This window comes from Pseudomonas sp. MPC6 (assembly GCF_006094435.1).
GTDB lineage: Bacteria > Pseudomonadota > Gammaproteobacteria > Pseudomonadales > Pseudomonadaceae > Aquipseudomonas.
Window position 1 is genome coordinate 5029882 of record NZ_CP034783.1, and the last position, 56678, is coordinate 5086559.

The window sequence follows — 56678 nt, forward strand, 5'->3', positions numbered from 1 at the left end:
GGCCATTCGCCAGGGCGTCGAACTGTTCAACGATCTCAAGCACCACGAGCGTATCAAAATTACCTTCGGCCCCCATGCACCCTACACCGTGGGCGACGAAAACCTGGAGAAAATCCGGGTGATCGCCGAAGAACTGGACGCCTCGATTCACATGCATGTCCATGAAACCGCCTTCGAAGTGCAGCAGTCGGTCGAGCAATATGGCGAGCGCCCGTTGACCCGCCTCGGGCGCCTGGGCCTCCTGGGGCCGCGCTTCCAGGCGGTGCACATGACGCAGATCAGCGATGAGGACCTGATGTTGCTGGTAGAAAGCAATACCAGCGTGGTCCATTGCCCGGAATCGAACCTCAAGCTGGCCAGCGGTTTCTGCCCGGTGGAGCGTTTGTGGCAGGCCGGCGTCAATGTCGCCATCGGCACCGATGGCGCAGCGAGCAACAACGACCTCGACCTGCTCGGCGAAACCCGCACCGCTGCATTGCTGGCCAAGGCCGTCGCAGGCTCCGCCACCGCGCTGGACGCCCATCGCGCGCTGCGCATGGCCACCCTCAACGGCGCCCGCGCGCTGGGGATCGAAACCGACGTCGGCTCGCTGGAAGTCGGCAAAGCTGCGGACATCGTGGCATTCGACCTCTCGGGCCTGGCGCAGCAACCGGTCTACGACCCGGTTTCGCAGCTTATCTACGCCACTGGCCGCGACTGCGTGAAACACCTTTGGGTCGCCGGCAAGCAACTGCTCGACGACCGTCGTTTGACCCGTCTGGATGAAGACCGGCTTTGTGCCACCGCCAAGGCCTGGGGCCAGCGCATCAGCGGCCGCACCGAATTGTAAGCCCCCGGTCGGGGCAACAGGATTTTTCAAGTTTTAGAGGATTAAGCATGAGCAACGTCGACTACGCCGAAATCGCCAAATTCGAAGCCCTGGCGCATCGCTGGTGGGACCGCGAAAGCGAGTTCAAACCGCTGCACGACATCAACCCGCTGCGGGTCAACTGGATTGACGAACGGGTCCACCTGGCCGGCAAGAAAGTCCTCGACGTCGGCTGCGGCGGCGGCATCCTCAGCGAAGCCATGGCCCAGCGCGGCGCCACCGTCATGGGTATCGACATGGGCGAAGCGCCGCTGGCGGTCGCGCAATTGCATCAGCTGGAGTCGGGCGTGAGTGTCGAGTACCGCCAGACCACCGCCGAAGCCCTGGCCGAAGAGATGCCCGAGCAGTTCGACGTGGTCACCTGCCTGGAAATGCTCGAGCACGTGCCGGACCCCTCCTCGGTGATCCGCGCCTGCTTCCGCATGGTCAAACCCGGTGGCCAGGTGTTCTTCTCCACCATCAACCGCAACCCGAAGGCGTACCTGTTCGCCATCGTCGGCGCCGAATACATCATGAAGCTGCTGCCGCGCGGCACCCACGACTTCAAGAAGTTCATCCGCCCGTCCGAGCTGGGCGCCTGGAGCCGCATGGCCGGGCTGACCGTCAAGGACATCATCGGCCTGACCTACAACCCGCTGACCAAACACTACAAGCTCGCGTCCGACGTGGACGTCAACTACATGATCCAGACCCTGCGCGAGGAGTAAGCCGATGCGTATCAGAGCAGTTCTTTTCGACATGGACGGCACTCTGCTCGACACCGCGCCGGACTTCATTGCCATCTGTCAGGCGATGCGTGCCGATCGCGGCTTGCCGCCGATCAACGATAAACAGATTCGCGACGAAATCTCCGGCGGCGCCAAGGCGATGGTCGCCGTGACCTTCGCCATGGACCCGGAAGTGCCGGAATTCGAGGCATTGCGCCTGGAGTTCCTCGAGCGTTATCTCGTGGGTTGCGCCGTTCACAGCAAATTGTTCGACGGCATGGGCGAACTGCTGGCCGATATCGAAAAAGCCAATCTGATCTGGGGCGTGGTCACCAACAAGCCGTTGCGGTTCGCCGAGCCGATCATGCAGCAGCTGGGGCTGGCCGAGCGCTCGGCGCTGCTGATTTGCCCGGACCATGTGAAGAACAGCAAGCCGGATCCCGAGCCGTTGATCCTCGCCTGCAAGATGCTCGACCTGGACCCGGCCAGCGTACTGTTCGTGGGCGATGACCTGCGCGATATCGAATCCGGTCGCGATGCCGGCACCAGGACCGCTGCGGTAACCTTTGGCTATATCCACCCGGACGATAACCCGCGGCACTGGGGCGCGGATGTGGTGGTGGATCATCCGCTGGAGTTGCGCAAGGTGCTTGATAGCGCCCTTTGCGGCTGCTGAACCTGCCCCTTGTAGGAGCGAGCTTGCTCGCGAAAAACCCGAGAACGCCGCGGGCTGTCTGGCTTGACGCGTTATCGTTGGCGACCATCGCGAGCAACCTCGCTCCTACAGGGACCGTGTAACGGCGGTCATTTCTATTTTGTAGAGGTTTTTTATGTTTGATTATTCCGCCCGCCCCGAACTGCTCAAGGACCGGGTCATCCTGGTCACCGGTGCCGGTCGTGGTATCGGCGCCGCCGCCGCGAAAACCTACGCCGCACACGGCGCCACCGTGCTGCTGCTGGGCAAGACCGAAGCCAACCTGACTCAGGTCTACGACGAAATCGAAGCCGCCGGTCATCCACAACCCGCGGTGATCCCGTTCAATCTGGAAACCGCCCTGCCCCATCAATACGATGAGTTGGCAGCGATGATCGAAACCGAATTCGGCCACCTCGACGGCCTGCTGCACAATGCGTCGATCATCGGCCCGCGTACGCCGATCGAGCAGCTGTCGGGTGAAAACTTCATGCGCGTCATGCACGTCAACGTCAATGCGATGTTCATGCTCACCAGCACGCTGCTGCCGCTGCTCAAGCTGTCCCAGGACGCCTCGGTGGTGTTCACGTCCAGCAGCGTCGGCCGCAAGGGGCGCGCCTACTGGGGTGCGTACGGGGTTTCCAAATTTGCCACCGAAGGCTTGATGCAAACCCTGGCCGACGAAGTCGATACCGTGGCACCGGTGCGCGCCAACAGCATCAACCCCGGCGCCACCCGCACCAGCATGCGCGCCCAGGCCTACCCCGGGGAAAACCCGCTGAACAACCCGACGCCGGAGGAGATCATGCCGGTTTATCTCTACCTGATGGGACCGGACAGCACCGGCATCAACGGCCAGGCTTTCAACGCCCAGTAACGCCGTGCGTCGCTTTTGTGCCGCGACAGCCTCTGGTCGCGGCGCTTGAAATACCCCCGCAATTGCTGGTCAAACAACCGGCGTCACTCGCCTGCTCTCCGACCACAACCTCAAGCCATTGAATTATATCGTTATTATCCAGTTGAACATTTTGGCAAGACTTTCGCTCTAAACCAGCTCAGACACGCAGTGTGAAAGCAGATGGGGCGTCGATAGTTACTTTATCTTCAGCAAAGCGGATTAGACTCGTAGGAGATGTCCTACGGGACTGATGGATCAGTATGACGCGCAGCCCAAAGCCGCTCTCACCCAGCTTGTAAGACTGTCTTACTGCTCAGGGGCGCACGCCATATGAAACCACCTTCCCAGACCAACGCAATTGACTTCGATCGCGCCAAATTGCAACGCCTGGGCTTTGGTCAGCAGCCCCCCCGTCCGGAGAGGTCGGTCAGCCTTGCGCAAATGCGCCAGCAGCTGAGCCAACTTTTACAAACCAGCCTTGAGCCGCAACGCATTGTCGGGCTGTTTTTTCGTGAGATCCAGCGCCTGGTCCCTCTGGACGCCTTGAGTTACGAACACAAGGCCAGCGACTTGCGCCTGGAGTTCGGCGAGTGTGCCCCTCATTCGATCAGCTTCAGTCTCAACCATAAGGGCGAGTACCTGGGGCGCCTGGTATTCCGCCGCAAGCAGGCATTCAGCGATCAGGAACAAGGCAACCTCGAGTCGATTTTGTCCGCATTGTTGTATCCGATGCGCAATACCCTGCTCTACCGTGCCGCTACCCAAAGCGCCTTGCGTGATCCGCTGACGGACACCGGCAACCGCATCGCCATGGATCAGACGCTGCAACGGGAGATCGAGATGTCGCGCCAGCACCTGCAACCCTTGTCGCTGTTGATGCTGGACATCGATCACTTCAAACACGTCAATGACAATCACGGGCACAGCGCTGGCGATGAAGTACTGAAGGCGGTTGCCGGCTCGATCAAGCACCAGTTGCGCAACGTGGACATGGTGTTCCGCTTTGGTGGCGAAGAGTTCCTGATTCTGCTTTCCAACACCGGTCGGGAGGCGGCAGCCATGGTCGGCGAGCGATTACGATTTGCGGCGCAGGAGCAGGATTATGCCGCGGATGGCAAATCGATCGAGCTGACGGTCAGCCTCGGCTGTTCGACCCTGTTGCCCGGCGAGTCCGCCGATAGCCTGCTGCGACGGGCCGATAATGCACTGTATGTGGCCAAGCGCGCAGGTCGCAACCGGTTGGCGATGGCGGGGTGAAGGCCGCCAGCGCGGCCCGTACTGCATAGCCCTAACGGACAGCGCCGCGCAACTCGCCTACCAACCCTTGCAGCCTGGCGGGCTCCGCCGCTTCTACCGTCACCGCAGGGCCTGCCACCAGGGTCACTCGCGACCATAAGCGACGAAACACCCCCTTGCGCGGATCGCGACTGAAAAAACTGCCCCACAACCCCTGCAGTGCCAGCGGAATCACCGGCACCGGGGTCTCTTCCAGAATCCGCGTCAGCCCGCCCTTGAATTCATTGATCTCGCCATCGGCGGTCAGTTTGCCCTCAGGGAAGATGCACACCAGCTCACCGTCCTTCAGATACCGGGCAATGCGCGTGAAGGCTTTTTCGTAAATCTGGATATCTTCCTGACGCCCCGCGATCGGAATCGTCCCGGCCGTGCGAAAGATGAAATTCAGCACCGGCAAGTTGTAGATCTTGTAGTACATCACAAAGCGAATCGGCCGACGCACCGCGCCACCGATCAGTAACGCATCGACGAAAGACACATGATTGCAGACCAGCAACGCCGCGCCCTCATCGGGAATCAGTTGCAGATTGCGATGCTCCACGCGGTACATTGAATGGCTGAGCAGCCAGATCATGAAGCGCATGCTGAACTCGGGGACAATCTTGAAGATGTAGGCGTTGACGCCGATGTTCAGCAGCGACACCACCAGGAACAGCTGCGGGATCGACAGCTGGACCAGGCTCAGCAAGACGATCGAGACAATCGCCGAGACCACCATGAACAGCGCATTGAGAATGTTGTTGGCCGCAATCACCCGCGCCCGCTCGTTCTCGGGAGTGCGCGACTGGATCAACGCGTACAGCGGCACTATATAGAAGCCGCCGAAGATCCCCAGGCCGAGAATATCGATCAAGACCAGCCAGGTATGGCCAAACCCGAGGATCTCGACCCAGCCATGGCCGTCGACGCTGCCCGGAATCCCGCCGGAATGCCACCACAACAGCAACCCGAACACTGTCAGGCCGAACGAACCGAACGGCACCAGGCCGATTTCGACTTTGCGCCCGGACAGTTTCTCGCAGAGCATCGAGCCCAGTGCGATACCGACCGAGAACACCGTGAGAATCAGCGTTACCACGGTTTCGTCGCCGTGCATCCACTCCTTGGCATAAGCCGGGATCTGTGTCAGATAAATCGCGCCGACAAACCAGAACCATGAGTTGCCGACAATCGAGCGCGATACGGCCGGGGTTTGGCCCAGACCCAGCTTCAGGGTGGCCCAGGATTGACTGAAGATGTTCCAGTTCAGGCGCATTTCCGGCGAGGCGGCCGCGGCACGAGGGATACTGCGGCTGGCCAGGTAACCGATGACCGCAATGCCAATGATCGCCGTGGAGACGATGGGCGCGTAATCACTGGACGACATCATGACCCCGGCGCCGATGGTTCCGGCGAGGATCGCCAGGAACGTCCCCATTTCCACCAGGCCGTTACCGCCCACCAGCTCTTCTTCGTGCAGGGCCTGGGGCAGGATCGAGTATTTCACCGGGCCGAACAGTGCCGAGTGAGTGCCCATGGCAAACAGCGCCACCAGCATCAGCGACAGGTGATCGAACATGAAACCGACCGCGCCGACCGCCATGATCGCGATTTCGCCGAGCTTGATCAGACGGATCAGCGCGTCCTTGGCGAATTTTTCGCCGAACTGCCCGGCCAGCGCCGAGAACAGAAAGAACGGCAGGATGAACAGCAGCGCACACAGGTTGACCCAGATCGAGCGATCTCCGTCGATCGTCAGCTTGTACAGAATGGCGAGGATCAACGACTGCTTGAAGATGTTGTCGTTGAACGCACCCAGCGACTGCGTGATGAAAAACGGCAGGAAGCGCCGGGTGCGAAGCAAGGTGAACTGTGAGGGGTGACTCATCTTCCGTGTGTCCCTGATCGTGGGTAGAGAGTGGCGTGGATACGTTGATTGGAATGCCGAACGTCGATCCAGGCCACACATTACCTAATCCCGGGCGGTTATTTCTTTAATCCTGCGATACAAGGTGAGACAAACAGCTCCCCCCGCCACGCACCCTGCACCGTCCGTTTGCCGACGATCAGCCACATCACCACCAGCAATGCCACCAGCACACAGCCGAAAATACTGAAAAAGCTCAGGTTCAACACGCTGGCCAGTTTCAAGGTAGTCAGGGCGTACACGCCCAGGGGGAAGGTAAAGCCCCACCAGCCGAGGTTGAACGGAATCCCGGCGCGCAGGGATCGCACGGTGATCAGCAGCGCGATCAGCATCCACCACAGGCCAAACCCCCACAGCGTAATCCCGGCCACCAGCCCCAGCCCGGCGGCGATTTCACCGACCCCGGGCAAGCCGTTGGCCGCGAAGATCGCCGGCGCGTCGGCACCCAGCAGCAACATGCCCAGCGCACCGGTACCGATCGGGCCGAGTGCCAGCCAGCTCGAGGCTGCCATGTTTTCGTGGGGCAGTTTATGCAGGGCCATGCGCAACAGCAGGATGGTCAGGATGCTGAATGCCACCGGCAGGGAAAAGGCCCAAAGCACGTAGCTGGTGACCAACACCACTATCTGCGAATGGGCATCTGCCAGGTGCGGCGCCAACAGGCCGCCACTGGCGGCGGCGACTTCGGCGGCCACCACCGGCAACAGCCACACGGCCGTCATCTGATCGATGCTGTGCTCCTGCCGGGTGAACATCAGGTAGGGGATCAGCACGCCACAGGCCAGGGACATGACCACGTCCAGCCACCACAGCATTTCGGCGAGCGGTATCACACCATTACCCCAGCGCGGCAGACCGAACACCAGAAAACCATTGATGATGGTCGCCAGGCCCATGGGGATGGTGCCAAAGAACATCGACACGGTCGAATGACCGAAAATCCGCCGCGCCTCATCGAAAAACAGCACCCAACGTGCCGTGTAGATAGCCGCGAACAAAACAAACAGGACGATATTGAACAGCCAGAGTGCTTCGGCGATCCCGCGAACGCCGGGACCCGCACCCGGCCACTGCGCCAGCGCCAATGCCAGCACACCGGTGCCCATGGTGGCGGCGAACCAGTTCGGGGTGAACTGGCGGATCACTTCGCGCGGGTGCTGCAAATGACTGAAAGGTTTAAAACCGGATGTGGCGGTGTTGGGGCATGTCATGGCGAACTCCTGTCCTCTTGTTGAGGTGGAATTCATGGTAGAACCGAATCGAATATCTATATAACGGGTAATATCTCTAACTGTTATCTATTTTATGAATATTATATTCATCCGACATCGGCGTGACAGGCTTTGACAGGCCGCTGCAGCTTCAATCCCAGCAGCGCCCCCAGCGACAGAACGATCAACACCGCACCATAACCATCGGTGGTTGGCACCAGGCCAAAGGTTTGTGTCAGGTTCCCGGCCAGCAACGACGGCAAGCAGAACGCCAGATAACTGAGCACGTAATACGCCGACATCAACCCGGCCCGCTCATGGGCCAGCGCCAGTGGCACCAGACTGCGCACCGCCCCCAGGAAACCGGCGCCGAACCCGCAACCGGCGACCAGGGTGCCGAGGAAAAACAATGCCAGGCTGGCGCTGTGCACCCCCAGCAAAATCAACACAAGCCCCACTGGCAGCAAGGTGCCTCCCAATAGCAGCGCGATTGCGGCGGGACGATTGCGCAGGGTGAAGATCATCAACGCACCGGTCACCGTCAATGCCGCCACCGTCGCGCCGCCAATCAGGTTCGAGGTCGACCCCGTGGCGGTACGCACCAGCGAGGGTGCCAGCGATGCGAAAAAACCGCCGAGCGCCCAGGTGGCGGTGTTGAGCGGCAATACTCGCCACAAGGTAGACCGTGCCTGGATCGGCACATGCAGGGTCGGGCGCAGCGACGCCCAGGCACCCGCTTGCGAACTGACGGTTTCGGGCAGGCGCCAGACGTACAATGCCTGCATCACAAACAGCGCGAGCAGCACCCAATAGGTCAACTGCAATGGCAGCGGCGCGAATTCGGCCAACAAGCCGCAGCCGATGGCCCCGAGCGCCATGCCCAGTAACGGCGCGACACTATTGACCAACGGCCCTTGTTGACGATCGGTATCCAGCAGCGCCGCACTCAGCACGGCGGTGGCCATTCCCGTTGCAAACCCCTGAAGCACCCGCGCACCGATCAACCACGCCACGCTGTCGGCATTGATAAACAGCAACATCGCCAGGACGTTAAGCAATACGGCGGTGAAGATCACCGGTTTGCGCCCCAGATAATCGGAAAGCGAACCGACCGTCAGCAGCGCCACCAGCAAGCTGATGGCGTACACCCCGAAAATAACGGTCAGGGTCGCTGCCGAGAACCGCAGGTGTTCCTGATACAAGTGATACAACGGCGTCGGAGCAGTGGAAGCCGCGAGAAAACTGAGTAAGGTAACCGCCAGAAACCACAGGCTGGAACGCTGGGACTCAGAACGGTTCGTCGTTGAATAGAACATTGCACACTCCGCAAAAGCTAATTTATTGCTTTTGCGGAGTGTGCTACTGGCGAACGCTTAAAGCAAATTCTTTGTGTTAAGGTCCGATGCATGGCTATTAAAGAAGGTTTACGCCCGGGAGGCCGTAGCGCCCGGGTGCAAGAGTCGATTCATTCGGCCGTCCGTGAGCTGCTCCAGGAGCAGGAGCGCTCAACCCTGACCGTCCCGCAAATCGCCGCCCGTGCGGGGGTCACGCCGTCGACCATTTACCGGCGCTGGGGTGACTTGTCGGCGCTGCTGGCCGACGTGGCCCTCGCGCGCATGCGTCCCGACAGTGAGCCGGCCAACACTGGCAGCTTGCGCGGTGACGTGCTGGCCTGGGCGGAGCAGTATCTGGACGAGATGAGCTCCGAACCCGGGCGCAACATGCTGCGCGACGTGCAAAGCAGCACCCTGCCGATTTATTGCACGACCATCATTGGCGGGCAGTTGCAGACGATTCTGGACCGGCACCCCGATCAGCTGAAGCCGAGTGTCGATCGATTGATCAACCTGGTGGCGGCGCCGACGGTGTTCCGTATCCTGTTTTCAGAGGCGCCGCTGGAGGTTGGGGAATTGCATCGGTTGGTTGAGATTGCCCTGAATCAGTGACACCGCCTTCGCGAGCTTGCTCGCGAAGAGGCCCGCATAGGCACTGAAGATCCTGCGGACTGCCACCCTGCGACACCCCGCCACGTCACGACCTTGGTCGACACTGACTAACGCCGGCGCTCGTGCGAGACTGTCTGACCGGGCGGGAGTCCCGGGTGTCTTTTGTCTGGAGTTCCCATGTCGCTGTCCAGCGGGCTGATCGCCACCGTCGCCCTGGCCTATATGGCCATCCTGTTCGCCATCGCCTTCTACGGTGACCGGCGCAGTGCGCCCTTGCCACCGCGCGTGCGTGCCTGGGTGTACAGCCTGTCGCTGGCGGTCTACTGCACCAGCTGGACCTTCTTCGGCGCCGTGGGCCAGGCCGCCGAACAACTCTGGTCATTCCTGCCGATCTACCTCGGGCCAATCCTGCTGCTGGTCTGCGCGCCGTGGGTCCTGCAGAAAATGGTGATGATCAGCAAGCAGGAGAACATCACCTCCATTGCCGACTTCATCGCCGCGCGCTATGGCAAGTCCCAGGCGCTGGCGGTGGTGGTGGCGCTGATCTGCCTGGTCGGTGTGCTGCCCTATATCGCGTTGCAGCTCAAAGGCATCGTGCTCGGGGTGAACCTGCTGATCGGCGCGGGCGCGGACGCCACGGGCACTCGCGCCCAGGATACGGCGCTGGTCGTATCGCTGGTGCTGGCGCTGTTTACCATCGTCTTCGGCACCCGCAACCTCGACGCCACGGAACACCACCGCGGCATGGTGCTGGCGATCGCGTTCGAATCCCTGGTCAAGCTGTTTGCGTTTCTCGCGGTCGGCGCGTTCGTGACCTACGGCCTCTACGACGGTCCCGGCGACCTGTTCGATCAGGCCATGCTCGCCCCGCGCCTGGAAGAATACTGGAAGGAAACCATCAACTGGCCATCGATGGTGGTCCAGACCGGCGTGGCGATGATGGCGATCATCTGCCTGCCACGACAGTTCCATGTGACCGTGGTCGAAAACATCGAGCCTCAAGATCTGCGAGTGGCCAAATGGGTGTTCCCGGCTTATCTGGCGCTGGCGGCGTTGTTTGTGGTCCCGATCGCCCTCGCCGGTCAGATGCTCCTGCCCAGCTCGGTCCTGCCGGACTCTTTCGTCATCAGCCTGCCCCTGGCGCAGGCTCACCCGGCCCTGGCATTGCTGGCGTTTATCGGGGGTGCCTCGGCGGCGACCGGCATGGTGATCGTCGCCAGCGTGGCCCTGTCGACCATGGTCTCCAACGACATGCTGCTGCCGTGGTTGCTGCGACGCAACAACGCCGAGCGGCCGTTCGAAGTGTTCCGCCAGTGGATGCTCTCGGTGCGCCGGGTCACCATCGTGGTGATCTTGCTGCTGGCCTACGTCAGCTATCGCCTGCTGGGCTCGACCGCGAGCCTGGCAACCATCGGCCAGATCGCCTTCGCCGCCGTGACCCAACTGGCCCCGGCCATGCTCGGCGCGCTGTACTGGAAACAGGCCAACCGTCGAGGTGTATTCGCCGGTCTCGCCACCGGGACGTTCCTCTGGTTCTACACCCTGATTCTGCCGATTGCCGCCTCCAGCCTGGGGCTGTCCTTGAGCAGTTTCCCGGGTTTGACCTGGCTGCACAGCAACCCGCTGCACCTGCCGATCCCCCCCCTGACCCAAGGTGTGGTGCTGTCCCTGGCGGGCAACTTCACCCTGTTTGCCTGGGTGTCGGTGCTGTCGCGCACCCGGGTGTCGGAACACTGGCAGGCCGGTCGCTTCATCGGTCAGGAAATCAGCGCCCGTCCCAGCTCCCGCTCCATGCTGGCGGTACAGATCAATGATTTGCTGCAATTGGCGGCACGCTTCGTCGGTGAAGAACGGGCCCGTCAGAGTTTCATCCGTTTTGCCTACCGCCAGGGCAAAGGCTACAACCCGAACCAGAACGCCGACGGCGAATGGATCGCCCACACCGAGCGCCTGCTGGCCGGTGTGCTCGGCGCTTCCTCGACTCGCGCAGTAGTAAAGGCGGCCATCGAAGGTCGGGAAATGCAACTCGAAGATGTCGTCCGGATCGCCGACGAAGCCTCGGAAGTGCTGCAATTCAACCGCGCGTTGCTGCAAGGCGCGATCGAGAACATCACCCAGGGCATCAGCGTGGTCGACCAGTCACTCAGGCTGGTGGCGTGGAACCGGCGCTACCTGGAGTTGTTCAATTATCCCGACGGCCTGATCAGCGTCGGGCGCCCGATTGCCGACATCATTCGCTACAACGCCGAACGTGGCCTGTGCGGGCCCGGCGAAGGGGAGGTGCATGTCGCCCGCCGCCTGCACTGGATGCGCCAAGGCCGCGCGCATACTTCGGAAAGATTGTTCCCCAATGGACGGGTGATCGAGCTGATCGGCAACCCGATGCCGGGCGGCGGTTTCGTCATGAGTTTCACCGACATCACCGCGTTTCGCGAGGCCGAACAGGCGCTGACCGAAGCCAACGAAGGCCTGGAGCGACGGGTCACCGAACGGACCCACGAACTGTCGCAACTCAACGTGGCCCTGACGGAAGCCAAGGGCACCGCCGAGTCGGCCAACCAGTCGAAAACCCGGTTCCTGGCAGCGGTCAGCCATGACTTGATGCAACCGCTGAACGCGGCACGATTGTTTTCTGCAGCCCTTAGTCACCAGGACGACGGCTTGTCCGGGGAGGCGCAGAAACTGGTGCATCACCTGGACACCTCTCTGCGCTCGGCCGAAGACCTGATCAGCGACCTGCTGGACATATCCCGCCTGGAAAACGGCAAGATCAACTCGGATCCCAAGCCGTTCGTGCTCAATGAGTTGTTCGACGTCCTCAGTGCCGAGTTCCAGGCGCTGGCCCGGGACCAGGGGCTGAAATTCCGGGTCAGGGGCAGCACGTTGCGGGTCGACAGCGACAGCAAACTGTTGCGGCGGATCTTGCAGAACTTCCTGACCAACGCTTTCCGCTACGGCAAAGGGCCGGTGTTGCTGGGGGTCAGGCGGCGCAAGGGCGAATTGTGCCTGGAGGTCTGGGACCGTGGCCCGGGGATTCCGGAAGACAAGCAGCAGGTGATTTTCGAAGAATTCAAACGCCTCGACAGCCACCAGACCCGCGCCGAGAAAGGCCTGGGGCTGGGCCTGGCGATTGCTGACGGCTTGTGTCGAGTCTTGGGCCACACCTTGCAGGTTCGCTCCTGGCCAGGTCGCGGCAGTGTGTTCAGCGTCACCGTGCCATTGGCCCGGGCGCAAACCGCGACGCCGGCCAAAGTCGTCGAATTCAACGGCAAACCATTGAGCGGCGCGCAGGTACTGTGTATCGATAACGAAGACAGCATCCTGATCGGCATGAACAGCTTGCTGACACGCTGGGGATGCCAGGTCTGGACCGCACGCAACCGCGATGAGTGCGCGGCGTTGCTCAACGACGGGATGCGTCCGCAACTGGCACTGGTGGATTACCACCTGGACCATGGCGAGACCGGGACCGATCTGATGGCTTGGCTGCGCACCCGATTGGGCGAACCGGTGCCGGGCGTGGTGATCAGTGCCGACGGGCGACCCGAGATGGTGGCGCAGGTGCATGCGGCCGGGCTGGATTACCTGGCCAAACCGGTGAAGCCGGCGGCGTTGCGGGCGTTGTTGAGTCGGTATTTGCCGTTGTAGCGTGATATTTGGGGGCGGTGTAGCCCCCGAAAAGATCGCAGCCTGCGGCTTCCTGCAATCGTGCAGTCGGCGCGATCCCTTGTAGGAGCCGGCTTGCCAGCGAAGAGGCCATCACCTGCGACATCAATGGCGCCTGACACGTCGCCTTCGCCAGCAAGCCGGCTCCTATAACCGCGTGCAAACCCGATCCCGCAGGCTGCGATCTTTTGATCTTTACTCCGGCAACTCCGCCAAGCCATCCACATCCGTCATCGCCCGCTCCAGCAAATCTGCCGGCAGGCTCTTGCTCGCCCGCGCGCCCAGCAACTTGAGCTGCTCACTGCGACTGACCAGGTTGCCTCGTCCCTCCGTGAGCTTGTTGCGCGCGGAGCTGTAGGCCTTGTCCAGTTGCTGCAAGCGATTGCCGACTTCATCCAGATCCTGAATGAACAATACGAACTTGTCGTACAGCCACCCGGCTCGCTCGGCGATTTCCCTGGCGTTCTGGCTTTGGCGCTCTTGTTTCCACAGGCTGTCGATGACCCGCAAAGTCGCCAGCAGCGTTGTCGGGCTGACGATCACGATATTGCGGTCGAACGCCTCCTGAAACAGCGTCGGCTCGGCCTGCAGCGCGGCGGAAAACGCCGCTTCGATCGGCACGAAGAGCAAGACGAAATCCAGGCTGTGCAAACCGTCGAGCCGCTTATAGTCCTTGCCGGACAGGCCTTTGACATGATTGCGCAGCGACAGCACGTGTTGCTTGATGGCGATCTGGCCGATGGCATCGTCTTCGGCCGCCACGTATTGCTGATAGGCCGTGAGGCTGACTTTGGAGTCGACCACCACCTGCTTGTCGCCCGGCAGATAAATGATCACGTCCGGCTGGAATCGCTCACCGTCCGGGCCCTTGAGATTGACCTGGGTCTGGTATTCGCGCCCCTTCTCCAGGCCCGCATGCTCCAGCACCCGCTCCAGAATCAACTCGCCCCAGTTGCCCTGGGTTTTCTGCCCTTTCAAGGCCCTGGTCAGGTTGGTTGCTTCATCGCTCAGGCGCAGGTTCAACGCCTGCAACCGCTCCAGTTCCTTGGCCAGGGAGAAACGCTCACGGGCTTCGGCCTGATAACTCTCCTCGACGCGTTTTTCGAAGGACTGGATGCGTTCCTTCAACGGGTCCAGCAACTGCCCCAGACGCTGCTGACTGGTTTCGGCAAAACGCTGCTCACGCTCGTCGAAGATTTTGCCGGCCAGCTCCGCAAACTGCGCACGCAGCTCGTCTCGCGAGCCTTGCAGGTCACTGAGACGCTGCTGGTGGCTTTCCTGCTGCTCACGTAGCTCGGCGTTGAGCGAGGCGGTCTGGGCGTCCAGACGACGCAACTCGGCTTCTTTGCCGGCGCGCTCCAGATTCCAGGCGTGGGCGGCATCGCGGGCGTCGTCACGCTCGATCTGCAGCAGTTCCACTTCACGGCGCACGGCGGCGAGGTCCGCTTGCCGGGCGGTGTTGGCCTGGCCCAGATCGGCGATTTCATCGCGGCAGGCTTCGAGTTGGGCGTTCAGTCCATCCTGGGCCAGATGGGCCGTGGCCAGGCGCTCTTCCAGCAGGGCCACCTGCGACTGCATCGCGCTCGCCCGGCGCTGTAATTGCCAGGCCAATACCAGTAACGGCAGCGCAGCACCCGCCAGACCGAGCAATGCGCTGGTCAAGTCCATAGCCATAGCCACTCCTGCCCTTTCGATAAAACTTGAAGGTTAACCAAGGCGTCAGGTCTTGGACAGCTCAGTCTTCGATCAGACCCAATTCCTGCAGGGCGCGTCGATCCCCGGCCCGCGCAGCCTGGCGCAGCAGGTCCTGACCGATTCGGCGATCCCGGGCATTGCCGCACTCGCGGCACATCAACTGACCGAGACGACTTTGCGCGGCGACGACGCCTTCACGGGCCGGTTGCTTGAGCAAACGTCCGGCGATGTGTTTGACGCTGGTGTTTTCACCCAGGCGCGGGCTGTCGAGCAACCACTCGGCCACCCGCATCGAGAAACGCTTGGGCGGGGTAACACTGGCGGATGTGGAAGTGACTGAGATTGATACTGAGCGAAACTTCATAACGCACTGTGGGACAGATCGGAAGGCGCGCCACTCTACTCTTTTTTTCTTACAGGTAAAGCCTAAAAAAAACCGGCACGCCCGTCCTAGAGCAAGCGCTCGGGACAATCCACAGAAGCTGTGGATAACTCAGTGGACAACCGCCTTTGAACTCTCGCAAAGCCCTATGGAATGGGGCCCGCAGTCAAACTGACGATTTTTTCACCAGTAAAAAAAAGCGATGTTTTTCATTGACTTAAATTTTGGTTACAGGCACCCACCCGGGTTGAAGGCAAGATGACAGCGAGGTGACAGCCCGCGCAACTGATGTGCACAAGTACCTTTCAGGCGGTTATATCGGGGCGTTTTTTCGGAGCATTTTCGTGTCAAGCCTGGGGATAAACCCTGGCAAACCCTTGATGCAGCCCGGTAAAAACTCGATAAACATCGGCGACCGATTGTCGGAATCCGGGTTATCACAGGGCGAGATCGCCGGTCTTGAGCTTCTCTCGGAGCCCAACGCGCGAAGCAAAAAAAGCGCTGCCAGGCATCTTTTTTGCCCGAGCCCTTCCCTTTGCAAAACCAATCCGTTACTATCCGCGGCGTTAGTACCAAGCTGAAAGTCAATTCTGGTCGAACACTCCCCCCGGTTAGCCTTCCCAAAGGAAGCTTCCACCGAACAAGCGGGATCGACCACCTCGATGGTTTCCAGGTAATCCTTGCGTCAACACTGCCTTTGATCGAAAGCAAAGGGTGTTGCGAAGTTCACTTACTCTGACCGAACCAACCTGCAAATTGATCAGGATCTTCACCCCGGGCCCAGAACCTTTGCCCTTGATGTGTTGCCTGCCCTCCTAAGTACCTACCTGCCAGCCCAAGCGCGCCAATTATCAGCGCTTCAAACTGGCTGCTTTGTTCCAGTCGGGTTCTTCGATCGACCAATGGTGGTCGTCGTCACTGGAACGTTTAAATTTTGCACGGCTCTTATCCGTGTCGCTTGTAGGAACACCCAATGACTATGTCTACTCAAATCCACACCCAGGATGCTATCCGCACCCTGACCAACGCTTTTGCACCAATGAACTGCCTGATCATGGCCGCTCGCAAAGGCTGCTTCAGCTTTACCCTGGTCAACGAACACGGCATCGCCCGTCACAGCGAACGCCTGTACCCCGATCAATACTCCAGCGCCGAGCCGCTGCAGGCCGTGATCGAGCGTACCCGTCAGGCACTAGTTGCCTGATACGCCAGCAAGACTGAAAACCGTAAAAGCCCTGCTCAAAAAGCGGGGCTTTTTATTGCCCGATATTTCCCAGTTAGTCGCCGCGGCCTAAGTACCAACCGATATAACGGTTATAACTCGAAGCCGGAAATATTTTAAAAACAGTCCTTTACGGCGCGAATATGACACTACACTTCAACTCAAGCGGCTTGTTCCGCTTCCGGCGAGCCTGAGCCGATCCACTGCTGCCAAGGCCCCTTCAGGACTCGCCGACTACTTCACGTTTCGAGGGTGATATGGGTATCGCTGCCAGCGAACTGTGCCGTTATGTGATCCGTCCGACCCTGATTTACCTCGGACGCCATAGCGCAACTGCCGAATCCCTGCTGCTGGGCATTGCCGCCAGCCAGTCTGCCCTTGGTTCCGCCCTGCATGACCGCCGTGGACACGGCCTGTATCGAATTGCCGAGCCCCGCCACCAGGCGCTCTGGGACCACTACCTGGCACTGGACCCGGATCGCGCCAGCCTGGTTCGCGGGCTGGCAAGCCAACATGCATTCCTCAGCAGCCCGAATCTCGAATTGACCGTCAACCTGCGTTACGCCACTGCCATCGCCTGGCTGCTGGTAGAAGAACAGAATACCCCGCTCCCCGAAGCAGCAGATGACCTGATGGGAATGGCCCGCATCTGGCGCCAGACCTTTCAGCCCCAAGGACGTCTGCGTGACTTCACTTTCGCCTGGCAGACCTGTGTCTCACCGCTGAATCAGGTCGCTTGCTGATCCTCATTTTCGCAAAATCCTGCAACTTGTCGCGAATCTGGTCGGATTGTCCTACAAAACCGCTCTAAATCAGGGGTTACAGGCTATAGCGCCCGGACGAAATTCTTGGTAATTTTCGCCCCGGTGATCACCAGGAGTTCTAATAATGAAAAAAGTAATGCTCAAAACCACCATTAGCCTCGCCGTTACCTTGGCATCCGCCCAAATCTTTGCAAGTGGCTTCGCCCTCAACGAACAAAGCATCAGCGGGATGGGTACAGGTTTTGCCGGGCGATCTTCTGCTGCCGACGACGCATCCACCATTTTTGGCAACCCTGCCGGCATGTCTCGCCTCAAACGCGAACAAGTGACCGGCGGTGTCGCATTTATCGATGCACACACTGACATCAGTGATGCCAGCTCCCGCCCGAATGGTGGCACCAACAAAGGTGACATGGTCCCTTTCATGGGCGTGCCCATGGGCTACTACGTAAAGCCAATCGATGACCAGTGGGCATTCGGCATCGGCGTGTACGCTCCATTCGGCCTGGTGACCGATTACGAGAACGGCTTTGCCGGCCGTTACTTCGGCAGCAAGAGCGAAGTCAAGATCGTCACTATCCAGCCAACCGTCAGCTATGCATTCAACGACAAGGTTTCCATCGGTTTCGGCCCGACCATCAACCGCATCGACGGCAAGCTGGAATCGAACCTGTCGCTGAACCCGCTGGCACCGGACGGCGAAGTCAAGATCAAGGGTGACGACACGGCACTGGGCTACAACGTCGGTATCCTGGTGCAAGCCACCGACAGCACCAGCGTCGGCCTGACCTACCACTCGAAAGTGAAGTACAAGCTGGAGGGTGATACCAAGGTCAACTACGGCCTCCTCGGCGCCCTGGGGCAGAACCCGAACCAGAAGTTCGACGCTTCGCTGGACATCACTACGCCTGAATCGGTCGACTTCTCGGTCACCCACAAACTGGACTCCCAGTGGACCCTCTACGCAGGCAGCACCTGGACTCGCTGGAGTCGCCTGAAAGAAATCACCGTCGAGAACGAAGGCGTTCCTGCCGCTCTGTCCGCACGCGGCTTCGGCACCATCACCGAAGAGCAGAACTGGCACGACACCTGGGCTCACGCTATTGGCGCGTCCTACCAGTTGAACAAGCAATGGGTACTGCGGACCGGTCTGTCCGTTGACCAGGCGCCGACCAACAACGAAAACCGCTCCCCACGCATCCCGACTGGCGATCGCACAATCTTCAGCCTCGGTGCTGGCTATAGCCCGACCGACGACCTGACCATCGACGTGGCGTATTCGTACCTGCATGAAGAGTCGGTCAAGGTCAACGACAACAACGGCCGCCAGGCCTACGACGCCAAGTATGAAAACTATGCGAATGGTTTCGGTGTCGGTGCGACCTACCGCTTCTGATGATTCACGGCGAACCTGATCGCGTCGCCGCCTGAATTGAAAAAGCCCCGCTCTCTTGCACAGAGGCGGGGCTTTTTATCGGACGGCGATCGCCCCCCACCCCTGTGGGTGCTGGCTTTGATACAAAGGGACCGACGGCGCGTAAAGAAATAATAAATTTTCGCCCCACAGTCAGCCGTGCAATACATGTAGATATTGAATCTGGGGTAGCATCCGGCACCTGAATCGGCTTCTCGCAGAAAAGAGCCTCTTGCTCCCGGGTTCGCGCCCAGCATGCAGGGTTGTGTTCTGGAATACGCCTGAATTTACCGTGCCTGTGAGCTACGGTTGTACCTATTCTGAGAAGCGGCCCTCGATGCGCGTAAGCTCTCGCCCATACCTCCCGACCTTGCTGGCGACCTTTAAATGAAATCATTGCTTCATCCAGCAAGGGCTGTCGCTCTGGTTTTTCTGGCCGCAATACTCGTCGGCAGCGCCCTTCTGATGCTCCCGATATCCCACGCCGAAGGTAGTGCTACGCCCTGGGTGACTGCATTTTTCACAGCGGTATCGGCCGTATGCGTTACCGGGCTGGTAGTGGTGGACACCGGTACTTACTGGTCAACCTTTGGTCAGTCGGTGATTCTGCTGCTGTTCCAGCTAGGCGGCTTCGGCATGATGACTGTGGCGACCTTGCTGGGCTTGATGGTCAATAGCTCCTTTCGTCTGCGCACCAAAATGATCGCCCAGTTCGAGTCACGCTCATTGAGGTTGGGCGACATTGCCAGCGTGGCCAAACTCGTGCTTGTGGTGACATTTGCCCTGGAGCTCATTATTGCCCTGTCGCTCACCCTCCGATTACACCTGGCCTATGACCTGCCATGGGCTGAAGCGGCGTGGAGCGGTCTGTTTCATGCCGTATCGGCATTCAATAACGCGGGCTTCTCCATCCATCCGGACAGCCTGATGCGCTATGCCACAGATGCATTTATCTTGCTACCGGTCATGACCGCGATTGTTATCGGTGGCATCGGCTTTCCCGTCCTGCATGACTTGCGTAGCAGATTCAACGATCCCCGCCATTGGTCACTGCATACCAAACTCACTCTGATTGGCACGACAATACTGCTGTTGGGCGGTTTTTTCACTTTGCTGGTGTTTGAGTGGTCTAACTCGGCAACACTCGGCCCCATGCCGTTTGCCGATAAAGCTCTCTCGGCGGCATTTGCTTCTGTTTCTGCACGTACAGCCGGGTTTAACTCGATTGATATTGGCGCGCTGACCCAAGAGAGTTGGGCAATACACTACTTCCTGATGTTTGTGGGGGGCGGTAGCGCGGGAACCGCTGGCGGTGTCAAAGTCGGTACCGCCGCCATCCTGGCCATACTGATCATTGCTGAAATTCGAGGCCACAGTGACAGTGAGGCATTTGGCCGGAGAGTCGGCGCCTCCGCGCAACGCCAAGCCATCACGGTGCTCATGCTTGGCAGCACCATGATTGTGCTGGGGACGCTGTTCATCTTGCGCGAAACTGATTTCCCCACCGACCAGGTCATATTCGAAGTCATCTCTGCGTTTGGCACGGTCGGCCTGTCCACCGGAATCACCGGCAATCTACCTGAGGCGAGCCAATTGATGCTGACTCTGCTGATGTATGTCGGGCGGGTCGGGACCATCACGCTTGCGGCGTCACTGGCCCTGGGCGAGCACCGCATGCCCTATCGCTATCCAGAGGAGCATCCAATTGTTGGCTAAATTTCTGTTTACGGAGCAGTTTTCTTTTTCCAAAGGCGATAGCGTTGTGGTGATCGGCCTCGGTCGCTTCGGCAGTTCTGTGGCCCAATCGTTGATGCGGCTGGGCCATGACGTCATGGGCATCGACAGGGATGCTGAGCCTGTCCATGACTGGGCTGATCTCTTGACTCACACCGTCCAGGCCGACTCCACCAACGTCATGGTCTTGCGCCAACTGGGCGTTGCCGACTTTACCCATGCCATCGTGGGTATCGGTACCGACCTGGCGGCCAGCCTGATGACCATCATGGCGCTGACCGAACTGGGCATCCAGGATATCTGGGTCAAAGCATTGACCGCCGAACATGGACATCTTGCTCAGCGTATTGGCGCCCATCACGTTGTCTACCCGGAGGCGGATATGGGGGAACGTGTCGCGCACCTCATTACCGGACGGATGATTGATTTCATCGAGTTTGATGACGGCTTTGCAATCGCCAAAATTCACGCCCCGTTGTCGACTCAAAACAACACACTTGCCGACGCCAATATTCGTGAAAAATATGGCGTAACGGTCGTAGGACTCAAGCGCGCCAACGAAGACTTCCAGCATGCCACACCTGGCACCCTGATCCTGCCGGACGATCTACTCATCGTCTCTGGCTCGACTCATCTGATTCAGAAATTTGCGAGCCGCTCAAAATGATCAGAGGGCATCCAGCATTAACGGTGACTGATACACCGCTTTCGCTGGCAAGCCAGCTCCTGCAGGGGGGGGCGATCAGGGTTGGGAAGCCAGGGCTTTCTCCACGGCTTCGATGAATTCGGGATCGTCGGGCTTGGTCAGGCTGGAGAAATTGGCGATCACCTTGCCCTGGCGATCGACCACGTATTTGTAGAAATTCCACTTCGGTGCACTGCTTTGTCTGGCCAGGATCTTGAACAGATGAGTCGCGTCGTCACCACGGACTTTCTGCGGTTCGGTCATGGTGAAGGTCACGCCGTAATTCGCGTAACAGACCTTGGCGGTCTCGGCAGCGTCCTTCGACTCCTGCTTGAAGTCGTTGGATGGAACGCCAATCACCTCCAGCCCTTGATCCTTGTAACGCTGATTCAGCGCTTCAAGGCTTTTGAACTGCGGGGCGAAGCCACAGAAACTGGCCGTGTTGACCACCACCAGCGGTTTACCGGCGAAGCGCTGGCACAGGTCGATGGATTCCTTGGCGCGCAGTTTGGGCAGCGAGCCTTGCAAAAGGTCCGGGCACTCTGCCGCTTGAGCCAACCCGGTAAACGCAACCAGTAACGCAGGAACTGCCAACCAGCGCATCAGCATGTCAGGGCATCCTTGAGAGTTCGTCAGAAAACGAAGTTACTCGCCCTGACAGCCTGCTAGCAAGCACCCATGCCCAACTGCATCAAAGCCAGCCCGCCCTGATGCCAGCCCCACCACGCCAGGGCCAGCAGCGAGGCGCAGACAGCCGTCAGCGCAATCTGCGGCCAGAACCTGTTCATATCGCACTCATCCGGGTTTGCAGGCGCGCCACCGGCTGCTCACGCACCGGCCAGTTCAGGGCGGCGGCCAACAGGCTCAAGAGAATCGCTACCTGCCAGATCAAGTCGTAGCTCCCGGTTCGGTCATACACCACCCCGCCCAACCAGCCGCCGAGGAACGATCCGAGCTGGTGGAACAGGAACACAATCCCGCCGAGCATGGACAAGTTTCGTACACCGAACAAGGTCGCGACCGTACCGTTGGTCAAGGGCACGGTCGACAGCCACAGGAAGCCCATCGCCATGCCGAACAGATAGGCGCTGGTCGTCGTCACCGGCGCCCACAGGAACAACCCGATCACCACCGCCCGCAGCAAATACAGACCGGTGAGCAAGCGCGGCTTGGACATCCGCCCGCCGAGCCAACCCGCCGTGTAGGTACCGAAGATATTGAACAGCCCGATCAGCGCCAGCACCGTCGTACCGACGGTAGCCGGAAGATGCTGGTCCACCAGATAAGCCGGCAGATGCACGCCGATGAACACTACCTGGAAGCCGCAGACAAAAAAGCCGAACGCCAGCAGCCAGAACCCCGAATGGGAGCAGGCTTCGTGCAGTGCTTCGGACAGGGTTTGTTCATGCCCGAGGACCGGCAGCGGCTTGTCCTTGAGCATGCTCACCAGCGGCACGATCAGCGCCACCAGCAGGCCCAGCACCAGCAATGCCGCGGACCAGCCCAGCCAGCCGATCAACCCCAGCGTGCCGGGCAACATGGCGAACTGGCCGAACGAACCGGCGGCACTGGCGATGCCCATGCCCATGCTGCGTTTCTCCGGCGGCACCGCGCGCCCCACCACGCCGAGGATCACCGAGAACGAGGTGCCCGACAGCCCGATACCGATCAATAGACCGGCACTGAGCGACAAGGTCACGGCCGAGTCGGACAGACCCATGCACGCCAGGCCCAAGGCGTACAGCACCCCACCGATGGCCACCACTTTCGCCGCACCGAAGCGGTCGGCCAGCGCGCCGGTGAAAGGCTGCGCCAGTCCCCAGATCAGGTTCTGCAAGGCGATGGCGAAAGCGAATGTCTCACGCCCCCAGCCGAACTCGGCACTCATCGGCGCCAGAAACAGCCCGAAGCCATGCCGCACACCCAGGGACAACGCGAGAATCAGCGCACTCCCCAACAGCACCCATCCGCACGTACGCCACATCGATGTCATTCTTGTTCTCCATTTGCGGGTATATACCCGTTTATAAGCGGAAAACCGGCCTCAGGCCAGTTCATCCAACAGCTTCAGCAAGGTTTCGCGCTTCTCGGCGCCCAATCGATCAATCAGGCGCTGTTGGGCTGCCTCCCAGGCTGGCAACGCCGCTGTCAGGCGTTCCGCGCCGGCCTCGGTGAGCTGGACGATACGATTGCGCATGTCCGCGCCTTCGACCAGCCTGACCAGCCCTTCGCCCTCCAGCACCCGCAGATTGCGCCCCAGGGTGCTGCGGTCCAGGCCCATGGCCTCGGCCAGGGTGGAAATACTCGGTTGATCCAGACGCTGCAGATTGCACAGCAGAGAATACTGGGCAACGTTGATCCCGAAGCCATCGAGAGCGCCGTCGTAGTGCCTGCTGACGCCACGGGCGGCGCGACGCAGGTTGGTGCATAAACATTGGGAGTCGAGCATGATACGTGTATATACCCGCGGTTAAATGAAAGCAAATTTTTTAGACATTACACCGCCTGTAGGAGCCAGGCTTGCCGGCGAACAACGATGACGCGGTGCAACAGGTGCAGCGCGGCGCCTTATTCGCGGGCAAGCCTCGCTCCTACAGGAACAATGCGAGGCAGACGATCACTGTCATTTCCAGCAATTCCAGCAACGCCCCTGCCGTATCGCCCGTCGTCCCGCCCAATCGCCGCAGCATCGCGTGCCGCAACCAGGCAAATACCAGCGCTGCCAGCACGACGGCCAAAACCCCACTGAGTCCGGCCACCAGCACACAGGCCACCCCACTGACCGCCAACACCTGCATACCCGCCAGACGCGGCAGATGATCCGCCAGCGCCTGCCCCAAACCACCGGGACGCACATAAGGCGTGGTCAGGAACAACCCCAGCATCGCGCTTCGTGCAATCAATGGAACAATGATCAGCACAACGCTGTGGGGCTGCTCGATCAACGCCAGCAATGCGGCGAATTTGAGCAGCAGCACCAGCACCAGCGTCACCACCGCGATCGGCCCGCTGCGAGGGTCTTTCATGATCGTCAACGTGCGCTCACGGTCGCCAAACCCGCCGAGCCAGGCGTCGGCGCTGTCGGCCAGGCCATCGAGATGCAACCCGCCGCTGAGCAGCACCCACACGGTCAACAACAACGCTGCGTGCAGCAACAACGGCGCGCCCTGCAAGAGCCCGTCAAGCGCCCACAGAATCATGCCGAACAGCAACCCGACCAGCGGATAAAACAGCAGCGATCGACCGAGTTCTCGAGGCGCGGGCATGCCTGGCAGACGAATCGGCAGACTGCTCAGGAACTGCAGGGCGATCCAGAACGGCAGCATGCTCAGTTCGCTTCCCTGAGGGTGACGCCGGTCTCGACGCGCAAAGAAAACAGGGCACCATGACCGACTTCAACATTGAGCAACTGTTCGCGCGGCAATCCCCGCGCCTGGGCCAGCAACAAACGCATCACCCCGCCATGGCTGATCAGCAACACCCGCTGACCCGCGCAGCTCGCCTGCAAACGCCCGACCGCTGCCAATACCCGTGTCGAAAAATCCTCGACCCGCTCACCTTCAGGCGGCGTAAACGCATAGGGATCGGCCCAGAACTGACCCAACGCTTCGGCATCGGTCTCCATCAACGCGGCGGCGCTCTGCCCTTCCCAGGTCCCGAAGTGTAACTCCTGAAGGTCTTTATCCAGGAGCACGGGCAGACTCAGTTGTGCGCCGAGCTCCTCGGCGAACCGCGAACAACGCTGCAACGGCGAACTGACCAGGCGATCCCACGGCCCGCGCTCGAGCACCGCCGCCCGCATCTGCGCCCAACCTCTATCGGTCAGCGCATCGTCGAGGCTGCCGCGCAGGCCACCGCCGAGTTCGGTTTCGCCGTGGCGCAAGAGATCAAGGTGCAAGGTCATGCCGGACGATCCGCCACCGCAGCTTCGGCGAAGGTCGCCATCTGCCCGTGAAGATCGCAGGCCAGACGCAGCAACGGCACCGCCAACGCGGCGCCACTGCCCTCCCCCAGACGCAGCCCCAGGTCCAGCAGGGGTTCGGCGTTCAAGGTCTCCAACACATGGCGATGACCTGGCTCGGCACCGCGATGACCGAACAACAGCCATTCGCGGCAATCCGGGTTCAGGCGCACCGCAACCAACGCGGCAACGCTGCAAATGAACCCGTCCACCAGCACCGCGACGCCTGCCTGGGCACACGCCAGGTACGCGCCGACCAGCGCCGCGATTTCAAAACCGCCAAGGTTGAACAGGGTTTGCAGCGCGTCGCCACGATGCGCGCCATGCAACGCCAACGCGCGTTCGATGACCTGCGCCTTATGGCTGACGCCCGCCGCGTCGAGTCCGGTGCCCGGCCCGGCCAGATGCAGCACCGGGCAATCGAGCAAGGCACAGGCCAGGGCGCTGGCCGCCGTGGTATTGCCGATGCCCATTTCGCCACCGATGAACAACTGCGCGCCCGCCGCGATGGCCCGCTGCGCACTGTCGCGTCCGGCCTGCAAGGTGAGTTCGCCCTGGGCCCGAGTCATGGCCGGACCGTTCACGAAATTGGCGGTGCCCGGGCCGAGGTTGAGATGACGCACGCCCGGCAGATTCAGCGACGGCGTCACGGTGCCGAGGTCGACCACTTCAAGGGATGCTCCCAGTTGCCGCGCCAACACGCTGATCGCCGCACCGCCGTTGACGAAGTTGTGCAGCATCTGCCCGGTGACTGCCTGGGGAAACGCCGACACCCCTTCGGCGACCACACCATGGTCACCGGCAAAAATCGCGATCCACAGCTGATCCAGAGTCGGTTTTACCCGCCCCTGCAATCCGGCCAATTGCACCGCCACCGACTCCAGACGACCGAGGGAGCCGGCCGGTTTGGTCAGTTGCTGCTGTCGCGCCTCAGCCTGTTCGACGACTTGGGCGTCGATCGGCTTGCACGGGTTCAGCCACCAGGATCGAGTCATAAAGCAGTTCCTTTCAAAGTCAGGGGCAGGCCGGCGACGGTCAGGACGACGCGCTGACAGCGCTCGGCCAAGGCTTGATGCAGCCAGCCGGCTTCATCGACATAGCGGCGAGTCAGTTCGCCCAGCGGCACGACACCCATTCCGGTTTCGTTGCTGACAAAAATGATCTCGCCCGGCAGCGATGCCAGGCACTCGAGCAGGGCTTCGCGTTCGGCGACCAGGCGCTCGGCATTTTCGAGCATCAGCAGGTTGGTCATCCACAGGGTCAGGCAGTCCACCAACAGGCAGCGGTCAACGCTGGCGGTTTCGCGCAAGATGCGGGCGAGTTCAACGGGTTCTTCGATCAACGACCAGTCGGCCGGACGACGGGCGCGGTGATGAGCCACCCGTTCATTCATTTCACCGTCCAGGGGTTGGCTGGTGGCGATGTAGATCACCTGGAGTCCGGTGTCGGTTGCCAGCTTTTCAGCCAGGCGACTTTTGCCGGAGCGGGCGCCGCCGAGGATCAGTTGCAGCATGGTTCATTCCTTAAAATCTTCGGTGAGGCGACTGCCGCCTTCGCGAGCAAGCCCGCTCCCACATTTGATCGGCGTCTAACACTCATTTTATGTGCGCTGGAGATCTAATGTGGGAGCGGGCTTGCTCGCGAAGGGGCCGGCACAGGCAACTCAAAAACCACAGAGCTGACGCAACAGCCCGGTATCCAGATGCTTCTCCACCAGATCCGCCAACCGCTCGATATCGCGCTCGCGCAAGCCGTGATAATCCACTTCCTGCACCGCCTGCAAACCCGCCCAACGCAACAGCGCACTGCAGGCCGCCGGCGATTCGAACAGGCCATGCAAATAGGTGCCGAAAATCTGCCCATCAACACTTTGCGCACCGTCGCAGCGACCGTCATCCAACTGCACCGCAGCGTTTTCCAGCGCCGGCCCGGTGGTCACCCCGGCATGGATTTCATAACCAGTGACCGGCGCATCTTCCAGCGCCAGGCGCCCGCGGACATTGCGCAGCTGCTTCTCTTGTTCAAGCTGCGTTTCGAAGGCCAGCCAACCCAGACCGGCGCTCGACCCCGGCACACCTTCGAGGCCCAGCGGGTCGTGCACCTGCTCGCCGAGCATCTGCAGGCCACCACAGATGCCCAGCACTTTGCCGCCATAGCGCAGATGACGACTGATGGCGCTGTCCCAGCCATTGGCCCGCAGATACGCGAGATCGCTGCGCACGCTTTTCGAACCGGGAAGAATGATCAGGTCGGCGGGCGGGATAGCCTGGCCGGGGCCGATGAATTGCAAGTCCACTTGCGGGTGCAGACGCAGCGGATCGAAATCGGTGTGGTTGCTGATCCGCGGCAGCACCGGCACCAGCACTTTGAGTACCTGGTCCGCCTTGTCGGTCTGGCGCTGATCGATACCGTCCTCGGCTTCCAGGTGCAGGTCCATCACATACGGCAACACGCCGATCACCGGCTTGCCGGTGCGCGCCTCCAGCCAATCCAGCCCCGGCTGCAGTAACGCGAGGTCGCCGCGAAAACGGTTGATGATGAAACCTTTGATCCGTGCCTGTTCACTCGGCGACAGCAACTCGAGCGTGCCCACCAGATGGGCGAAAACCCCGCCGCGGTTGATGTCGGCAATCAGCACCACCGGGCAGTCCACCGCCTCGGCGAACCCCATGTTGGCGATGTCGCCGGCACGCAGATTGATCTCGGCCGGCGAACCGGCGCCTTCGACCATGACCACCGGATAAGCCGCGCTCAGCCGTTCATGGGACACCAGCACCGCTTGCATGGCGATGGCTTTGTAGTCGTGATAGGCCACCGCATTCATGGTCGTGACGGCGCGACCATGAATGATCACCTGGGCACCGGTATCGCTGTTGGGTTTGAGCAACACCGGGTTCATGTCGGTGTGCGGTTCAAGGTTGGCCGCCTGGGCCTGCACCGCTTGCGCGCGACCGATTTCGCCGCCATCGGCGGTCACGGCGCTGTTGAGCGCCATGTTCTGCGGCTTGAACGGCACGACGCTGACGCCCTGCCGGGTGACCCAGCGACAGAGCGCCGTCACCAGCGTGCTTTTACCGGCGTCCGACGTGGTGCCTTGCACCATCAACGTAGTCATTGGCTTTCCTTGGCATAGGCGTCGAATGCTTGCGCGAGACGTGTCCAGTCGGCTTCATCGGCGGGCAAGCCGAATCGCAGGCTGCTGTTGTGGGTGAACAAACGCAAGAGAATGCCGCGCCGGGCCATGAATTCATGCAGGGCTTCGGCGTGCTCGGTGATCAGCCATTGAAACAGCGCGCAACCGCCCTGGGGCGCGAACCCCTGTTGCGCCAGCAACCGCGCCAGGCGCTCGCTGGCCGCTTCGGTGCGCTGGCGTTGGCGAGCGTGCCCTTCGGTGTCCAGCAGGCAGGCCTGCCCCACTACCCGGGTCGGCCCGCTGACCGCCCACGGCCCCACCTGTCCGGCCAGCAATTTGAGCAGTTGGCGCTCGGCCAGCACGAAACCCAGGCGCACGCCGGCCAGGCCAAAAAACTTGCCGAAGGAACGCAGCACGATCAACCCGACCAGATGGGCAAAAGGCGCCAGGCTCAAGTGCGGCGTGTTGTCCATGAACGCCTCGTCCACCACCAGCCAGCCACCGCGCTGAGCCAGTTTCGCATGCCAGTCGAGCAGGCGACTCGGGGCCAGGCTCAGGCCGGTGGGATTGTTCGGGTTGACCACCACCAGCACGTCGAGACTGTCGAGAAAGAAGTCGACTTCCTGCTCCAGCACTTCACGCACGATATAACCGCTGCGGCGCCACGCTTCGGCGTGCTCGGCGTAACAGGGCGAGAGCACGCCGACCTTGCCGATGCGCCGCAAACGCGGCAACAGCTGGATCGCCATTTGCGAACCGGCCACCGGCAGTACTTGTGCGGCGCCGTAGTAATCGCAGGCCGCCTGCTCCAGACCGTCATCGGTTTCCGGCAATCGCGCCCAGGCACGCAACGGGATATCCGGGACCGCAAATGGCCAGGGCGCGAGGCCGCTGGACAGGTCCAGCCAGTCGGCTTCGGCGATGCCGTATTCGTGCGCCGCCTGGCGCAATCGACCTCCGTGCTCAAGCATGGAATTCAGCCCCCACGCACAGAATCAGCAACCATAACCATACCCCGCGCTTGACCAATTGCCAGCCACGGTCGATGGAGTCGGCATCCGCCGGCGGGCCTTCACCCAATTGCGGACGCTGATGCAATTCACCGTGATAGATCGCCGCCCCGCCCAACTCGACGCCGAGCGCACCCGCCCCGGCGGCCATCACCGGCCCGGCATTCGGGCTGTCCCAGGTCGGCCCCTGGGTGCGCCAGCATTTCAACGCCAGGCGAGTCTTGCCGAGCAGCGCGTAGGTCAACGCCACCAGGCGTGCGGGAATGTAGTTGAGCACGTCGTCGATCCTGGCCGCGGCCCAGCCGAAACGTTCGAAGCGGTCGTTACGGTAACCCCACATCGCATCGAGGGTGTTGCTCAGCCGATACAACACCACGCCGGGCGCCCCCGCCACGGCGAACCAGAACAGCGCGGCAAATACCGCGTCGCTGCCGTTCTCCAGCACCGATTCGGTGGCAGCCCGGGCGACTTCGGTTTTATCCAGTTCGCTGGTCTGGCGGCTGACCAGATAACCCACGCGTTTGCGCGCTTCTTCAAGATCATCGCTGCGCAGGGCCTTGGCCACTGGCTCGACGTGTTCACCGAGGCTGCGCATGCCGAGGGCACAATAGAGCGCGAGGATTTCGACGATCCAGCCGACATAAGGCGCCCAGGAAAACGCCGTGGCCAGCAAGGTCAGCGGCACGACCGCGATGAACCAGGCGGTGACGCCGTGACTGCGCCAGCCGCGACCTTCGCTGTTGAAGCGTTGCTCGATGCGGTCGGCAAAACGGCCGAACGCCACCAGCGGATGCCAGCGTTTGGGTTCACCCAGCAGCGCATCCAGCGCCACCGCGGCGACACTCAACAACGCCACACTCATTGACTCACTCCCCAATAATTTTCATACAACAATTCGCTAAGCGGACGCGCTTGCGCCCAGCCTTCCAGGGCAAGCATCGGCGCTGGATAAAACGCCTCGACCGGACCCAGGCACAGCACGGCCAACGGTTTGGCGCCAACGGGCATTTCCAGCAAGGCGGCCAGGGCTTGCGGCTCGAACAAAGAGACCCAGCCCATGCCCAGCCCTTCGGCACGGGACGCCAGCCACAGGTTCTGGATCGCACAGGACAAGGAGGCCATGTCCATTTCCGGCAAAGTACGGCGGCCGAAGATATGCCGATCGCGATCGTCCGTCAGCGCGGCGACCAGCACTTCGGCGCAGTCGTTGATGCCTTCGACCTTGAGCTTCATGAATTCGTCGCTGCGCTCGCCGAGGGCTTCCGCGGTGCGGATGCGTTCTTCTTCCACCAGCTGTTGGATTTTGCCGCGCAGGGCGCGGTCGCTGATGCGGATGAAGCGCCAGGGTTGCATCAGGCCCACGCTCGGGGCCTGGTGGGCGGCTTCGAGCAGGCGTCGCAGTAGTTCGGGCGCGACGGTGCCACCGCTGAAGTGGCGCATGTCGCGGCGTTCGGCGATGGCACGGTAGACGGCAGCGCGTTCGGCTTCGGAAAATGCGTTGTCAGTCATGGCCTCTTCGCGAGCAAGCCCGCTCCCACATTTGATAGCGGTGCCCATGAGGTCTCTGGTACGACGCGGTCCAGTGTGGGAGCGGGCTTGCTCGCGAAGGCGTCCTCACGGTCAGGCTCAAACAGTGCGGCAACCGCCGATGGATTCGACGGAAAATAAAAATGCACATAAGAGGCCGTCATCCGCCCCTGACGATAAACCGCCTCCGCCCCACGCCCGCCATTCGGGCTTAACCCACGGGCAATCGGCTCCAGCCCGGTACTGGTCAGCGAATGGTGATAAGTGTGCCCACGCAGCAACCCTTCCGGCAGTTCAACCGCCTGCAGGGCCAACGCCGCCAGACGCTTCTGCATCACCGCATCCCCGGCCAGCAAACCGACCAGTTCAGCTCGAGTGCCCTCGACATCGGTCAACGAATCCAGCAGATACAACATCCCGCCACACTCGGCCAACAACGGTTTGCCCGCCCCATGGTGAGCGCGAATCGCGTCGAGCATCGAGGTGTTCTGTGACAGCGCCACATGGTGCAATTCCGGATAACCGCCCGGCAGGTACAGACTGTCTGCGTCCGGCAATCGGGCATCACGGATCGGCGAGAAAAACAGCAACTCGGCGCCCATGGCGCGCAGCAGATCCAGGCTCGCGCCGTAGGTGAAGGCAAAGGCTTCGTCACGGGCCACGGCGATCCGCACGCCAGCCAGCAATGGCTCGGCAACGATCACATCGGGGGCGGCGAATGCCACGGCCGGCGGCAACGCCACCTCGCAACTGCTGGCCAGGGCATCGGCCGCGGCGTCGAGGCGCAGATCAAGATCGTTCAACTCGCTGGCCTGGACCAGCCCCAGGTGACGGCTCGGCAGTTCGATCCCGGTTTCCCTGGACAAGGCGCCATACCAGCGCAAGCCTTCAGTCAGGCTGCCCTCGAGCAATTGCGCATGGCGCAATGTGCCCACGCGGTTGGCCAACACTCCGGCAAACGGCAAGTCCGGCTGATAGCGCGCCAGCCCCAGGGCCAGGGCGCCAAAGGTCTGCGCCATGGCAGTGCCATCGATCACACCCAGCACCGGTACCCCGAAGTGTCGCGCCAGGTCGGCGCTGGACGGCGTACCGTCGAACAGCCCCATGACCCCTTCGATCAGGATCAGGTCGGCAACAGCTGCGGCTTCCCACAACAGTCGACGACTTTCCTGCTCGCCGACCATCCACATGTCCAGTTGATACACCGGCGCACCGCTGGCGCGCTCGAGAATCATCGGGTCGAGGAAGTCCGGACCGCACTTGAAGACCCGCACCTTGCGCCCCTGATTGCGGTGCAACCGGGCCAGCGCGGCAGTGACGGTGGTCTTGCCCTGACCGGAGGCCGGCGCGGCAATCAGGACCGCCGGGCAATGACGTGGTTGACTCACAATTCGACGCCTTTTTGCGCTTTGATCCCGGCCTGGAACGCGTGCTTGATCACGCCCATTTCGGTGACGGTGTCGGCCAGCTCGATCATTTCCGGTTTGGCGCCACGACCGGTGACCACCACATGCTGCATCGGCGGACGCGCCTGCAAGTCGCCGAGCACCTGATCGAGGTCGAGATAACCGTGCTTGAGCGCGATGTTCAACTCATCCAGCACCACCAGGCCGATGGACGGATCGCTCAGCAGTTCGCGGGACACTGCCCAGGCGGCTTCGGCGGCCGCGATATCGCGCTGACGATCCTGGGTCTCCCAGGTGAAGCCCTCGCCCATCACATGAAACCGCACCTGCTCCGGGAAGCGGCGGAAGAACAGTTCTTCGCCGGTGCTGTTGCGGCCCTTGATGAACTGCACCACGCCACACTGCATGCCATGGCCCAGGGATCTGGCGAGCATGCCAAAGGCCGAACTGCTCTTGCCTTTGCCGTTGCCGGTCAGCACCAGCAGCAGGCCGCATTCGTTCGGGGAATTGGCGATGCGTTCATCGATCACGGCTTTTTTGCGCAGCATGCGCGCCAGGTGACGTTCATCACGATCGGGGGTATCAGTCATGGGGAGCTCTCCGTTGAGGCTGGATAACGGCGGGCAGGCACAAGAATAGACGGCAAAAAGCCTGGCATCGCCCACCGTGATGCCGCTGGATGAATCAGGCCGGTCTCCGGGCTCATGAGCGGCGCTGGCCTGACTGCGCGCCTTCCCATGTCGGCGTTCGACACAGTGGCTCAAGGCGCAGTCTTCACTCATTTACCGTTGCGGGGGCAGCGTCGGGATCATGAGGCTTCAGCGTTCGAAGACCATCACTCACCGACTTCCCTGTTTCACTCCGTCGGCCATGGCCACAGAGCACCTGAAACAAGCCGCGAAGGTTAGAGGGTTGGGGGTGGAGCGTCAATTGAGAAAGCGCCCTGCGACTGACCGGTTGAACCATCGCGCCTCCCGGCTTCTCTATGATTGTATCAACGCGTCCTTAGGGAAGATCAGCATGCGCAAGCCCCAGCTCGTTATCGTCATCGCGCTCGCCGGAGGGCTCGCCGCCTGTGGTGAAACCTCCAGCCTGCAAGTCATGGACGGCACCGGACCGTCGCCCAAGTTGCCAGAACCGAACAAGACCCTGATCCCGACGGTGAACATCGCCCCGGCGATCGGCTGGCCGGACGGTGCAAAACCCGTCGCGGCGACGGGAACCCAGGTCGCCGCCTTCGCCGAAGGCCTCGATCACCCGCGCTGGCTGTATGTATTGCCCAACGGCGACGTGCTGGTCGCCGAGACCAATGCGCCACCCAAACCCGATGACGGCAAAGGTGTCAAAGGCTGGGTAATGAAGAAAGTCATGGGCCGTGCCGGTGCAGCCGTACCGAGCCCGAACCGCATCACGCTGCTGCGGGACAAGGACCACGATGGCATCGCCGAGACCCGTACGGTGTTTCTGGAAAACCTCAATTCGCCGTTCGGCATGACCCTGGTCGGCACTGACCTGTACGTGGCCGATACGGACCGCTTGCTGCGTTTCCACTATGAAACTGGCGAGACGGCGATCAAGTCGCCTCCGATCAAAGTGGTCGATCTGCCGGGCGGCACACTCAATCATCACTGGACCAAAAACGTCATCGCCAGCAAGGACGGGAGCAAGCTGTATGTGACAGTGGGTTCCAACAGCAATGTCGCGGAAAACGGCATGGACCAGGAAGAAGGTCGCGCGGCGATCTGGGAAGTGGATCGCGCCACCGGCAACCATCGGATCTTCGCTTCAGGGATCCGCAATCCCAACGGCCTGGCCTGGGAGCCCCAGAGCGGCGCGCTGTGGACGGCCGTCAATGAGCGCGACGAAATCGGCAGCGACCTGGTACCGGACTACATCACTTCGGTGAAGGACGGCGGGTTCTACGGCTGGCCCTACAGCTATTACGGACAACATGTCGATGTGCGCGTGACCCCGCAGAATCCGGACCTGGTGGCCAAGGCCATTGCGCCGGACTACGCAGTGGGCCCGCACACGGCATCGCTGGGCCTGACCTTTGCTGAAGGCAACAGCCTGCCGGCGCAGTTCAAGGAGGGCGCATTCATCGGCCAGCACGGCTCGTGGAACCGCGACCCGCACAGTGGCTACAAAGTGATTTTCGTACCATTCAGCGCGGGCAAACCGGTGGGGCAACCGGTTGATGTGCTCACCGGGTTCCTCAGCGACGACGAAAAAGCCATGGGCCGTCCGGTGGGGGTAGTGATCGACCGGCAGGGCGATTTGCTGGTGGCGGATGATGTGGGGAACAAGGTGTGGCGGGTGTCGACGGCTGCTAAATAAATGTCGGCGACTGTGCCGGCTCCTTCGCGAGCAAGCCCGCTCCCACACCTAACCTCAGGCGTTCACATTTTTGTGTTCGCCGCAGATCAAGTGTGGGAGCGGGCTTGCTCGCGAAGAGGCCATCACAGCCACCCATAAATCACCTGCCTAGCGTTTACGGCAGAGCGTTAACCCATCCCCCAACGGCAACAACGACAGGTCCACCCGCACATCATCCTTCAAGGCCAGATTGAGCGCCTGGATGGCCCGGGTGTCTGCGCTTTCCGGGTTGCCCTCAAGCACCCGCCCGCTCCACAGGGTGTTATCGAACACCGCCAGACCACCGACCCGCAGCAAACGCAGCGCATGCTCCAGATAACTCGGGTAATTGGCCTTGTCGGCATCGATGAAAATCAGGTCGAACTGCCCTGGTTGATCCAGCCCGGCCAGGGTTTCCAACGCCGGCGCCAACCGCAGGTCAATCCGCCCCGCCAGACCCGCTTCCTGCCAGTAACGGCGCGCGGTAGCGTTGTAGTCGCCTGGAATATCACAGCAGATCAGCGAACCGTCGTCCGGCAACGCCGCCGCCATGCACAAGGCGCTGTACCCGGTGAAGGTGCCCACTTCCAGCACACGCCTGGCGCCGGTGAGCTTCACCAGCAACGCGAGAAACTGCCCCTGCTCCGGCGCCACCTGCCAGCGCGCCATGGGCAGGGCCTGGGTTTCGTCGCGCAAGCGCTTGAGCAGCGGCGTCTCCCTCAGGGAGACGTCGAGCAGGTATTGATACAGGGAATCATCGAGATTGAGCGTGCGAGCGGTCATCACCAGGGCCCTGCAATCTATGGGTTATGGGCCAGATGCTCGGGTTGCAGCACACGCTTGGCGCTCAGGTAGGCTTTCTGCCAATAAGTCTTGGACAGGCTGTCGAGCTTCACCGTACCGCCCGTGGCCGGTGCATGGACGAAGCGACCTTCGCCGACATAGATCCCGGCGTGGCTGACCTGGGAACCGCCATTGGTGGCGAAGAACAACAGGTCGCCGGTTTGCAGGCCTTCCTTGCCGACACTCGCCGCCTGCATGCCGATCATCTCGCGGGTGGTGCGCGGCAAGGAAATACCGGCAACATCACGGTAGACGTAGCCGATCAGCCCGCTGCAATCAAACCCTGAATCCGGCGTATTGCCGCCCCACCGATAAGGTGTGCCGACGAGGCCGAGCGCACGAAACAGTACGTCTTCGGCGGCGGGAGAAAAGGCTTGGGAGGGACCGAAAACCAGCGGCGCGCGAATCACCGGTGCCGGTGGCGGCGGTGGGCGGCTGGCGCAGGCGCTGAGCAGCGCGGCGAAGCACATGATTGCGAGGCGGGCCGACATCGTCATAGGCAGAACATCCTGATCTGGCTGCGGCTTTTTCCACCGACAGGGCAGAAAAGAAAACCGCCTGCGCAGGACGCAGGCGGTTTGCCATCAATATTAGATCAGGATTTTAGCTGCTGCGTGGCAAACTTCAAGTAAGACTTTAAGTTCACCCTACAAATTGTCCGCTTACTTGCGAGCCGTGACGATCGCCGGACCTGTCGTTGGCGCCATCGCGAGTGCGCGCTTGGCTTCGATGAAGGTCTTGCTCCAGTAGCTGTCGCCCAGGCTGTCGATCCGGACACCGCCGCTGCGGCGGCTGCTGGAATGGATGAACTGGTTGTCGCCCAGGTAGATCCCGGCGTGACTGACGCGCCCACGACGACCGTTGGTGGCGAAGAACAACAGGTCGCCAGGCTTCAGATCGCTGCGAGTCACCAGCGGGGCGTCCACGTTGATCATTTCGCGGGTGGAGCGCGGCAGGTTCATACCGGCCTCTTCCCGAAACAGATAACCGATAAAACCGCTGCAATCGAACCCGGCTTCGGAGGTGCCACCGAAACGGTAACGGGTGCCGATCAGGGACATGCCGCGTTCGAGGATGCTGTCGGCCAGTACTGGAAGCTGATACGACTTGCCATTGGCGAAGCTGGCCAGTTCTTTATCGGTGGCCGCCTCTTGCTCAATCGCTTCCTGGAGAAGAACGGAAGTCGATTGGGCGGTAACTGAATTGATAACCTGCTGTTTTTGCTCTTGCTGGGGCGCTGGAGAATGAGCAGCGCAACCGAACAACAGGGTGACGAGTGCGAGAGGCACGAGGGGTGCGAAGCGCTTTAGCATGGGCACGACCGTGGCTGATAGTTATAAGAGAAGCCGCGACTATGCCCGCAATCATGCTCATTTGCAAATTCAATCGATCTTTGTGTGACTTCCCGGCTTCTCGATTACATCTAAGCGCTTAAGCCCCATTTAGTCGTCACGCAGCCTGCAGACCTGTAGGCATGCAGGTTTTTTCGCGTCGGAAAACTGCCAAAAGCCGGGTCAGGCAAGGGCTTCACCAGCCCAACGTTTCTTTGAGGAACGGAATCGTCAACTTGCGCTGGGCTTGCAGCGACGCCTGGTCCAGGCGCTCGAGCAACTCGAATAGCGCACTCATGCTGCGCGTACCACGCGTCAGGATGAAATGCCCGACTTCGTCGGTCAGGTGCAGGCCGCGACGAGACGCGCGCAGTTGCAAGGCGCGCAATTTGTCTTCGTCGGAGAGCGGGCGCATCTGGAAGATCAGGGCCAGGGTCAGGCGGGACTTGAGATCCGCCAGCTTGACCGGCAGCTCACGCGGCGACGTCGAAGCGGCGATCAACAAGCGTCGACCACTGTCACGCAGACGGTTGAACAGATGGAACAGCGCCTCCTCCCAATCCGCACGCCCGGCGACCGCCTGCAGGTCATCCAGGCAGACCAGTTCGTATTGTTCGAGGTTGTCGAGGATTTCGATGCCACGATCCAGCAGCTCGGCCAACGGCAAGTACACCGCCCGTTCCCCCAGCTGTTCGAAACGCAGGCAGGCCGCCTGCAACAGATGCGTACGCCCTACCCCGTCCTTGCCCCAGAGATAAATCAGGCTTTCGGTCCAGCCGGCGTCGGCTTCGCATAGCCGCTCGACATAGCCGAGTGCAGCGGCATTGGCGCCTGGGTAGTAATTGATAAAGGTAGCGTCATCACGCAGACGCACACCTAGGGGCAGCTGAATCGGTTTCATGCTGACTGAACAGTTCCAGGGGAACCGTTAGTGGCCTCTGTGTAAAGTTTGCGAAGTTTATACCCGTGAAGCTGACCGCACAATGCGACAGACCACAAGCAAAATCAATGGTTTGCGTTAATGCATTGGTTTTATGGCAGTTTCTTTGGCGCCAAGGGCGATAGCCATGCACAAGAGGCAGGCAACCTGGCAATACACCAGGCCGCCTGCGAGCAACCGTCAACCCGCCTCAGAGCTCGGGATCGTCGACGCCACTGTACATATCTGAATCCTTGTACAAATCATGCACATGACGCACCAGCACCATGATCACCGCCGCCACCGGCAATGCCAGAAGCACGCCGGTAAAGCCGAACAGCTCGCCCCCCGCCAGAATCGCGAAGATCACCGCCACTGGATGCAGGCCGATCCGGTCCCCCACCAGCAATGGCGTCAGCACCATGCCTTCCAGCGCCTGACCGACCATGAACACCGCGACGATGCCGACCATGGGGTACAGGTCGCCACCGAACTGGAACAGGCCGGCAACCAGTGCCGCACCAATGCCGATGACAAAGCCCATGTACGGCACGATCGCCGCCAGACCGGCGATCAGACCGATCAACAGCCCCAACTCCAGCCCTATCAGCATCAAGCCCGCCGCGTAGATCACGCCCAGCGCCACCATCACCAGCAACTGCCCGCGCACGAACGCACCCAGCACTTCATGGCATTCACCGGCCAGCGTCACCACCCGCGCTTCGCGATCACGGGGCAGCAGGCCGCGGATCTTGGCCATCATCAGGTCCCAGTCCCGCAACAGGTAGAACATCACCACCGGGACCAGCACCAGATTGGCCACCAGAGCGATCAATGCCAGCCCGGAAGCCGTCGCCTGACTCAACACCACGCCGACAATGTCAGTGGTCTGGCCCATGTGTTCGCTGATGGCGGCCTTGAGTTTGTCGAATTTCCAGAAACCGTCCGACAGGCCAAATTTCGATTGCGCCCAGGGCAGTGCACTGTGCTGCAACCAGTCGAGTATCTGCGGCGTCAGTTCGTACAAGCGAAACAACTGCTTGGCGAGCATCGGCACCAACACCAGCAGCAACGTGGTGAAGATCAGGGTAAACAGCGCAAACACCGCGATCACGCCCCAGGTCCTGGACAGGCCGGCTTTCTCCAGTCGATCCACCAGAGGGTCGAACAGATAGGCCAACAGCAGCGCGACCAGAAATGGCGTGAGGATCGGATGCAACAGCCAGACAAACACGCAGAGCAGGATCACCCCACCCAACCAGTACCAACGCCGCGTATCGGCCATGAACCACTCCAGCTTCTATATAAGGAAAGAACAACTTACCAGCGGAACCGCAGCTGCGGCGTCGGTTTCGGCGTCGGCGTCGGCGCCACGGCGGGTACCGAGCCATCGGCTGCAGGCTGGGCAGGGGTCGCGGGGGCTGGCGCTTCACCGGCCGGCACTTCCTGCAGCCTGGCCAGGGACAACTGCGCCTTCAACTGTTCGGCACTGCCTTTGACCCGATAGAGAATCCGGTCGCCGTCGACGCTTTGCAGGCGCGCGCCAAAAGGCTCGAGCAAACGCCCAAGGGCCGCATAGCGCTCCAGGTTCATGCCCTGCACTTCCAGCAATTGCTCGCTCGAAGCCCCCGGTTTGACCACAAACCGTGGTGCCAGACGCTCACTGACCGCCAACATGACGGCATCGGCCACGGCGGCCTGATCCGCGCCCTGCACACTGCCGGCCTCTTTCTGATCGCCCAGCCATAAACGCCACTTGGCTTGCCACTGGCCTCCCTCTTCACGGGCATGCACAGCCAGCAAGGCATCGGCGTTGTAACGGGCCGAAGCACCGCGCAACGGCGCCGGGTCCGTGCCTTCCAGATTTGGCGCGGTGGCCACGATCTGCTCATTCAGGTCCGCCAGCGGCAGGCGCAGCGGCAAACCACGGTGTTGTGCCGCGCGGCGCAATGACGTCGCGCTGGCCTGGCCATCGCCCACCAGGCTCGAGCCTTCGGTGGCATCGTTCAGCCACCAGCCCAGGATCGACGGGCGATTCGCGCTCCACAGAGACAATCCGGCACGGCGCAATGCCTGCTCCGTGCTGGCCGGGTCGAAATCGACCTTGAGTACTTCCGGCGGGCCGGCATCAAACCCGAATTGACTGATGATCTGTTGCGGATCCTTGCGCAGCGCCGCCAACCCCGGGCTTTGCGCCGCCCTGGGATCACCGGTCAGGCGCAACACCAGGGTATCCAGCGCGCGCTGGGTGGCTTGATCGCGCTCCTCGGGCGCCTGACTGGTGACAGGCTCGCGCACTTGATAAAGGCCTTTGACGGTTTCGGCATGACTGGCGAGGCTGACCAACGATAAACCGCCCATTAACAACAATTTGAAAAAACGCATGGAAGATTCCTGACGACAAGAGCGGCTGGAACAGACCGCATGAAGACAATCGAGCAAGGCTGTGACCCTCGCCCGACGCAAAACATTCACACGGCCCGGGTAAGTTTTTCGCACTGCCCTAACGATAGACGGTTAATAGCGCTACCTTATACAGCCCTGTGCGATTGCACCAACCCGGGCAATTACAGTTTTTTTCCGCCGATATGCCCCTGCTGTCGGCCTGAGGATGGCCGCTGCCCCTCAAGCCTGATAAAATCGCGCGCCTTCGCAGACCGGCAACAGCCGGGCCCTTGAATTTGCGCTCGGCAATCGCCCTCGCCTGTACAAGCGGTCCCGTTGGACTCGGTCGTTACCCCTGAATCCCCCCTAAAGGCCTGGATCATGAGCAAGCAACCCTCCCTGAGCTACAAGGACGCCGGTGTAGACATCGACGCCGGTGAAGCATTGGTCGAACGCATCAAGAGCGTCGCCAAGCGCACTGCGCGCCCGGAAGTCATGGGCGGCCTGGGCGGTTTTGGCGCCCTCTGCGAAATCCCGGCCGGCTACAAGCAGCCTGTGCTGGTTTCCGGTACTGACGGCGTCGGCACCAAGCTGCGCCTGGCGCTGAACCTGAACAAGCACGACAGCATCGGCATCGACCTGGTGGCCATGTGCGTCAACGACCTGGTGGTCTGCGGTGCCGAGCCGCTGTTCTTCCTCGACTACTATGCCACCGGCAAACTCAACGTCGAAACCGCGACCCAGGTCGTGACCGGCATCGGCGCCGGCTGCGAACTGTCCGGCTGCTCCCTGGTCGGCGGCGAAACCGCTGAAATGCCTGGCATGTACGAAGGCGAAGACTACGACCTGGCCGGCTTCTGCGTCGGCGTCGTGGAAAAATCGGAAATCATCGACGGTTCCAAAGTCGCTGCCGGCGATGCCCTGCTCGCCCTGCCGTCTTCCGGCCCGCACTCCAACGGCTACTCGCTGATCCGCAAGATCATCGAAGTCTCCGGTGCCGACATCGAAAACATCCAGCTCGACGGCAAGCCGCTGACCGACCTGCTGATGGCCCCGACCCGCATCTACGTGAAGCCGCTGCTCAAGCTGATCAAGGACACCGGCGCCGTCAAGGCCATGGCCCACATCACCGGTGGCGGCCTGCTCGACAACATCCCGCGCGTGCTGCCAAAAGGCGCACAAGCGGTGGTTGACGTTGCCAGCTGGACCCGTCCTGCCGTGTTCGACTGGCTGCAAGAGCAAGGTAACGTCGACGAAAACGAGATGCACCGCGTGCTGAACTGCGGCGTGGGCATGGTCATCTGCGTCGCTCAAGAGCACGTCGAAACCGCGCTGAACGTGCTGCGCGAAGCCGGCGAACAGCCTTGGGTCATCGGCCAGATCTCCACCGCTGCCGAAGGCGCGGCTCAGGTCGAACTGAAAAACCTCAAGGCTCATTGATGTCCCAGACCTGTGATGTGGTGGTGCTGTTATCCGGCACCGGCAGTAACTTGCAGGCCTTGATCGACAGCACGCGGACCGGCGACAGCCCGGCCCGCATCGCTGCGGTGATTTCCAACCGCGCCGACGCCTACGGCCTGCAACGCGCCAGGGACGCGGGTATCGATACCCGCTGCCTGGATCACAAGGCTTTCGAAGGCCGCGAGGCCTTCGATGCCGCGCTGATCGAACTGATCGACGCCTTCAATCCCAAACTCGTGGTCCTGGCCGGCTTCATGCGCATTCTCAGCGCCGGCTTCGTGCGCCACTACCAGGGTCGCCTGCTCAACATCCATCCCTCGCTGCTGCCCAAATACAAAGGGTTACACACTCACCAGCGCGCGCTGGAGGCCGGCGACACCGAGCACGGCTGCTCCGTGCACTTTGTCACCGAGGAACTCGATGGCGGACCACTGGTCGTACAGGCAGTAATACCGGTAGAGTTGCAGGATTCGCCGCAGAGTCTGGCGCAGCGAGTCCATACCCGGGAACACCTGATCTACCCGATGGCTGTACGCTGGTTTGCCGAAGGTCGTTTATCCCTCGGCGAGCAAGGTGCTTTACTGGATGGGAAGCTACTCGCCGCCAGCGGCCACTTGATTCGAACCTAGGAGATTTTATGCGTCGCGCCCTGCTCTTCGCTTGCGCTCTGCTCGTCCTGCCTTTCGCGCAGGCTGCAGAACTTCAACCTTTCTCCGCCAGCTACACCGCCGACTGGAAGCAGTTGCCCATGAGCGGCACCGCCGAGCGCAGCCTGACCAAGCAAGCCAACGGCGCCTGGAAGCTCAGCTTCAAGGCCTCGATGATGATCGCCAGCCTGACCGAAGAAAGCACCCTGACCCTGGACAAGGACACCTTGCTGCCCCAGTCCTACCATTTCGAACGTGGCGGCCTGGGCAAAGCCAAGAAGGCTGACCTGGACTTCGACTGGACCAACAAAATGGTCACCGGCACCGATCGCGGTGACCCGGTCAAACTCCCGCTCAACCGCGGTATGGTCGACAAATCCACTTATCAGCTGGCCCTGCAGCACGACGTGGCCGCCGGCAAGAAAAGCATGAGCTATCAGGTCGTCGATGACGGCGAAGTCGATACCTATGACTTCCGCGTGCTGGGCTCGGAAAAAGTCGACACCAAGGCCGGCCAGATCGATGCGATCAAGGTCGAGCGCGTGCGCGATCCGACTCAGAGCAAACGCATCACCGTGCTGTGGTTCGCCAAGGACTGGGATTACCTGCTGGTCCGCCTGCAACAGGTCGAGACTGACGGCAAGGAGTACAACATCATGCTCCTGGACGGTACGGTCAACGGCAAGGCTGTCAAAGGCAGCTGATCCGGATCGACATGTAAAACGCCGCCATTGCGGCAACGCTGTTTGCGTAAGCAATTGAACCCCAGCGGGCTTCTCCAAAAATCCGATGTCAGTCCCCTGGCATCGGATTTTTTTCTGCTAAACAGGAGCCGCTCTCCCTCGGCAACTCTTTAACTTATACGACATTAGTACCAACACCTCATACATCCTCGCTGAAAAACCTTCGAACACAAGAATATAGATACTTTAAGAAACCGGGTTTCAAGTGCCGGGTATTTTTTAGCACACAAACTCTTAGATCCGCCCTGATGCCTTGATCCTACAAAACAAGTCGTAATTTCCCACAGCGATTTCTTAACATATAAAAAAAACGGGTGGACAATTGCATTTTCAGAAACAGCCTACAGCCAGGATTAACACTTTTCCTATAATCTGGCGCTCCCAACAAATCAAGGAGCGACTTTAATGGCGAGCCATAGCTACATGAGTATTACCGGTAAGCATCAAGGGAAGATTTCTGCCGGCTGCTCAGGCCAAAGCTCTATCGGTAACAAGTGTCAATTCGATCATCAGGACGAAATCATGGTACTGGCTTTTTCGCATGATATGGTTGCAGGCAATGACGGAAGCATTACCGGTGGTCGCGGCAAACACATGCCTATCACGATAACCAAAGCCATCGACAAATCATCACCGCTGCTGGCGAGCGCACTGCATGGAGGTGAAGAATTGGACTGCACCATCAATTTATACCGAACCGCTTCGACTGGAGGGCAAGAGCGGTATTATTCCATTCACCTCACAGGGGCGCGTATTGCGCATATCAGTCAGCAGGTACCCCATGCAATTCGCATGAATGATGCCGAGCCGCAAGAGTTGGTATCTATTCGATATAGAGATATTGTTTGGGCGCACATTCCGGGAGCAACGAGCGCTTATAGTAGCTGGACGAATGAGAATGAATGAAACTTCCTGTGATATTCATGACGTGACTAGAGCGGCTTCAGATTTGGTTGCGGCTGGCTGCAGCATAGGCATGGCGCACATCCCTGACGGCATTGAGCGGCTACGATTTGGATCGATTGTATCTGCCTATGCTGATGAAATTATTCAGGCCGTTGATGAGGGCGTGATAAGCGCATGGGAAGGGCTGCAACAGATCGGGGCTGAACACAAAGATCTATTATCCAAGGCGCTTTTTTATACTCAGAACGGCATCAATATTTTAGCAGGAGGCGCACAGATTAAAGCAGGGGTAGTGGTTGCAGGCGCATCTTGGGGAGTCGGAGTTATACCGGGCGCACTTCTAGTCAGTCATGGAGCTAACAATATCGCCGAAGGTGCGGCTAATATATATAACGGCCCAGACACGCCTACCACTCAAGGACCTATTCGGCGCGGCTATCAGGCTTTATTTAGGGATAGCTACAGCGGCAATATGGCGTACTACACAACAGACTTGATATTGTCGGGTTACGGAATGTTCAGAGTTGTGCGAAAACCAGACTCTGTACAGCTTTTTCGATTTGACCCTGTTAGTAATGAGCGGAGCTATCAGCAAACTGGGAGGCTGGCTTTGCTATTTGAAGGATTAGTTGACTCTATCACATTGAGCACCATTTACGAAGAAAACCAATCGACGGAAAGCAATCCATAATACTGGGTGATGCGTTGCTACTTCATGTCATGCCACGCATTCTTGGAATGTAAAAGCGCAAGCCAAATAACACTATAAACACATAGGTTATTAAGTAAGCAATTTTCAAGGCTCGACCTTCAAGCGGGATTATCTCAGTGATTACCCAGACCACCACTCCCATGATCGGAATTGAACACCCTAAAACCAAGAGAGTGACTGCGATATGGTATCGAATATTTTCAAGATTCATTAGCCATCATATCCAACCGGTGTGAGCCTCGAGATTAATACGGCCTTGCAAAACAAATCAACACTTCTTCAGAAGGCGCCAGAAAAGCATTTGTAATTGAATTTGACTGGCGGCGATGACTGAACTCATTTGCTGCCCCAGTCCTACCATTTCGAACGTGGCGGCCTGGGCAAAGCCAAGAAGGCTGACCTGGACTTCGACTGGACCAACAAAATGGTCACCGGCACCGATCGCGGTGACCCGGTCAAACTCCCGCTCAACCGCGGTATGGTCGACAAATCCACTTATCAGCTGGCCCTGCAGCACGACGTGGCCGCCGGCAAGAAAAGCATGAGCTATCAGGTCGTCGATGACGGCGAAGTCGATACCTATGACTTCCGCGTGCTGGGCTCGGAAAAAGTCGACACCAAGGCCGGCCAGATCGATGCGATCAAGGTCGAGCGCGTGCGCGATCCGACTCAGAGCAAACGCATCACCGTGCTGTGGTTCGCCAAGGACTGGGATTACCTGCTGGTCCGCCTGCAACAGGTCGAGACTGACGGCAAGGAGTACAACATCATGCTCCTGGACGGTACGGTCAACGGCAAGGCTGTCAAAGGCAGCTGATCCGGATCGATACTTGTAGGAGCGAGCTTGCTCGCGATGGACTAGAGGACGCCGCGGGGTGTCAGGCTCACAGCGTTATCGTTGACGACCATCGCGAGCAAGCTCGCTCCTACAGGGAACGAGGCAGGATCGCCAGGAAATTATCCCGCGCGACCTTTCTGGCAACGTCTTCCGGCAGCGCATCGAGGAACGCATCGAAGCTGCGCATTTCCTTACCGAGCTTGTTGAAACGCCCCACGACATCAGAGCCGAGCATGAAGCGTTCCGGGAAGCGCTCCGCCAACTTCAACCATTCCTGCCGAGGCTTGCCCTGCTCATCCAGCAGGTAGGGCGTCAGCATGCTCCAGGACAGGTCCACAAACAGATTGGGGTAAGCCTCAAGCATGCGGGTCAAGGTCGGCAGCAGAAAGTCCAATTCAGTCTGATGACGATGAATCTCGGCGCTGGTTCCGGCATGGGCCCAGATGAACCGGGTGTGTGGATGATTGCGCAACGGCTCTTCGACTTCCGCCAGGTACAGCGGATTTTTCTCACGCTTGGAGGTGATGTTGGAATGCAGCATGACCGGCAAGTCGTTTTCGGCGGCGAGGTGATAGATCCGCGTCATCGCTTCGTTATTCGCCCGCGGTGTGTCGCCGGACGTCAGCGCAGTCAGGTCGTCATGGCGGGTAAAGACTTCGCCTATGCCCTGCCACAGACCGGGATTGAGATCGAGCATGCGCTGGATATGCGCCACGGCGTTCTTGTCGTTGGGGTTGAACCCTGACAGGAACGGGTGAAAGGACTGACGCTGCTCGGGGGGCAAGCTGTTCACAGCCGCCGCGACTATGACATCAGTGGCGCTGTACCAGTAGGCATCGGCGTCATCACCGGCGTAATAACGTGGCCGCTTGGGTTCGTCTTCGTGCCATTTCTTGGCCACCGGAATGCCGGAAATCATCACATGCTCGATGCGGTTGTCGGTCATGGCCTTGAGCAATTTCGGCATCCCGGCCGTTTCCTGAAAAAAGTCCACGTAATGCAGGTGCGCATCGCTGTAGGCATATTCGCGGGCGCTGGCAACGTGGCAGGCAAAGACCAACAGGCAGGCAATGCTGTAGCGGGACAGAGGCACGGGCGATCTCCAGCATGTAGGAACAGCGTAGACCCCAGCGCAAGGTCCAGGGTTCATCAAGGCAAGAAAGTGGAACGCGAACCTGAAGGAATGCTCTATACCTTCAAGGTCTTTTTTGACTGAATAACTTTTCCTGACCTGCGAGGTTTCCCATGACTGTTACCGTCAATACCGTTTCCGCCGAAGGTTTTCGCCACAGCGTCCAGATCGATGAACACGAGTTGTTTGCCGATGCGCCCAAAGAGATCGGCGGCGAAGGCACTGCGCCCGAGCCCCACGACTACTTCGACGCCGCCCTCGGCGCCTGCAAGGCCCTGACCCTGAAGATGTACGCCAGGAAGAAGGACATTCCGCTGACCGGGGTCACGGTCGAGGTCAAGCGCGATAACAGCGAAGAGCAGAAAGGCAAATATGCCCTGCACGTCAAACTGACCCTCAAGGGTGTGCTCACCGACGCCCAGCGCGACGAACTGCATCGCGTAGCCGACCGCTGCCCGGTGCACAAGCTGATGACCAGCACTGAAGTCAGTATCGAAACCCATCTGTCCGAAGGGGCTTTCAGCCAATAGCGGCAAGGGCTGCGCAAGCGGGTTATGCTCCATGCGTCACCCGCTCAGCCTGGAATGCACCATGAACACTCCGCTCGTGATCCGCCCTCGCGCCGAAGACGTCGAAGGCCAACCGATTCTTCGCCCTTTGCCGTCAGCCAAATGCCGCAGCGTCGGGCCCTTTGTGTTTTTCGACCACATGCTGGAAACCCTGTACCCCGCAGGCCATGGCATGAACATCCGGCAGCATCCGCATATCGGCCTGTCCACCCTCACCTACCTGTTCGAAGGGCAAATCCAGCACAAGGACAGCCTGGGTTCCGATCAGGTGGTCGAGGCCGGGGATGTCAGCTGGATGACGGCGGGCAGCGCGATCGCCCATGTCGAGCGCACGCCGCAGGCCCTGAAGGACAGCGGGTTCAGGATGCATGGGCTGCAGATCTGGCTGGCGTCGCCCAAGGAACGTGAACAGGGCCCGGGGCACTACAGCCACCATCCGGCGGCCACACTGCCGGTCAGCGATAACCTTGGCGTGAAGATCCGCATGATTGCCGGGTCGGGCTTTTGCCTGGAATCGCCGGTGCCGGTGCTTTCTCCTACGCTGTATGCCGAATTGAACCTGCAAACGGCCACCACGCTACTCATACCGACCGAGCATGAAGAGCGGGCACTGTATGTGTTGCAGGGCGAAGCGCAGCTGGATGGCGAGCTGTTGGAACCCCATACGCTGGCGGTGTTGCCTGCCGGGGAAGCGATGACGCTGTTCGCCGAGAGCGACTGCCACGCCGTGCTGTTCGGCGGCGCTCCGCTGGATGGGCCGCGGCGGATCAACTGGAATTTTGTGGCGAGCGATCCGGCGGCTATCGACGAAGCGCGGCGCCGCTGGGCGGCTGGGGATTGGCCGACGGTGCCGGGGGAAAGCGAGCGGATTGAACTGCCTTAGGTCCTGAGCCGCCTATTAGATTGCCTTCGCGAGCAAGCCCGCTCCCACATTTGATCGAGTCGTACGCAAATTTTACGGTCGACGCCGATCCAATGTGGGAGCGGGCTTGCTCGCGAATGGGCCGGCACTGACACCCTCCTCCCAGGACTACAAAAGCCCCAGAAAAAAACCCGCCGAAGCGGGTTTTTTTGTTCTACGCCGTTAAACCGACAGTTCAACCAGCAGCTTGTTGAGGCGGCGCACATACGCGGCCGGGTCCTTCAAGCTGTCGCCGGCCGCCAGGGCCGCCTGATCGAAGAGGATGTGCGACAGGTCGCCGAAGCGCTCGTCGCTCTGCTCGTTGTCGAGTTTCTCGATCAGCGGGTGAGCCGGGTTGAATTCGAAGATCGGCTTCGACTCCGGAACCTTCTGACCGCTGGCTTCGAGGATCTGACGCATCTGCATGCCCAGGTCCTGCTCGCCGATGGCCAGAATCGCCGGGGAATCGGTCAGGCGGTGGGAAACCCGCACTTCGGCCACCGAATCGCCCAATGCCGTTTTCAGACGCTCGACCAGGCCTTCTTTGGACTTGGCGACTTCTTCCGCGGCTTTCTTGTCCTCTTCCGAGTCCAGGTTGCCCAGGTCCAGGTCACCGCGCGCCACGTCGACAAAGTTCTTGCCGTCGAAGTCGCTGAGGTAGCTCATCAGCCACTCATCGATGCGGTCGGTCAGCAGCAGCACTTCGATGCCTTTCTTGCGGAAGACTTCCAGGTGCGGGCTGTTTTTGACCTGCGCGTAGGTTTCGCCGGTCAGGTAGTAGATCTTGTCCTGACCTTCCTTGGCGCGCGCCAGGTATTCGGCCAGGGAAACCACTTGCTCGCCTTCTTCGCCCTGAGTGGAGGCGAAACGCAGCAGGCCGGCGATTTTCTCTTTGTTGGCGAAGTCTTCCGCCGGGCCTTCTTTCATGACCTGGCCGAAGTTTTTCCAGAAGCCCTTGTACTGCTCAGGGTCGTTCTTCGCCAGTTTTTCCAGCATGTCGAGCACACGCTTGGTCAGCGCCGACTTCATGGAGTCGATGATCGGGTCTTTCTGCAGGATTTCCCGCGACACGTTCAGCGACAGGTCGTTGGAATCGACCACGCCTTTGATGAAGCGCAGGTACAGCGGCAGGAACGACTCGGCCTGATCCATCACGAACACGCGCTGCACGTACAGCTTCAGGCCTTTGGGGGCTTCACGCTGGTACAGGTCGAACGGTGCACGGGCCGGCACATAGAGCAGCGAGGTGTATTCCAGCTTGCCTTCGACCTTGTTATGGCTCCAGCTCAGCGGGTTCTCGAAATCGTGAGCGACGTGCTTGTAGAACTCCTGGTATTCCTCGTCCTTGACTTCAGTACGCGGGCGAGTCCACAGGGCACTGGCGCGGTTGACGGTTTCCCATTCAACGGCCGGTTGCTCTTCACCTTCAACGGCTGCCGCTTCTTTCGGCAACTCGATCGGCAGTGCGATGTGATCGGAGTACTTCTTGATGATGTTGCGCAGACGCCAGCCGTCGGCGAATTCGTCTTCACCCGACTTCAGGTGCAGGACGATACGGGTGCCGCGCTCGGCTTTTTCAACGGTAGCGACTTCAAAGTCGCCTTCACCCTTGGACGACCAGTGCACGCCTTCGCTGGCAGCAGCACCGGCACGGCGGCTGAACACGTCGACTTTGTCGGCAACGATGAATGCAGAGTAGAAACCCACACCGAACTGACCGATCAGGTGCGAATCTTTTTTCTGATCGCCAGACAGGTGTTTCATGAAGTCGGCAGTGCCGGACTTGGCGATGGTCCCCAGATGGGTGATCGCGTCTTCGCGACTCATGCCGATGCCGTTGTCTTCGAGGGTGACGGTTTTAGCGTCCTTGTCAAAGCTCACACGGATCTTCAGCTCGGCGCCACCTTCCAGCAGGTCAGGCTTGGCCAAGGCTTCAAAGCGTAATTTATCGACAGCGTCAGAGGCGTTCGAGATCAATTCGCGAAGGAAAATTTCCTTGTTGGAATACAGCGAATGGATCATGAGGTGCAGCAGTTGCTTCACCTCGGTCTGGAAGCCCAGGGTTTCCTTTTGAGTTTCCACACTCATGGTCATCAAACTCCAATCAGATGGCATAAGCCGCGACCTTGACGGTCGGCGGCGGGTTGTCATCAAAGTTGGGGGCTCAGATCAGGATTTCAAGGGCTCTTCGATTTTGAAATGAGCCCGGGCCGTGGCAATCGGCTCGGATTCGGTACTTTGCCAGGCCGTAATCGCTACGTTGGCAACGCGCCGCCCCTGGCGACACACCTGGCACCTGGCCCAGGTGTCACGGAATTGCCCTGCGCGCAGGTAGTCGAGGGAGAAGTCGATGATCTTCGGCACGCCGGGTGATCCGGTGAAAACCAGCAGGTGCAGCGCCGCGGACAATTCCATGAACCCGGCAATCACGCCGCCATGAATCGCCGGCAGCAGAGGGTTGCCAATATTGTCCTTGTTAGCCGGCAAGCGAAACAACAACTCATCCCCAACCCGCGAACACTCGATGCCGATCAGTTTCGCATAGGGAACCCGGTGCAGCAGCGAGGCGTAGTCCCCCTGTTCATGGGCCTGTTGCAGTTGCTCCTTGAAGTTGTCAGTCATGGCGCACGTCCGACGATGACACCGCCAAACCCTTTGGTGCCCTTGATGGCTTTACCCATACGCATGAAGGTGCCGACGACATGGGCGATGGGTTGTTCGGGGTCGTCCTGATAGGCAAAGCCGCGGGCGAAGATCACATCGGTGGTGACCCGGTAGCACTGGGCAAATCCATAGACATCTTTGTGCGGTTCGGCGGCGTGCATGTAATCGATACGCAGGTCCAGGGTCGGACACACTTCGAACTCGGGCAACACGCAGAGGGTGGACATGCCACAGGCGGTGTCCATCAGCGACGTCAGTGCCCCGCCATGGATGACGCCGGTTAGCGGATTGCCGACGATTTGCGGGCTGTACGGCAAGATTACAGTAAGCCCTTCACCACTCGCGCTGTGAACCCGCAGCCCGAGGACCTGACAATGTCGCAGCGCCGACAGGAATCGTGTCGCACGCTCAAAAACGGGGTTTTCGGCCATTTGATAAAAACTCTTGTTAGTGTCCTGAGATCGCACCAGGCGCTTTGAGTAAAAGTTCCCGCCGGAATATTCTTATATATCTGTATGAATTGAGGAACTTAACGCTGAGCGCTGTGCTCGAAAGGCCAGTAGATATTTTCCATAAGGAGAAACACCCCATGCGTAAGACTTTAGCTATTGCCTTGATGTTGACCGCCTCCCTCGGTCTCGCTGCTTGCGATAAAAAATCCGAGGACAAAGCTCAAGATGCCAACCAACATGCTGAGCAAGCTCAGCAAGACATGAACAAAGCTCAGGATAAAGTGAACGACGCAGCAAAAGAAAACGCCGAAGCTGCCAAAGCTCAGGCTGAATCGAACAAAGCTGCAGTAGAAGAAACTGCTCCGGAAGCAGCACCTAAAAACTAAAACAGTTTTTAGCGTGATAAAAGAAAACCCGCCAAGTGCGGGTTTTCTTTGGTCTGCGATACGGGCGTCACAGCAGAATCGTTCTGAACGTCGGACTAATCATCAGCAACAACGAACAGATTAAGCCCACCAACCACACCAGGCTGCGCTGCCAGGCCAGGTCTACCCAATAGCACAGCAAATAAATGATTCGTGTTATCACGAAGATGATTGCCAGCGAATCGATAAGCCACCCCGCCGTCTGCGTGGTATGCGCCATCAACACCCCCACCGCAAACAATATGAATGCCTCGATACAGTTCTGATGCGCCGCCAGCGCCCTGGCCCCGAAGCCGGTAAGTTGCGCCTGCTGCTGGCGTGGCAGGTGATTATCGTAACCGCCCTGCTCTTTCATGGCCTTGGTTACCGGGATGCGCGCCACATAAATCAGCAAGGCACTGATAAACACACACCAGAACGGAATACTCATCAAGCGACCTCTTTACTCGGCTCGGGCAAGGGAGCCTCTGTAGGGGTATAGACCATTACGTCGAGAACGTCGGAGTGAAATTCCCGGCGATAGAGCACCAACACCACGCCGGTACTCATCAACATGAACAACCAGGGACTGACGAACCAGGCCAGCATGGTCATGCCGAAGTAATAAGAGCGCAGGCCGAAGTTGAACTGGTTGGCGGCCATGGAAATGACCCGGGCTGCCCGGGCGGCAAAGGCTTTGCGTTCCTGCTCGGAAACATGCCGTTCACCGACCATGGGTGCCGAACCCACCAGGATCGCCGCGAAGTTGTACTGGCGCATGCACCAGCTGAAGGTAAAGAACGCATAGACGAATACCATCGCCAGGCATAACAACTTGATTTCCGACATGCCCTGGGACGCTTGCTGCACCATCGGGATATCCGCCAGCAACGACACGGCCCTTTCGGACGCACCCAGCACCGTGAGAATGCCGGCCAGGATAATCAGCGTGCTGGACGCGAAGAACGAGGCGTTGCGCTCCAGGTTGCCGATCACGCTGGCGTCGGCGATACGGTTATCGCGCAGCAGCATGCGGCGCATCCAGTCTTCGCGGTACAGGTGCAGGACGCTGGCCAGGCACGCGGTGTCCCGGGCTTTCCACGTCGCATAGCGCGTGTAGCCGCCCCAGCAGATCACGAACCAGGCGGCGGCGAGAATGTGGATCAGGTTGGCGAGGATGAACGACATGCAGGTCCTTGTGACATATTTGCGGTGTACCGCAACCCTGTGGGAGCGGGCTTGCTCGCGAAAGCGGTGGGTCAGTCGACATCAATGTTGAATGATAAGCCGTCTTCGCGAGCAGCCCGCTCCCACATGAGGTCTTTGCAGTGTTTCGACGTTAGCTTAAGAAAAAAGACACTGCATCACGCGCATAAAAAATGCCCCGTATCGATTGATACGGGGCATTTCAGTTTGTGCTGTCACAGGCCCGCTTGTGGCGGCCCTTGCAGCAGCTTACGCCAGCGCTTCTTCGCGCTTGCCCAGCAAACGATCACACACCACCGCAACCACCAGGGTCATGACCGACGGTACCAGCCACGCCAGACCTTGCTCGCTCAACGGCAGGTGAGCCAGCTGCGTCGGCAGCCAGTCCGCCAGACCGGCGCCTTTGAGTGCATCAATCAGGCCGAAGATAAAGGACACCAGCATCACCGGGCCGACAATACGGCCCTGCTCATGCCAGAAGTCCTTGCAGAAGCTCAGGGCCACCAGGGCGATGCACGGCGGGTAGATCGCGGTCAGTACCGGGATCGAGAACGCGATCAGCTTGGTGAGGCCCAGGTTGGACACCAGCAGGGAAAACGCGGCGAGGATGATCACCAGGGTTTTGTAGGACAGTGGCAGCACGCGGCTGAAGTATTCAGCGCAGGCACAGGTCAGGCCGACCGCCGTGACCAGGCATGCCAGGGCGATCAACACTGCCAGGAAACCGCTGCCCAGGGAGCCAAAGGTGTGCTGCACGTAAGCGTGCAATACCGCCGCGCCATTGGTCGCACCGGCGGCCACTTCATGGCTGCCCGAACCGAGACGGAACAGGCTGACGTACACCAGGGCCAGGCCTACGCCGGCAATCAGCCCGGCAATGATCGCGTAACGGGTGATCAGCGCCGGCGACTCGACACCACGGGAGCGGATGGCATTGACGATGACAATGCCGAAGACCAGTGCCCCCAGGGTATCCATGGTCAGGTAACCATTGATGAAGCCCTGAGAAAACGGTGCCGCCACGTACTCGGGAGTACCGACGCCGATGTCGCCGGCCGGCAATGCAAACGCGGCGATGCCGAGAATAGCCAAGGCGATGATCTTCAGCGGTGCGAGGAAGCGTCCTACGGTATCCAGCAAACGGCCCGGGTACAGCGAGATGAAGAACACCAGCAGGAAGTACACCGAGCTATAGAGGAACAGTGCCAGCGGGCTCTCGCCGGTCAGCGGTGCCAGGCCGACTTCGAAGGATACGGTCGCGGTGCGCGGCGTCGCGAACAACGGGCCGACAGCCAGGTAGCAGGCAGCGGCCAGCAGGCCCCCGGCGACTTTACCGATCGGGCTGCTCAAGGCATCCATGGCGCCGCCGACTTTGGCCAGGGCGACCACGGTAATCACCGGCAGACCGACTGCGGTGATCAGAAAGCCCAGCGCCGCCAGCCAGACATGAGGCCCGGCCTGCAAGCCGACGATAGGCGGGAAGATAATATTGCCAGCCCCGACAAACAGGGCAAAGGTCATGAATCCAAGTGCCAGGATGTCCTGGCCTTTCAACACTTTCATTAAGGAAATACCACACTACTGAATCGGAATTTAGAGGGGGACTTCCCTATGGGTGAGGGAAATGCTGTCGGTCCGTATGGGACTGACCCGTTTAGCGCGTAGCGGCCTTATGGGCTGCGGACGCAAAAATGGCGGCTAGCCTAACGAATTTGCTCGCAAAACGCACTGTTAGGGTGCGAACTATCCGATACACGACATTTCCGTGTCGCGTTTTCATACATAACGTTCATCCGACGGTGAAGCCTGTAGGAGTTGGCTTGTCGGATCCCCGCATCGCCGCGAAGGCGGCACGTCTGATGCACCGCGTCGACTGGTTCGCCAGCAAGCCGGCTCCTACAGAGACCGATGCGTCATTTGATTCGGTCGGAAACGACAAAGGCCACCCGAAGGTGGCCTTTGTCAGCAGAGCTACAAGTTAAGCGCGAGGCTTACTTCATCGCCCAACCGGTCAGCTCGGACAGAGCCTTGCCGATGTCTGCCAGCGAACGCACGGTTTTAACGCCTGCGTCTTCCAGGGCAGCAAACTTCTCGTCTGCAGTGCCTTTGCCGCCAGAAATGATTGCGCCAGCATGGCCCATGCGCTTGCCCGCAGGGGCAGTCACACCAGCAATGTAGGAAACAACCGGCTTGGTCACGTGTGCCTTGATGTAGGCAGCCGCTTCTTCTTCAGCCGAACCGCCGATCTCGCCGATCATCACGATCGCATCGGTCTTCGGGTCTTCCTGGAACAGCTTCAGGATGTCGATGAAGTTCGAACCCGGGATCGGGTCACCGCCGATGCCGACGCAAGTCGACTGACCGAAACCGGCGTCAGTAGTCTGCTTCACAGCTTCGTAGGTCAGGGTGCCGGAACGGGAAACGATACCGACCTTGCCTGGCAAGTGAATGTGACCTGGCATGATGCCGATCTTGCATTCGCCTGGAGTGATCACGCCTGGGCAGTTAGGGCCGATCAGGACTACGCCCAGCTCGTCGCACTTAACTTTAGCGTCCAGCATGTCCAGGGTAGGAATGCCTTCGGTGATGCAAACGATCAGCTTGATGCCGCCGAAAGCAGCTTCCAGGATCGAGTCCTTGCAGAAAGGAGCTGGAACGTAGATCACGCTGGCGGTGGCGCCAGTGGCAGCTACAGCATCTTTCACGGTGTTGAACACTGGCAGACCCAGGTGCTCGGTGCCGCCTTTGCCCGGAGTAACGCCACCGACCATCTTGGTGCCGTATTCGAGAGCTTGCTGGGTGTGGAAACTACCTTGCGAACCGGTAATACCCTGGCAGATAACTTTGGTGTCTTTATTGATCAGGACGCTCATTATTTGCCCTCCGCAGCTTTAACGACTTGTTGAGCAGCGTCGGTCAGGCTGGTAGCAGCGATGATGTTCAAACCGCTTTCTGCCAGTACTTTAGCGCCCAGCTCAGCGTTGTTGCCTTCAAGGCGAACAACAACCGGGATTTTCACGCCGACTTCTTTCACAGCGCCGATGATGCCTTCGGCAATCATGTCGCAACGAACGATGCCGCCGAAGATGTTGACCAATACTGCAGCGACGTTAGTGTCGGACAGGATGATCTTGAACGCTTCGGTTACGCGTTCTTTGGTAGCACCGCCGCCCACGTCGAGGAAGTTGGCTGGTTTGCCGCCATGCAGGTTGACGATGTCCATGGTACCCATGGCCAGGCCAGCACCGTTGACCATGCAACCGATGTTGCCTTCCAGCGCTACGTAGTTCAGTTCGAACTTGGCAGCGTGCGCTTCGCGCGGATCGTCTTGCGACGGATCGTGGAAAGTCTTCAGCTTAGGCTGACGGTACATGGCGTTGGCGTCGATGTTGATCTTGGCGTCGAGGCAATGCAGATCGCCGTCAGCCTTGATCACCAGCGGGTTCACTTCCAGCAGAGCCAGGTCGTGATCCTTGAACAGTTTGGCCAGACCCACGAAGATCTTGGCGAACTGAGTCACTTGCTTGCCTTCCAGACCCAGCTGGAATGCCAGCTCGCGACCCTGGAATGGCTGAGCGCCAACCAGTGGATCGATAGTGGCCTTGAGGATTTTCTCAGGGGTGTCGTGAGCGATTTTCTCGATGTCCACGCCACCTTCGGTGGAAGCCATGAACACGATGCGGCGGCTCGAACGGTCAACGACAGCGCCCAGGTACAGCTCTTTAGCGATATCAGTGCACGATTCAACCAGGATCTTGGTGACTGGCTGACCATTGGCATCAGTCTGGTAAGTCACCAGACGCTTGCCCAACCACTGTTGAGCGAATGCTTTGGCGTCTTCCTTGCTGCGAACCAGCTTGACGCCGCCCGCTTTACCGCGACCACCCGCGTGAACCTGGGCTTTGACAACCCATTCGGTCCCGCCGATCTTGTCGCATGCTTCTGCTGCTGCTTCCGGGGTGTCTACGGCGAAACCCTGGGATACTGGCAGGCCGTATTCAGCGAACAGCTGCTTACCCTGATACTCGTGAAGATTCATGCTTATTACCGTCTTCGTTAGGTACTGCGCATTCGGTGCTGCACTC

General features: G+C 60.1%; 55 protein-coding genes, 1 pseudogene and 1 riboswitch (1 of these 57 running past the window's edge). Of the genes and pseudogenes, 22 read left to right on the forward strand and 34 right to left on the reverse strand.

The annotated features are described in order from the left end of the window. From ELQ88_RS25155 to ELQ88_RS25175, 5 genes are all read left to right on the forward strand, one after another. Positions 1–829: the 3' portion of a TRZ/ATZ family hydrolase gene (locus tag ELQ88_RS25155; RefSeq protein WP_138968467.1), read on the forward strand. It extends 506 nt beyond the left edge of the window; 829 of the gene's 1335 nt are visible here — the last part of the coding sequence; the start codon falls outside the window, past its left edge; its stop codon occupies positions 827–829. Positions 830–876: 47 nt separating this feature from the next. Continuing rightward, on the forward strand, positions 877–1575 hold the full coding sequence (gene ubiG / locus ELQ88_RS25160; RefSeq protein ID WP_128873331.1) for a bifunctional 2-polyprenyl-6-hydroxyphenol methylase/3-demethylubiquinol 3-O-methyltransferase UbiG: 699 nt from the start codon (positions 877–879) through the stop codon (positions 1573–1575). 4 nt (positions 1576–1579) lie between these two features. Then, complete coding sequence (mupP, locus tag ELQ88_RS25165; protein ID WP_138968469.1) at positions 1580–2251, forward strand: N-acetylmuramic acid 6-phosphate phosphatase MupP; 672 nt, start codon at positions 1580–1582, stop codon at positions 2249–2251. Positions 2252–2405: 154 nt separating this feature from the next. After that, complete coding sequence (locus ELQ88_RS25170; RefSeq protein ID WP_128873329.1) at positions 2406–3146, forward strand: YciK family oxidoreductase; 741 nt, start codon at positions 2406–2408, stop codon at positions 3144–3146. A gap of 351 nt (positions 3147–3497) precedes the next feature. Further along, entirely contained in the window at positions 3498–4424 is a 927-nt protein-coding gene (locus ELQ88_RS25175) for a GGDEF domain-containing protein (RefSeq protein ID WP_138968471.1), read from the forward strand. 31 nt (positions 4425–4455) lie between these two features. Here ELQ88_RS25175 and ELQ88_RS25180 read toward each other — a convergent pair whose 3' ends face one another. The 3 genes from ELQ88_RS25180 to ELQ88_RS25190 all read right to left on the reverse strand — a co-directional run bounded on the left by ELQ88_RS25180 (position 4456) and on the right by ELQ88_RS25190 (position 8896). Then, the gene (locus ELQ88_RS25180) at positions 4456–6330 is read right to left on the reverse strand and encodes an MFS transporter (protein WP_138968473.1); all 1875 of its coding nucleotides are present in this window, start codon (positions 6328–6330) and stop codon (positions 4456–4458) included. Positions 6331–6428: 98 nt separating this feature from the next. Continuing rightward, positions 6429–7580, reverse strand: a complete 1152-nt coding sequence (locus ELQ88_RS25185) for a TDT family transporter (protein WP_138968475.1) — start codon at positions 7578–7580, stop codon at positions 6429–6431. Between the two features lie 107 nt (positions 7581–7687). Beyond that, positions 7688–8896, reverse strand: coding sequence for an MFS transporter (locus ELQ88_RS25190; RefSeq protein ID WP_138968478.1), 1209 nt, complete (start codon positions 8894–8896; stop codon positions 7688–7690). A gap of 90 nt (positions 8897–8986) precedes the next feature. On the opposite strand from ELQ88_RS25190, the gene ELQ88_RS25195 reads away from it, so the two are divergent. Together ELQ88_RS25195 and ELQ88_RS25200 are read left to right on the forward strand one after the other, a co-directional pair. After that, complete coding sequence (locus tag ELQ88_RS25195; RefSeq protein WP_138968480.1) at positions 8987–9526, forward strand: TetR/AcrR family transcriptional regulator; 540 nt, start codon at positions 8987–8989, stop codon at positions 9524–9526. A 177-nt stretch (positions 9527–9703) separates the two neighbouring features. After that, entirely contained in the window at positions 9704–13174 is a 3471-nt protein-coding gene (locus ELQ88_RS25200) for a PAS domain-containing hybrid sensor histidine kinase/response regulator (RefSeq protein ID WP_138968482.1), read from the forward strand. A 213-nt stretch (positions 13175–13387) separates the two neighbouring features. Here the strand turns inward: ELQ88_RS25200 and rmuC are convergent, their stop codons facing one another. Both rmuC and ELQ88_RS25210 read right to left on the reverse strand, forming a co-directional pair. Beyond that, positions 13388–14752, reverse strand: coding sequence for a DNA recombination protein RmuC (gene rmuC, locus ELQ88_RS25205; protein ID WP_178084771.1), 1365 nt, complete (start codon positions 14750–14752; stop codon positions 13388–13390). Positions 14753–14927: 175 nt separating this feature from the next. Then, positions 14928–15251 carry a sel1 repeat family protein gene (locus ELQ88_RS25210; RefSeq protein ID WP_138968486.1) on the reverse strand — a complete coding sequence of 108 codons (324 nt, stop codon included), beginning with the start codon at positions 15249–15251 and terminating at the stop codon, positions 14928–14930. Positions 15252–16248: 997 nt separating this feature from the next. Here ELQ88_RS25210 and ELQ88_RS25220 point away from each other — a divergent pair. The 5 genes from ELQ88_RS25220 to ELQ88_RS25240 all read left to right on the forward strand — a co-directional run bounded on the left by ELQ88_RS25220 (position 16249) and on the right by ELQ88_RS25240 (position 21070). Further along, positions 16249–16473 (forward strand): hypothetical protein, encoded by a 225-nt coding sequence (locus tag ELQ88_RS25220; protein WP_007898912.1) that lies wholly within the window; start codon positions 16249–16251, stop codon positions 16471–16473. A 275-nt stretch (positions 16474–16748) separates the two neighbouring features. Beyond that, positions 16749–17234, forward strand: a complete 486-nt coding sequence (locus ELQ88_RS25225; protein WP_128873321.1) for a hypothetical protein — start codon at positions 16749–16751, stop codon at positions 17232–17234. 145 nt (positions 17235–17379) lie between these two features. Beyond that, the gene (locus tag ELQ88_RS25230) at positions 17380–18651 is read left to right on the forward strand and encodes an outer membrane protein transport protein (RefSeq protein ID WP_138968488.1); all 1272 of its coding nucleotides are present in this window, start codon (positions 17380–17382) and stop codon (positions 18649–18651) included. 405 nt (positions 18652–19056) lie between these two features. Further along, complete coding sequence (locus tag ELQ88_RS25235; protein ID WP_128873319.1) at positions 19057–20385, forward strand: potassium transporter TrkG; 1329 nt, start codon at positions 19057–19059, stop codon at positions 20383–20385. Continuing rightward, a complete protein-coding gene (locus tag ELQ88_RS25240) occupies positions 20375–21070 on the forward strand; it encodes a TrkA family potassium uptake protein (RefSeq protein WP_228761562.1) in 696 nt (231 codons plus the stop codon). Before ELQ88_RS25235 ends, ELQ88_RS25240 begins: the two co-directional genes overlap by 11 nt. Before the next feature lie 75 nt (positions 21071–21145). Here ELQ88_RS25240 and ELQ88_RS25245 read toward each other — a convergent pair whose 3' ends face one another. The 14 genes from ELQ88_RS25245 to cobO form a co-directional block, all read right to left on the reverse strand. Continuing rightward, entirely contained in the window at positions 21146–21697 is a 552-nt protein-coding gene (locus tag ELQ88_RS25245) for a redoxin domain-containing protein (RefSeq protein WP_128873317.1), read from the reverse strand. Positions 21698–21753: 56 nt separating this feature from the next. Next, positions 21754–21876 carry a hypothetical protein gene (locus ELQ88_RS34990; RefSeq protein WP_256579139.1) on the reverse strand — a complete coding sequence of 41 codons (123 nt, stop codon included), beginning with the start codon at positions 21874–21876 and terminating at the stop codon, positions 21754–21756. Then, the gene (locus ELQ88_RS25250; RefSeq protein ID WP_128873316.1) at positions 21873–23081 is read right to left on the reverse strand and encodes an MFS transporter; all 1209 of its coding nucleotides are present in this window, start codon (positions 23079–23081) and stop codon (positions 21873–21875) included. The genes ELQ88_RS34990 and ELQ88_RS25250 overlap by 4 nt, the downstream gene beginning before the upstream one ends. A gap of 51 nt (positions 23082–23132) precedes the next feature. After that, on the reverse strand, positions 23133–23537 hold the full coding sequence (locus ELQ88_RS25255; protein ID WP_128873315.1) for a MarR family transcriptional regulator: 405 nt from the start codon (positions 23535–23537) through the stop codon (positions 23133–23135). Between the two features lie 142 nt (positions 23538–23679). Next, the gene (locus ELQ88_RS25265; RefSeq protein WP_138968490.1) at positions 23680–24414 is read right to left on the reverse strand and encodes an adenosylcobinamide-GDP ribazoletransferase; all 735 of its coding nucleotides are present in this window, start codon (positions 24412–24414) and stop codon (positions 23680–23682) included. Positions 24415–24416: 2 nt separating this feature from the next. Continuing rightward, a complete protein-coding gene (cobC, locus tag ELQ88_RS25270; protein WP_138968492.1) occupies positions 24417–24992 on the reverse strand; it encodes an alpha-ribazole phosphatase family protein in 576 nt (191 codons plus the stop codon). After that, entirely contained in the window at positions 24989–26044 is a 1056-nt protein-coding gene (gene cobT / locus ELQ88_RS25275) for a nicotinate-nucleotide--dimethylbenzimidazole phosphoribosyltransferase (RefSeq protein ID WP_128873313.1), read from the reverse strand. The genes cobC and cobT overlap by 4 nt, the downstream gene beginning before the upstream one ends. Next, positions 26041–26562, reverse strand: a complete 522-nt coding sequence (gene cobU, locus ELQ88_RS25280; protein WP_138968494.1) for a bifunctional adenosylcobinamide kinase/adenosylcobinamide-phosphate guanylyltransferase — start codon at positions 26560–26562, stop codon at positions 26041–26043. Before cobU ends, cobT begins: the two co-directional genes overlap by 4 nt. A 150-nt stretch (positions 26563–26712) precedes the next feature. Then, positions 26713–28164, reverse strand: coding sequence for a cobyric acid synthase (locus ELQ88_RS25285; RefSeq protein WP_138968496.1), 1452 nt, complete (start codon positions 28162–28164; stop codon positions 26713–26715). Further along, complete coding sequence (gene cobD, locus ELQ88_RS25290) at positions 28161–29153, reverse strand: threonine-phosphate decarboxylase CobD (RefSeq protein ID WP_138968498.1); 993 nt, start codon at positions 29151–29153, stop codon at positions 28161–28163. Before cobD ends, ELQ88_RS25285 begins: the two co-directional genes overlap by 4 nt. After that, a complete protein-coding gene (cbiB, locus tag ELQ88_RS25295; RefSeq protein ID WP_128873311.1) occupies positions 29146–30054 on the reverse strand; it encodes an adenosylcobinamide-phosphate synthase CbiB in 909 nt (302 codons plus the stop codon). The genes cobD and cbiB overlap by 8 nt, the downstream gene beginning before the upstream one ends. Further along, positions 30051–30701 (reverse strand): 5,6-dimethylbenzimidazole synthase, encoded by a 651-nt coding sequence (bluB, locus tag ELQ88_RS25300; RefSeq protein ID WP_138968500.1) that lies wholly within the window; start codon positions 30699–30701, stop codon positions 30051–30053. Before bluB ends, cbiB begins: the two co-directional genes overlap by 4 nt. After that, a complete protein-coding gene (locus ELQ88_RS25305; protein WP_138968502.1) occupies positions 30698–32107 on the reverse strand; it encodes a cobyrinate a,c-diamide synthase in 1410 nt (469 codons plus the stop codon). Before ELQ88_RS25305 ends, bluB begins: the two co-directional genes overlap by 4 nt. Continuing rightward, positions 32104–32715: a cob(I)yrinic acid a,c-diamide adenosyltransferase gene (gene cobO / locus ELQ88_RS25310; RefSeq protein ID WP_128873310.1), complete on the reverse strand. Its 612-nt coding sequence runs from the start codon at positions 32713–32715 to the stop codon at positions 32104–32106. Before cobO ends, ELQ88_RS25305 begins: the two co-directional genes overlap by 4 nt. 79 nt (positions 32716–32794) lie before the next feature. Continuing rightward, a riboswitch (cobalamin riboswitch) is annotated at positions 32795–33029 on the reverse strand. A 116-nt stretch (positions 33030–33145) separates the two neighbouring features. Between cobO and ELQ88_RS25315 the strand changes: the two genes are divergently transcribed. Continuing rightward, positions 33146–34462, forward strand: a complete 1317-nt coding sequence (locus ELQ88_RS25315) for a sorbosone dehydrogenase family protein (RefSeq protein ID WP_138968504.1) — start codon at positions 33146–33148, stop codon at positions 34460–34462. A 147-nt stretch (positions 34463–34609) separates the two neighbouring features. On the opposite strand, the gene ELQ88_RS25320 is transcribed toward ELQ88_RS25315, so the two are convergent. The 6 genes from ELQ88_RS25320 to ELQ88_RS25345 all read right to left on the reverse strand — a co-directional run bounded on the left by ELQ88_RS25320 (position 34610) and on the right by ELQ88_RS25345 (position 39958). Next, positions 34610–35263, reverse strand: coding sequence for a class I SAM-dependent methyltransferase (locus ELQ88_RS25320; protein ID WP_138968506.1), 654 nt, complete (start codon positions 35261–35263; stop codon positions 34610–34612). Positions 35264–35280: 17 nt separating this feature from the next. Then, positions 35281–35820: a C40 family peptidase gene (locus tag ELQ88_RS25325; RefSeq protein WP_138968508.1), complete on the reverse strand. Its 540-nt coding sequence runs from the start codon at positions 35818–35820 to the stop codon at positions 35281–35283. 165 nt (positions 35821–35985) lie between these two features. Continuing rightward, entirely contained in the window at positions 35986–36636 is a 651-nt protein-coding gene (locus ELQ88_RS25330; protein ID WP_138968510.1) for an NlpC/P60 family protein, read from the reverse strand. Positions 36637–36850: 214 nt separating this feature from the next. Then, positions 36851–37555 (reverse strand): DnaA regulatory inactivator Hda, encoded by a 705-nt coding sequence (gene hda, locus ELQ88_RS25335; protein ID WP_128873305.1) that lies wholly within the window; start codon positions 37553–37555, stop codon positions 36851–36853. 229 nt (positions 37556–37784) lie between these two features. Then, positions 37785–38858: an AI-2E family transporter gene (locus ELQ88_RS25340; protein ID WP_138968512.1), complete on the reverse strand. Its 1074-nt coding sequence runs from the start codon at positions 38856–38858 to the stop codon at positions 37785–37787. Positions 38859–38893: 35 nt separating this feature from the next. After that, positions 38894–39958 carry a DUF2066 domain-containing protein gene (locus ELQ88_RS25345; protein WP_138968514.1) on the reverse strand — a complete coding sequence of 355 codons (1065 nt, stop codon included), beginning with the start codon at positions 39956–39958 and terminating at the stop codon, positions 38894–38896. Between the two features lie 381 nt (positions 39959–40339). On the opposite strand from ELQ88_RS25345, the gene purM reads away from it, so the two are divergent. The 6 genes and pseudogenes from purM to ELQ88_RS25380 all read left to right on the forward strand — a co-directional run. Next, complete coding sequence (gene purM / locus ELQ88_RS25350; protein WP_128873302.1) at positions 40340–41398, forward strand: phosphoribosylformylglycinamidine cyclo-ligase; 1059 nt, start codon at positions 40340–40342, stop codon at positions 41396–41398. After that, positions 41398–42048, forward strand: coding sequence for a phosphoribosylglycinamide formyltransferase (gene purN, locus ELQ88_RS25355; RefSeq protein WP_138968516.1), 651 nt, complete (start codon positions 41398–41400; stop codon positions 42046–42048). Before purM ends, purN begins: the two co-directional genes overlap by 1 nt. A gap of 8 nt (positions 42049–42056) precedes the next feature. Then, entirely contained in the window at positions 42057–42770 is a 714-nt protein-coding gene (locus tag ELQ88_RS25360) for a DUF3108 domain-containing protein (RefSeq protein WP_064679020.1), read from the forward strand. Between the two features lie 444 nt (positions 42771–43214). After that, entirely contained in the window at positions 43215–43715 is a 501-nt protein-coding gene (locus tag ELQ88_RS25365; protein WP_138968518.1) for an Hcp family type VI secretion system effector, read from the forward strand. Continuing rightward, positions 43708–44406 (forward strand): DUF4225 domain-containing protein, encoded by a 699-nt coding sequence (locus ELQ88_RS25370; RefSeq protein WP_138968520.1) that lies wholly within the window; start codon positions 43708–43710, stop codon positions 44404–44406. Before ELQ88_RS25365 ends, ELQ88_RS25370 begins: the two co-directional genes overlap by 8 nt. Positions 44407–44767: 361 nt before the next feature. After that, positions 44768–45244, forward strand: a pseudogene (locus tag ELQ88_RS25380) (DUF3108 domain-containing protein); the annotation flags it as partial. 109 nt (positions 45245–45353) lie between these two features. On the opposite strand, the gene ELQ88_RS25385 reads toward ELQ88_RS25380, so the two are convergent. Then, positions 45354–46358 carry an amidohydrolase family protein gene (locus ELQ88_RS25385; RefSeq protein WP_138968524.1) on the reverse strand — a complete coding sequence of 335 codons (1005 nt, stop codon included), beginning with the start codon at positions 46356–46358 and terminating at the stop codon, positions 45354–45356. Positions 46359–46510: 152 nt separating this feature from the next. Between ELQ88_RS25385 and ELQ88_RS25390 the strand changes: the two genes are divergently transcribed. Next, a complete protein-coding gene (locus ELQ88_RS25390) occupies positions 46511–46927 on the forward strand; it encodes an OsmC family protein (protein WP_138968526.1) in 417 nt (138 codons plus the stop codon). A 61-nt stretch (positions 46928–46988) separates the two neighbouring features. Beyond that, positions 46989–47849, forward strand: a complete 861-nt coding sequence (locus tag ELQ88_RS25395) for a pirin family protein (protein WP_128869330.1) — start codon at positions 46989–46991, stop codon at positions 47847–47849. A gap of 201 nt (positions 47850–48050) precedes the next feature. Here ELQ88_RS25395 and htpG read toward each other — a convergent pair whose 3' ends face one another. From htpG to ELQ88_RS25410, 3 genes are all read right to left on the reverse strand, one after another. Next, on the reverse strand, positions 48051–49955 hold the full coding sequence (htpG, locus tag ELQ88_RS25400; RefSeq protein ID WP_138968528.1) for a molecular chaperone HtpG: 1905 nt from the start codon (positions 49953–49955) through the stop codon (positions 48051–48053). Between the two features lie 81 nt (positions 49956–50036). Continuing rightward, the gene (locus tag ELQ88_RS25405) at positions 50037–50489 is read right to left on the reverse strand and encodes a PaaI family thioesterase (RefSeq protein WP_128870171.1); all 453 of its coding nucleotides are present in this window, start codon (positions 50487–50489) and stop codon (positions 50037–50039) included. Next, positions 50486–50962 (reverse strand): PaaI family thioesterase, encoded by a 477-nt coding sequence (locus tag ELQ88_RS25410; RefSeq protein WP_128870172.1) that lies wholly within the window; start codon positions 50960–50962, stop codon positions 50486–50488. Before ELQ88_RS25410 ends, ELQ88_RS25405 begins: the two co-directional genes overlap by 4 nt. A 158-nt stretch (positions 50963–51120) precedes the next feature. Between ELQ88_RS25410 and ELQ88_RS25415 the strand changes: the two genes are divergently transcribed. After that, positions 51121–51369 (forward strand): hypothetical protein, encoded by a 249-nt coding sequence (locus ELQ88_RS25415; RefSeq protein ID WP_128870173.1) that lies wholly within the window; start codon positions 51121–51123, stop codon positions 51367–51369. Positions 51370–51436: 67 nt separating this feature from the next. Here ELQ88_RS25415 and ELQ88_RS25420 read toward each other — a convergent pair whose 3' ends face one another. The 5 genes from ELQ88_RS25420 to sucC all read right to left on the reverse strand — a co-directional run bounded on the left by ELQ88_RS25420 (position 51437) and on the right by sucC (position 56632). Next, complete coding sequence (locus ELQ88_RS25420; RefSeq protein ID WP_128870174.1) at positions 51437–51838, reverse strand: MAPEG family protein; 402 nt, start codon at positions 51836–51838, stop codon at positions 51437–51439. Continuing rightward, the gene (locus ELQ88_RS25425) at positions 51838–52575 is read right to left on the reverse strand and encodes a DUF599 family protein (protein ID WP_128870175.1); all 738 of its coding nucleotides are present in this window, start codon (positions 52573–52575) and stop codon (positions 51838–51840) included. Before ELQ88_RS25425 ends, ELQ88_RS25420 begins: the two co-directional genes overlap by 1 nt. Before the next feature lie 267 nt (positions 52576–52842). After that, positions 52843–54156 (reverse strand): branched-chain amino acid transport system II carrier protein, encoded by a 1314-nt coding sequence (gene brnQ, locus ELQ88_RS25435; protein WP_128870176.1) that lies wholly within the window; start codon positions 54154–54156, stop codon positions 52843–52845. A 428-nt stretch (positions 54157–54584) separates the two neighbouring features. Beyond that, positions 54585–55466: a succinate--CoA ligase subunit alpha gene (sucD, locus tag ELQ88_RS25440; protein WP_138968530.1), complete on the reverse strand. Its 882-nt coding sequence runs from the start codon at positions 55464–55466 to the stop codon at positions 54585–54587. Next, positions 55466–56632, reverse strand: coding sequence for an ADP-forming succinate--CoA ligase subunit beta (gene sucC, locus ELQ88_RS25445; protein WP_103498765.1), 1167 nt, complete (start codon positions 56630–56632; stop codon positions 55466–55468). Before sucC ends, sucD begins: the two co-directional genes overlap by 1 nt. Between the last annotated feature and the right edge of the window lie 46 nt (positions 56633–56678).

Bases quoted from the DNA above. Each gene is read 5' to 3' on its own strand.
- hda (WP_128873305.1), bottom strand. From the start codon at position 37,555: ATGAAACCGATTCAGCTGCCCCTAGGTGTGCGTCTGCGTGATGACGCT.
- ELQ88_RS25425 (WP_128870175.1), bottom strand. From the start codon at position 52,575: ATGTCGTTCATCCTCGCCAACCTGATCCACATTCTCGCCGCCGCCTGG.
- mupP (WP_138968469.1), top strand. From the start codon at position 1,580: ATGCGTATCAGAGCAGTTCTTTTCGACATGGACGGCACTCTGCTCGAC.
- ELQ88_RS25370 (WP_138968520.1), top strand. From the start codon at position 43,708: ATGAATGAAACTTCCTGTGATATTCATGACGTGACTAGAGCGGCTTCA.
- ELQ88_RS25225 (WP_128873321.1), top strand. From the start codon at position 16,749: ATGGGTATCGCTGCCAGCGAACTGTGCCGTTATGTGATCCGTCCGACC.
- purM (WP_128873302.1), top strand. From the start codon at position 40,340: ATGAGCAAGCAACCCTCCCTGAGCTACAAGGACGCCGGTGTAGACATC.
- cobU (WP_138968494.1), bottom strand. From the start codon at position 26,562: ATGCTGCAACTGATCCTCGGCGGCGCCCGCTCCGGCAAAAGTCGCCTG.
- ELQ88_RS25410 (WP_128870172.1), bottom strand. From the start codon at position 50,962: ATGGCCGAAAACCCCGTTTTTGAGCGTGCGACACGATTCCTGTCGGCG.
- ELQ88_RS25265 (WP_138968490.1), bottom strand. From the start codon at position 24,414: ATGCTGCCGTTCTGGATCGCCCTGCAGTTCCTGAGCAGTCTGCCGATT.
- ELQ88_RS25230 (WP_138968488.1), top strand. From the start codon at position 17,380: ATGAAAAAAGTAATGCTCAAAACCACCATTAGCCTCGCCGTTACCTTG.
- ELQ88_RS25235 (WP_128873319.1), top strand. From the start codon at position 19,057: ATGAAATCATTGCTTCATCCAGCAAGGGCTGTCGCTCTGGTTTTTCTG.
- ELQ88_RS25345 (WP_138968514.1), bottom strand. From the start codon at position 39,958: ATGCGTTTTTTCAAATTGTTGTTAATGGGCGGTTTATCGTTGGTCAGC.
- cobT (WP_128873313.1), bottom strand. From the start codon at position 26,044: ATGACTCGATCCTGGTGGCTGAACCCGTGCAAGCCGATCGACGCCCAA.
- htpG (WP_138968528.1), bottom strand. From the start codon at position 49,955: ATGAGTGTGGAAACTCAAAAGGAAACCCTGGGCTTCCAGACCGAGGTG.
- ELQ88_RS25325 (WP_138968508.1), bottom strand. From the start codon at position 35,820: ATGACGATGTCGGCCCGCCTCGCAATCATGTGCTTCGCCGCGCTGCTC.
- ELQ88_RS25245 (WP_128873317.1), bottom strand. From the start codon at position 21,697: ATGCTGATGCGCTGGTTGGCAGTTCCTGCGTTACTGGTTGCGTTTACC.
- ELQ88_RS25175 (WP_138968471.1), top strand. From the start codon at position 3,498: ATGAAACCACCTTCCCAGACCAACGCAATTGACTTCGATCGCGCCAAA.
- cobO (WP_128873310.1), bottom strand. From the start codon at position 32,715: ATGACTGATACCCCCGATCGTGATGAACGTCACCTGGCGCGCATGCTG.
- sucD (WP_138968530.1), bottom strand. From the start codon at position 55,466: ATGAGCGTCCTGATCAATAAAGACACCAAAGTTATCTGCCAGGGTATT.
- ELQ88_RS25390 (WP_138968526.1), top strand. From the start codon at position 46,511: ATGACTGTTACCGTCAATACCGTTTCCGCCGAAGGTTTTCGCCACAGC.
- bluB (WP_138968500.1), bottom strand. From the start codon at position 30,701: ATGACTGACAACGCATTTTCCGAAGCCGAACGCGCTGCCGTCTACCGT.
- ELQ88_RS25320 (WP_138968506.1), bottom strand. From the start codon at position 35,263: ATGACCGCTCGCACGCTCAATCTCGATGATTCCCTGTATCAATACCTG.
- ELQ88_RS25210 (WP_138968486.1), bottom strand. From the start codon at position 15,251: ATGAAGTTTCGCTCAGTATCAATCTCAGTCACTTCCACATCCGCCAGT.
- ELQ88_RS25405 (WP_128870171.1), bottom strand. From the start codon at position 50,489: ATGACTGACAACTTCAAGGAGCAACTGCAACAGGCCCATGAACAGGGG.
- ELQ88_RS25415 (WP_128870173.1), top strand. From the start codon at position 51,121: ATGCGTAAGACTTTAGCTATTGCCTTGATGTTGACCGCCTCCCTCGGT.
- ELQ88_RS25190 (WP_138968478.1), bottom strand. From the start codon at position 8,896: ATGTTCTATTCAACGACGAACCGTTCTGAGTCCCAGCGTTCCAGCCTG.
- cobD (WP_138968498.1), bottom strand. From the start codon at position 29,153: ATGCTTGAGCACGGAGGTCGATTGCGCCAGGCGGCGCACGAATACGGC.
- ELQ88_RS25360 (WP_064679020.1), top strand. From the start codon at position 42,057: ATGCGTCGCGCCCTGCTCTTCGCTTGCGCTCTGCTCGTCCTGCCTTTC.
- ELQ88_RS25200 (WP_138968482.1), top strand. From the start codon at position 9,704: ATGTCGCTGTCCAGCGGGCTGATCGCCACCGTCGCCCTGGCCTATATG.
- sucC (WP_103498765.1), bottom strand. From the start codon at position 56,632: ATGAATCTTCACGAGTATCAGGGTAAGCAGCTGTTCGCTGAATACGGC.
- ELQ88_RS25420 (WP_128870174.1), bottom strand. From the start codon at position 51,838: ATGAGTATTCCGTTCTGGTGTGTGTTTATCAGTGCCTTGCTGATTTAT.
- ELQ88_RS25180 (WP_138968473.1), bottom strand. From the start codon at position 6,330: ATGAGTCACCCCTCACAGTTCACCTTGCTTCGCACCCGGCGCTTCCTG.
- purN (WP_138968516.1), top strand. From the start codon at position 41,398: ATGTCCCAGACCTGTGATGTGGTGGTGCTGTTATCCGGCACCGGCAGT.
- ELQ88_RS34990 (WP_256579139.1), bottom strand. From the start codon at position 21,876: ATGAACAGGTTCTGGCCGCAGATTGCGCTGACGGCTGTCTGCGCCTCG.
- ELQ88_RS25255 (WP_128873315.1), bottom strand. From the start codon at position 23,537: ATGCTCGACTCCCAATGTTTATGCACCAACCTGCGTCGCGCCGCCCGT.
- ELQ88_RS25185 (WP_138968475.1), bottom strand. From the start codon at position 7,580: ATGACATGCCCCAACACCGCCACATCCGGTTTTAAACCTTTCAGTCAT.
- ubiG (WP_128873331.1), top strand. From the start codon at position 877: ATGAGCAACGTCGACTACGCCGAAATCGCCAAATTCGAAGCCCTGGCG.
- ELQ88_RS25285 (WP_138968496.1), bottom strand. From the start codon at position 28,164: ATGACTACGTTGATGGTGCAAGGCACCACGTCGGACGCCGGTAAAAGC.
- ELQ88_RS25195 (WP_138968480.1), top strand. From the start codon at position 8,987: ATGGCTATTAAAGAAGGTTTACGCCCGGGAGGCCGTAGCGCCCGGGTG.
- cobC (WP_138968492.1), bottom strand. From the start codon at position 24,992: ATGACCTTGCACCTTGATCTCTTGCGCCACGGCGAAACCGAACTCGGC.
- brnQ (WP_128870176.1), bottom strand. From the start codon at position 54,156: ATGAAAGTGTTGAAAGGCCAGGACATCCTGGCACTTGGATTCATGACC.
- ELQ88_RS25250 (WP_128873316.1), bottom strand. From the start codon at position 23,081: ATGACATCGATGTGGCGTACGTGCGGATGGGTGCTGTTGGGGAGTGCG.
- ELQ88_RS25170 (WP_128873329.1), top strand. From the start codon at position 2,406: ATGTTTGATTATTCCGCCCGCCCCGAACTGCTCAAGGACCGGGTCATC.
- ELQ88_RS25395 (WP_128869330.1), top strand. From the start codon at position 46,989: ATGAACACTCCGCTCGTGATCCGCCCTCGCGCCGAAGACGTCGAAGGC.
- ELQ88_RS25330 (WP_138968510.1), bottom strand. From the start codon at position 36,636: ATGCTAAAGCGCTTCGCACCCCTCGTGCCTCTCGCACTCGTCACCCTG.
- ELQ88_RS25340 (WP_138968512.1), bottom strand. From the start codon at position 38,858: ATGGCCGATACGCGGCGTTGGTACTGGTTGGGTGGGGTGATCCTGCTC.
- ELQ88_RS25315 (WP_138968504.1), top strand. From the start codon at position 33,146: ATGCGCAAGCCCCAGCTCGTTATCGTCATCGCGCTCGCCGGAGGGCTC.
- ELQ88_RS25365 (WP_138968518.1), top strand. From the start codon at position 43,215: ATGGCGAGCCATAGCTACATGAGTATTACCGGTAAGCATCAAGGGAAG.
- ELQ88_RS25220 (WP_007898912.1), top strand. From the start codon at position 16,249: ATGTCTACTCAAATCCACACCCAGGATGCTATCCGCACCCTGACCAAC.
- cbiB (WP_128873311.1), bottom strand. From the start codon at position 30,054: ATGAGTGTGGCGTTGTTGAGTGTCGCCGCGGTGGCGCTGGATGCGCTG.